52 protein-coding genes and 1 pseudogene (2 of these 53 only partly in view) are annotated in these 55330 nt (G+C 72.5%); 26 read left to right on the top strand and 27 right to left on the bottom strand.

Going from position 1 to position 55330, the window contains the following annotated elements:
- The 3 genes from ACFZCD_RS17385 to ACFZCD_RS17395 all read right to left on the bottom strand — a co-directional run.
- Positions 1-217: the 5' end (the start) of an N-acetylneuraminate synthase family protein gene (locus ACFZCD_RS17385; protein WP_391831606.1), read on the bottom strand. Its footprint begins 725 nt before the window's first position; only the first 217 of its 942 coding nucleotides appear in the window; it begins with the start codon at positions 215-217; the stop codon falls past the left edge of the window.
- Between the two features lie 128 nt (positions 218-345).
- Positions 346-1665, bottom strand: a complete 1320-nt coding sequence (locus tag ACFZCD_RS17390) for a cytidylyltransferase domain-containing protein (RefSeq protein WP_391831608.1) — start codon at positions 1663-1665, stop codon at positions 346-348.
- Positions 1666-1742: 77 nt separating this feature from the next.
- A complete protein-coding gene (locus ACFZCD_RS17395; protein ID WP_391831610.1) occupies positions 1743-3092 on the bottom strand; it encodes a DUF6716 putative glycosyltransferase in 1350 nt (449 codons plus the stop codon).
- Between the two features lie 187 nt (positions 3093-3279).
- Here ACFZCD_RS17395 and ACFZCD_RS17400 point away from each other — a divergent pair, with 187 nt between their 5' ends.
- The 3 genes from ACFZCD_RS17400 to ACFZCD_RS17410 are packed head-to-tail and all read left to right on the top strand — an operon-like array spanning position 3280 to position 6988.
- Entirely contained in the window at positions 3280-4320 is a 1041-nt protein-coding gene (locus tag ACFZCD_RS17400; protein WP_391831612.1) for a glycosyltransferase family 2 protein, read from the top strand.
- Positions 4320-5738 (top strand): polysialyltransferase family glycosyltransferase, encoded by a 1419-nt coding sequence (locus ACFZCD_RS17405; protein WP_391831614.1) that lies wholly within the window; start codon positions 4320-4322, stop codon positions 5736-5738. Before ACFZCD_RS17400 ends, ACFZCD_RS17405 begins: the two co-directional genes overlap by 1 nt.
- Positions 5735-6988, top strand: coding sequence for an acyltransferase family protein (locus tag ACFZCD_RS17410; protein WP_391831616.1), 1254 nt, complete (start codon positions 5735-5737; stop codon positions 6986-6988). The genes ACFZCD_RS17405 and ACFZCD_RS17410 overlap by 4 nt, the downstream gene beginning before the upstream one ends.
- Here ACFZCD_RS17410 and ACFZCD_RS17415 read toward each other — a convergent pair.
- The gene (locus ACFZCD_RS17415; RefSeq protein ID WP_391831618.1) at positions 6956-7615 is read right to left on the bottom strand and encodes a TetR/AcrR family transcriptional regulator C-terminal domain-containing protein; all 660 of its coding nucleotides are present in this window, start codon (positions 7613-7615) and stop codon (positions 6956-6958) included. The two genes, ACFZCD_RS17410 and ACFZCD_RS17415, sit on opposite strands and share 33 nt — an antisense overlap.
- A 133-nt stretch (positions 7616-7748) precedes the next feature.
- Between ACFZCD_RS17415 and ACFZCD_RS17420 the strand changes: the two genes are divergently transcribed.
- The gene (locus ACFZCD_RS17420) at positions 7749-9374 is read left to right on the top strand and encodes an FAD-dependent monooxygenase (protein ID WP_391831620.1); all 1626 of its coding nucleotides are present in this window, start codon (positions 7749-7751) and stop codon (positions 9372-9374) included.
- 112 nt (positions 9375-9486) lie between these two features.
- On the opposite strand, the gene ACFZCD_RS17425 is transcribed toward ACFZCD_RS17420, so the two are convergent.
- The 3 genes from ACFZCD_RS17425 to ACFZCD_RS17435 all read right to left on the bottom strand — a co-directional run bounded on the left by ACFZCD_RS17425 (position 9487) and on the right by ACFZCD_RS17435 (position 12305).
- Positions 9487-10164, bottom strand: coding sequence for a signal protein (locus tag ACFZCD_RS17425; protein WP_391831622.1), 678 nt, complete (start codon positions 10162-10164; stop codon positions 9487-9489).
- A gap of 188 nt (positions 10165-10352) precedes the next feature.
- On the bottom strand, positions 10353-11750 hold the full coding sequence (locus tag ACFZCD_RS17430; RefSeq protein WP_391831624.1) for a gluconate:H+ symporter: 1398 nt from the start codon (positions 11748-11750) through the stop codon (positions 10353-10355).
- 36 nt (positions 11751-11786) lie between these two features.
- Positions 11787-12305 carry a gluconokinase gene (locus ACFZCD_RS17435; RefSeq protein WP_391831626.1) on the bottom strand — a complete coding sequence of 173 codons (519 nt, stop codon included), beginning with the start codon at positions 12303-12305 and terminating at the stop codon, positions 11787-11789.
- Positions 12306-12439: 134 nt separating this feature from the next.
- Between ACFZCD_RS17435 and ACFZCD_RS17440 the strand changes: the two genes are divergently transcribed.
- Positions 12440-13141 carry a FadR/GntR family transcriptional regulator gene (locus ACFZCD_RS17440; protein ID WP_391831628.1) on the top strand — a complete coding sequence of 234 codons (702 nt, stop codon included), beginning with the start codon at positions 12440-12442 and terminating at the stop codon, positions 13139-13141.
- Between the two features lie 101 nt (positions 13142-13242).
- Positions 13243-13428: a hypothetical protein gene (locus tag ACFZCD_RS17445; RefSeq protein WP_391831630.1), complete on the top strand. Its 186-nt coding sequence runs from the start codon at positions 13243-13245 to the stop codon at positions 13426-13428.
- Here the strand turns inward: ACFZCD_RS17445 and ACFZCD_RS17450 are convergent.
- The 4 genes from ACFZCD_RS17450 to ACFZCD_RS17465 form a co-directional block, all read right to left on the bottom strand.
- Positions 13425-13928 carry a nuclear transport factor 2 family protein gene (locus ACFZCD_RS17450; RefSeq protein WP_391831632.1) on the bottom strand — a complete coding sequence of 168 codons (504 nt, stop codon included), beginning with the start codon at positions 13926-13928 and terminating at the stop codon, positions 13425-13427. The two genes, ACFZCD_RS17445 and ACFZCD_RS17450, sit on opposite strands and share 4 nt — an antisense overlap.
- A 756-nt stretch (positions 13929-14684) precedes the next feature.
- Complete coding sequence (locus ACFZCD_RS17455) at positions 14685-14888, bottom strand: DUF397 domain-containing protein (protein ID WP_391831636.1); 204 nt, start codon at positions 14886-14888, stop codon at positions 14685-14687.
- Positions 14889-14906: 18 nt separating this feature from the next.
- Positions 14907-15095: a DUF397 domain-containing protein gene (locus ACFZCD_RS17460; protein WP_391831638.1), complete on the bottom strand. Its 189-nt coding sequence runs from the start codon at positions 15093-15095 to the stop codon at positions 14907-14909.
- Positions 15096-15114: 19 nt separating this feature from the next.
- Positions 15115-15987, bottom strand: coding sequence for a DUF5753 domain-containing protein (locus ACFZCD_RS17465; RefSeq protein WP_391831640.1), 873 nt, complete (start codon positions 15985-15987; stop codon positions 15115-15117).
- A 221-nt stretch (positions 15988-16208) separates the two neighbouring features.
- Between ACFZCD_RS17465 and ACFZCD_RS17470 the strand changes: the two are divergent.
- Positions 16209-16547, top strand: a pseudogene (locus ACFZCD_RS17470) (ATP-binding protein); the annotation flags it as partial.
- Positions 16548-16562: 15 nt separating this feature from the next.
- On the opposite strand, the gene ACFZCD_RS17475 reads toward ACFZCD_RS17470, so the two are convergent.
- Complete coding sequence (locus ACFZCD_RS17475) at positions 16563-18071, bottom strand: amidase (protein ID WP_391831642.1); 1509 nt, start codon at positions 18069-18071, stop codon at positions 16563-16565.
- A 110-nt stretch (positions 18072-18181) separates the two neighbouring features.
- Here ACFZCD_RS17475 and ACFZCD_RS17480 point away from each other — a divergent pair, with 110 nt between their 5' ends.
- The 6 genes from ACFZCD_RS17480 (at position 18182) to ACFZCD_RS17505 (ending at position 26809) form a co-directional block, all read left to right on the top strand.
- Positions 18182-18610 (top strand): hypothetical protein, encoded by a 429-nt coding sequence (locus tag ACFZCD_RS17480; RefSeq protein WP_391832244.1) that lies wholly within the window; start codon positions 18182-18184, stop codon positions 18608-18610.
- Positions 18607-19227: a hypothetical protein gene (locus ACFZCD_RS17485; RefSeq protein ID WP_391831644.1), complete on the top strand. Its 621-nt coding sequence runs from the start codon at positions 18607-18609 to the stop codon at positions 19225-19227. The genes ACFZCD_RS17480 and ACFZCD_RS17485 overlap by 4 nt, the downstream gene beginning before the upstream one ends.
- Positions 19227-23993 carry a putative T7SS-secreted protein gene (locus tag ACFZCD_RS17490; protein ID WP_391831646.1) on the top strand — a complete coding sequence of 1589 codons (4767 nt, stop codon included), beginning with the start codon at positions 19227-19229 and terminating at the stop codon, positions 23991-23993. The genes ACFZCD_RS17485 and ACFZCD_RS17490 overlap by 1 nt, the downstream gene beginning before the upstream one ends.
- A 42-nt stretch (positions 23994-24035) precedes the next feature.
- The gene (locus ACFZCD_RS17495; RefSeq protein WP_391831648.1) at positions 24036-24338 is read left to right on the top strand and encodes a hypothetical protein; all 303 of its coding nucleotides are present in this window, start codon (positions 24036-24038) and stop codon (positions 24336-24338) included.
- Between the two features lie 516 nt (positions 24339-24854).
- A complete protein-coding gene (locus tag ACFZCD_RS17500) occupies positions 24855-25229 on the top strand; it encodes a hypothetical protein (RefSeq protein WP_391831650.1) in 375 nt (124 codons plus the stop codon).
- 83 nt (positions 25230-25312) lie between these two features.
- Complete coding sequence (locus ACFZCD_RS17505) at positions 25313-26809, top strand: alpha/beta hydrolase (protein ID WP_391831652.1); 1497 nt, start codon at positions 25313-25315, stop codon at positions 26807-26809.
- Positions 26810-26846: 37 nt separating this feature from the next.
- Here the strand turns inward: ACFZCD_RS17505 and ACFZCD_RS17510 are convergent, their stop codons facing one another.
- From ACFZCD_RS17510 to ACFZCD_RS17540, 7 genes are all read right to left on the bottom strand, one after another.
- Positions 26847-27065 carry a hypothetical protein gene (locus ACFZCD_RS17510; protein WP_391831654.1) on the bottom strand — a complete coding sequence of 73 codons (219 nt, stop codon included), beginning with the start codon at positions 27063-27065 and terminating at the stop codon, positions 26847-26849.
- A gap of 63 nt (positions 27066-27128) precedes the next feature.
- Positions 27129-28709: a methylmalonyl-CoA mutase gene (locus ACFZCD_RS17515; RefSeq protein ID WP_391831656.1), complete on the bottom strand. Its 1581-nt coding sequence runs from the start codon at positions 28707-28709 to the stop codon at positions 27129-27131.
- A 198-nt stretch (positions 28710-28907) separates the two neighbouring features.
- The gene (locus ACFZCD_RS17520; protein ID WP_391831658.1) at positions 28908-30458 is read right to left on the bottom strand and encodes a hypothetical protein; all 1551 of its coding nucleotides are present in this window, start codon (positions 30456-30458) and stop codon (positions 28908-28910) included.
- Entirely contained in the window at positions 30458-31207 is a 750-nt protein-coding gene (locus tag ACFZCD_RS17525) for an RNA polymerase sigma factor (RefSeq protein ID WP_391832246.1), read from the bottom strand. The genes ACFZCD_RS17520 and ACFZCD_RS17525 overlap by 1 nt, the downstream gene beginning before the upstream one ends.
- A gap of 34 nt (positions 31208-31241) precedes the next feature.
- Positions 31242-32228, bottom strand: coding sequence for a DUF4328 domain-containing protein (locus ACFZCD_RS17530; protein WP_391831660.1), 987 nt, complete (start codon positions 32226-32228; stop codon positions 31242-31244).
- A gap of 377 nt (positions 32229-32605) precedes the next feature.
- Positions 32606-34690 carry a glycosyltransferase family 4 protein gene (locus ACFZCD_RS17535; RefSeq protein WP_391831662.1) on the bottom strand — a complete coding sequence of 695 codons (2085 nt, stop codon included), beginning with the start codon at positions 34688-34690 and terminating at the stop codon, positions 32606-32608.
- Positions 34691-35723: 1033 nt separating this feature from the next.
- A complete protein-coding gene (locus ACFZCD_RS17540; RefSeq protein ID WP_391831664.1) occupies positions 35724-37367 on the bottom strand; it encodes a glycoside hydrolase family 20 protein in 1644 nt (547 codons plus the stop codon).
- A 172-nt stretch (positions 37368-37539) separates the two neighbouring features.
- On the opposite strand from ACFZCD_RS17540, the gene ACFZCD_RS17545 reads away from it, so the two are divergent.
- The 5 genes from ACFZCD_RS17545 to ACFZCD_RS17565 all read left to right on the top strand — a co-directional run bounded on the left by ACFZCD_RS17545 (position 37540) and on the right by ACFZCD_RS17565 (position 41784).
- Complete coding sequence (locus tag ACFZCD_RS17545) at positions 37540-38154, top strand: 2-oxo-4-hydroxy-4-carboxy-5-ureidoimidazoline decarboxylase (protein ID WP_391831666.1); 615 nt, start codon at positions 37540-37542, stop codon at positions 38152-38154.
- Positions 38155-38385: 231 nt separating this feature from the next.
- Positions 38386-38766 carry a succinate dehydrogenase, cytochrome b556 subunit gene (sdhC, locus tag ACFZCD_RS17550; RefSeq protein WP_391831668.1) on the top strand — a complete coding sequence of 127 codons (381 nt, stop codon included), beginning with the start codon at positions 38386-38388 and terminating at the stop codon, positions 38764-38766.
- An 8-nt stretch (positions 38767-38774) separates the two neighbouring features.
- A complete protein-coding gene (locus ACFZCD_RS17555; protein WP_391831670.1) occupies positions 38775-39251 on the top strand; it encodes a succinate dehydrogenase hydrophobic membrane anchor subunit in 477 nt (158 codons plus the stop codon).
- A 20-nt stretch (positions 39252-39271) separates the two neighbouring features.
- The gene (sdhA, locus tag ACFZCD_RS17560; RefSeq protein ID WP_391831672.1) at positions 39272-41026 is read left to right on the top strand and encodes a succinate dehydrogenase flavoprotein subunit; all 1755 of its coding nucleotides are present in this window, start codon (positions 39272-39274) and stop codon (positions 41024-41026) included.
- Positions 41026-41784 (top strand): succinate dehydrogenase iron-sulfur subunit, encoded by a 759-nt coding sequence (locus tag ACFZCD_RS17565; protein WP_391831674.1) that lies wholly within the window; start codon positions 41026-41028, stop codon positions 41782-41784. The genes sdhA and ACFZCD_RS17565 overlap by 1 nt, the downstream gene beginning before the upstream one ends.
- 65 nt (positions 41785-41849) lie before the next feature.
- Here ACFZCD_RS17565 and ACFZCD_RS17570 read toward each other — a convergent pair whose 3' ends face one another.
- A complete protein-coding gene (locus tag ACFZCD_RS17570; protein ID WP_391831677.1) occupies positions 41850-42245 on the bottom strand; it encodes a MerR family transcriptional regulator in 396 nt (131 codons plus the stop codon).
- A gap of 55 nt (positions 42246-42300) precedes the next feature.
- On the opposite strand from ACFZCD_RS17570, the gene ACFZCD_RS17575 reads away from it, so the two are divergent.
- Positions 42301-43083, top strand: coding sequence for an alpha/beta fold hydrolase (locus ACFZCD_RS17575; protein WP_391831679.1), 783 nt, complete (start codon positions 42301-42303; stop codon positions 43081-43083).
- An 81-nt stretch (positions 43084-43164) separates the two neighbouring features.
- On the top strand, positions 43165-44718 hold the full coding sequence (locus tag ACFZCD_RS17580; protein ID WP_391831681.1) for an ABC transporter substrate-binding protein: 1554 nt from the start codon (positions 43165-43167) through the stop codon (positions 44716-44718).
- A 42-nt stretch (positions 44719-44760) separates the two neighbouring features.
- Here ACFZCD_RS17580 and ACFZCD_RS17585 read toward each other — a convergent pair whose 3' ends face one another.
- Entirely contained in the window at positions 44761-45066 is a 306-nt protein-coding gene (locus tag ACFZCD_RS17585; RefSeq protein WP_391831683.1) for an SCO4848 family membrane protein, read from the bottom strand.
- On the opposite strand from ACFZCD_RS17585, the gene ACFZCD_RS17590 reads away from it, so the two are divergent.
- Positions 45065-46540 (top strand): D-alanyl-D-alanine carboxypeptidase family protein, encoded by a 1476-nt coding sequence (locus tag ACFZCD_RS17590; RefSeq protein ID WP_391831685.1) that lies wholly within the window; start codon positions 45065-45067, stop codon positions 46538-46540. The two genes, ACFZCD_RS17585 and ACFZCD_RS17590, sit on opposite strands and share 2 nt — an antisense overlap.
- A 185-nt stretch (positions 46541-46725) precedes the next feature.
- On the opposite strand, the gene ACFZCD_RS17595 is transcribed toward ACFZCD_RS17590, so the two are convergent.
- The 3 genes from ACFZCD_RS17595 to trpS all read right to left on the bottom strand — a co-directional run bounded on the left by ACFZCD_RS17595 (position 46726) and on the right by trpS (position 49376).
- Complete coding sequence (locus tag ACFZCD_RS17595; protein WP_391831687.1) at positions 46726-47583, bottom strand: YihY/virulence factor BrkB family protein; 858 nt, start codon at positions 47581-47583, stop codon at positions 46726-46728.
- Positions 47584-47632: 49 nt separating this feature from the next.
- Positions 47633-48220, bottom strand: coding sequence for a 2'-5' RNA ligase family protein (locus tag ACFZCD_RS17600; protein WP_391831689.1), 588 nt, complete (start codon positions 48218-48220; stop codon positions 47633-47635).
- 142 nt (positions 48221-48362) lie between these two features.
- On the bottom strand, positions 48363-49376 hold the full coding sequence (gene trpS, locus ACFZCD_RS17605) for a tryptophan--tRNA ligase (protein ID WP_391831691.1): 1014 nt from the start codon (positions 49374-49376) through the stop codon (positions 48363-48365).
- A 125-nt stretch (positions 49377-49501) separates the two neighbouring features.
- Between trpS and rocD the strand changes: the two genes are divergently transcribed.
- The 4 genes from rocD (at position 49502) to ACFZCD_RS17625 (ending at position 52474) form a co-directional block, all read left to right on the top strand.
- Complete coding sequence (gene rocD, locus ACFZCD_RS17610) at positions 49502-50707, top strand: ornithine--oxo-acid transaminase (RefSeq protein WP_391831693.1); 1206 nt, start codon at positions 49502-49504, stop codon at positions 50705-50707.
- Positions 50708-50796: 89 nt separating this feature from the next.
- Positions 50797-51387, top strand: a complete 591-nt coding sequence (locus tag ACFZCD_RS17615) for a TetR/AcrR family transcriptional regulator (RefSeq protein WP_391831695.1) — start codon at positions 50797-50799, stop codon at positions 51385-51387.
- A 38-nt stretch (positions 51388-51425) separates the two neighbouring features.
- The gene (locus tag ACFZCD_RS17620; RefSeq protein ID WP_391831697.1) at positions 51426-51833 is read left to right on the top strand and encodes a cupin domain-containing protein; all 408 of its coding nucleotides are present in this window, start codon (positions 51426-51428) and stop codon (positions 51831-51833) included.
- 74 nt (positions 51834-51907) lie between these two features.
- Positions 51908-52474 (top strand): DUF4865 family protein, encoded by a 567-nt coding sequence (locus ACFZCD_RS17625; protein WP_391831699.1) that lies wholly within the window; start codon positions 51908-51910, stop codon positions 52472-52474.
- 4 nt (positions 52475-52478) lie between these two features.
- Here the strand turns inward: ACFZCD_RS17625 and ACFZCD_RS17630 are convergent, their stop codons facing one another.
- Entirely contained in the window at positions 52479-53672 is a 1194-nt protein-coding gene (locus tag ACFZCD_RS17630) for a glutathionylspermidine synthase family protein (protein ID WP_391831701.1), read from the bottom strand.
- A gap of 4 nt (positions 53673-53676) precedes the next feature.
- Positions 53677-54045, bottom strand: coding sequence for a hypothetical protein (locus ACFZCD_RS17635; RefSeq protein ID WP_391831703.1), 369 nt, complete (start codon positions 54043-54045; stop codon positions 53677-53679).
- Between the two features lie 121 nt (positions 54046-54166).
- Here ACFZCD_RS17635 and ACFZCD_RS17640 point away from each other — a divergent pair, with 121 nt between their 5' ends.
- Entirely contained in the window at positions 54167-55030 is an 864-nt protein-coding gene (locus ACFZCD_RS17640) for a hypothetical protein (RefSeq protein WP_391832248.1), read from the top strand.
- 136 nt (positions 55031-55166) lie between these two features.
- Here ACFZCD_RS17640 and ACFZCD_RS17645 read toward each other — a convergent pair whose 3' ends face one another.
- Positions 55167-55330 carry the end of a PLP-dependent aminotransferase family protein gene (locus tag ACFZCD_RS17645; protein WP_391831705.1) on the bottom strand. Its footprint extends 1303 nt past the window's final position, so the window shows 164 of its 1467 coding nt (coding positions 1304-1467); the start codon falls outside the window, past its right edge; it ends in the stop codon at positions 55167-55169.

The following is a 55330-nucleotide window of genomic DNA, read 5'->3' on the forward strand; positions in this document are numbered from 1 at the left end:
GGTCGCGGGGCGTGCAGAGCTCGGGGGTGCGCTTCTGGAACTTGACGGCGTCGCAGCCGGCGTCGGCGGCGGCGTCGATGAGGGCGAAGGCGTTGGCGAGGTCGCCGTTGTGGTTGATGCCGATCTCGCCGGTGATGTAGACGGGGTGGCCGGGGCCGGCGGTCTTGCGGCCGAGGGTCCGGACGGGGGCGTACGGGGCGGGGAGTACGGGGTTCATACGGGCGGTTCCTTCGCGGGGTGCGGGGACGGGGACGGATGCGGGGGCGGGCTCGGGGGGCTGGGGTGCGGGGACGGGCTCGGGGGGCTGGGGTCCGGGGCCGGAGGAGGCCGTGGACCGTGACGGGCTCAGGTCATGGCCAAGCCGGGGCCCAGCAGCCAGGTGGCGATCTCGCGGAGGGCGCCTCGGCCGCCGGGTGCGGAGGTGACGGCGCGGGCGGCGCCGCGCACGGCGTCGTGGGCGTCCGCGACGGCCACGGGCCAGCCGACGAGCCCCAGGCAGGCCAGGTCGTTGACGTCGTTGCCGACGTAGAGGACGCGGTCGGGGGCGATCCCGTGCTCCTCGCACCACTGCTTGAGCGCGCTGTCCTTGCGGTCGACGCCGTGCAGGACGGGCACGCGCAGCTTGCGCCCGCGCGCGGCGACGACGGCGTTGGCCTCGGTGGAGAGGATCAGCAGGGAGAGCCCGGCGCGGCGCAGGGCGGCGATGCCGAGGCCGTCGCCGCGGTGCACGGCGACGAGTTCGCGGCCGTCGGCGTCGATGAGGACGCGGTCGTCGGTCTGGGTACCGTCGAAGTCCATGACGACGGCGTCGATGTCGGCGCGGGTGGGGAGCGCGGCGGGGTCCGGCCCGTCGAGGAGGGGGGCGAGGGCGCGGGCGCGGGCCAGGTCGTGCGGGTCGTCGATCTCCAGGACGCGGGCGGCCTCGGTGGGGACGGCCTCGGTGCGGCCGAAGAAGCGGTGCCGGGCGGCGCGGAAGCCGTCGGCGCGCATGGCGTAGGCGGCGCCGGTCTCCAGGAAGTCCTGGGGGCGGTCCTGGCGGCGGGGGCGGTGGGCCTTGTCGTGGTTGACGCCGTGGGCGGCGCCCTCCCCGTCGCCGGCCCGCCACACGAACCCGTGGAAGGGGGCGACCGTCAGGGCGCTGTCGGCGCCTCCTTCGATCACCGCGCGGGCGACGCCGTCGACGTCCTCGCCCGTCAGGAACGGGCTCGTGCACTGCACCAGCAGGACGGTGCCGACCCGGGTGCCGTGCATCGCCTCGTACGCGTCCATCGCGTGCAGGACGGCCGCCTCGCTGGTGGCGGTGTCGCCCGCGAGGGCGGCGGGCCGCTGGACGACGACGGCGCCGGCGCCACGCGCGGTGGCCGCGATGCCGGGGTCGTCGGTGGAGACGACGACGTCGGTGACGAGCCGGGCGGCCCGGCACGCCCGCACGGCCCGCGCCACGAGCGGCACGCCCCCGATCGCCGCGAGGTTCTTGGCGGGCACGCCCTTCGACCCGCCGCGGGCGGGGATGACGGCGAGGACGGCGGGGGCGGGCGGGGCGGCGGAGACCGTTGGGATAGCGGAAGCGGTGGGGGCGGCGTGGGCCGACGCGGCCGGGGAAGCCGAGGCGGCCGGGGAAGCCGAGGTGGCTGGGGAAGCCAGGGCGGCCGGGGCGGCTTGCATGGCGGGCTCCTTGTGTAGCCGGGGGGTTGGGGCGGGCGGGGCGGCGCTCCTCCGAGGACCGGCCGGAAGGCCGCCCGTCACAGGTCACCCACGCGGCGGATCAGGGGGGCGACCCGCTGGACGCCGTGGCGGTAGGCGCCGCGGGCCGCGTCGCGGAGGGCGGCGCGGCCCGCGCGGCGGAGGGCGCTCTCCTCGCGCGGGGCCCCCGCCCGGCCGGGAAGGGGCCGGCCGCGGTGGTCGAGGCCGTGGCGGGCGAGGACGGCGGGGAGGTAGCCGGGTGCCGTGGCCGCGGTGTAGTAGGGGGCCGGCGGGGGCAGGCCGGGCCGGGCGGCGAGGGCGGCGACGCGCTGCCGGGCGGCCGCGAAGACCGCCTCGCCGGATCCGTCGGCGGGCACCCCCTGGCGGGCGGCCCACTCCGGGTCGGCCCGCGGCAGGTGGCCGGCGTCGAGCTGGTCCCAGGAGGCGAGGCAGCCCGAGCCGAGGAAGTGGTGGTTGCCGAGGGACTCGCGGATGCCGAGGTCGGTGAGGACCGCCGTGGGGATGGCGCGGTGGAGGGACTCCAGGGCCGCGGTGGAGCTGACGGTGACGAGGAGGTCCGTGCGGTCGAGGACCTCGCCCATGTGCCCGTAGACCAGGCGGCAGTTGGGCGGGAGGCCGCCGGGGAGGCGCGCGGCCAGCTTCTGGTACGGGATTTCCTCGATGTGCGTGGTGTGCTCTCCGGGCTTGCTGCGGAGTTTGACGAGCACTTCGCGCTCCGGGTGCGCCCGGGCGTGCGCGACGGCGCGGCGGAGCAGGTAGCCGCGGTCGGTGCGGCTCTCGGGCACGGACGGCTGCGCGGCGAACACGACGGTGAAGGGCCGGACTTGACCGTTTCCTGCGCCGCTCCCCCGGCGGTCACTCACCCCGCGCGCGTCGCCCAGGAACGGCAGCGCCCACTCGGTCACGCAGTCCGCGTCGGCGCCTACCCCCTCGTAAACGGCGCGGAAACGGGCCGCGTCGTCGGGCGAGTTGGCGAGGACGACGTCCGCGCCGTGGCGCAGCAGGAGCCCGTCGGCGAGCTTCTCGTAGACGACGCCGACGTAGCCGGTCACGACGACGGGCCGGCGGGGCACGCCGTCCCAGGCGGCGGCGAGTCCGTGCAGCATGGCCTGGACGGCGCCGCCGACGCAGGCGAGGACCACGACGTCGTACCGGTCCCGCCCGGCCGTGCGGACGAACTCGGTGCCGGTGACCTCGGCGATCTCCGCCGCGCGCACGCCCACCTCGCCGAGCTGGCGGGCGGTGGGGGTCGCGCGGCCCCTCAGGAGGCGGCCGTCGAGCCGGGCGCCCGGAGCGAGCCGGTGCGCGGTGAGCGCGCCCCATTTCCACCGGGTGTCGGAGTCGGCGAGCACGGCGATCCGCAACGGAGGTTCGGTACGTGATGGCACGCCGTCACGATAGAAATCCATTCCGTTTCGTTGCCCAACGCGAGGGCAACGGCCGGTAAACAGCACACCGACGATCGGCGAATCGGCCCGGCGGAGGGGGCGGTTCATCATTCCGCCGCGCTTCGTTCACCTCCGCGCCCGCCCGCGGCCAAGACGAATGCCGGGGGGGCCGCCTAATGTCGCCGGAGTGGTCAAGCTCTCCGTCATCGTCCCGTTCTTCAATGTTCAGGCCTTTGCGCCCGACGTACTGAGAAGCCTGCAGGCGAACGCCCGTGAGGATTTCGAATTCATTCTCGTGGACGACTGCTCGACCGACGGCACGCCGGCGCTCCTGAAGCGCGCCGGGCGCGAGGTGCCGGGGGCCGTGGTCGTGCGCCACGAGCGCAACGGCGGCCTCGCCACCGCCCGCAACACCGGCCTGGACGCGGCGCGCGGCGAGTACCTGACCTTCCTCGACGGGGACGACTGGCTGGCGCCGGGCTACTACTCCCGGCTCGTCTCGTACATCGAGGAACTGGCCGTCGACTTCGTCCGCACGGACCACGTGCAGTGCACGGGCCGCACCCGCACCGTGCAGCGCGTGCCGCACGGCCGCCACGGAGTGGTGCTGGACCCGCGGGGCGCGATCCTGCCGGCGGACCGCTCGACGTCCGTCGACTACCCGTACGCGTGGGCCGGGATCTACCACCGGCGGCTGCTGGACGACGGCCTGCTGCACTTCCGGGACGGCCTGCGGACCGCCGAGGACCGGCCGTGGATCTGGCGGCTGCACCGCGAGGCGCGCACCTTCGCGGTGGCCGGGCTGCTCGGCGTCTTCTACCGGCGCGGGGTGGCGACCTCGCTCACCCAGATCGGCGACGTACGGCAGCTCGATTTCCTCCGCGCATTCGATCAGGTCATCGAGGAGACGGCCCGCGACAAGGAGGCGGAGGCGTTTCTCCCGAAAGCCGTTCGAACGTATTGCGCAATCATTTCCCACCACCTCATGAATGTCGAACGTTTTGAGCCGCAGGTAGCCCGCGCATTGCGTACGAAGAGCGCGGCCGCACTGCGCCGCCTGCCCCCGGACCTCGTCAAGGACGCCGTGAATTCCATGGACTACGACCGCGCGATCCGCTTGCGAAGGCTGAGGCGACGACTGCCGACCGGGGGCGGGTCGGGGGCCGGGGCAGGAACCGGGACCGAAGCCGAGGCCGGAAGCGCCGGGACCGCCGGGGCGGCCGCCTGATGTCCGACGTCCTCCCCGCCCCCGCCCGCCGCACGCAGATCTTCCTCGCGTCCACCCTGTACGGCGCCGCGACGCTCGCCGCCGCCCTGGACGCCGGGTGCTTCGCCCCAGCCGACCGCCGCCTGCTGCTCGTCGCCAACACCGCCGCCGTCCCGGAGACCACCCCGGCCCTGGACGAGGCGCCCGGCTTCGAGCGGCTGCGCACCCGTTTCGACGACGTGCTCTCCTGGAACGAGGCGATCCGGCCCTTCCACCCCTCCGGCTGGTCGCCCCGCCCGGACGACGCCCCCCTGTGGGAGCGGCACCTGCGGCTGCTGTGGGGCCTGGGCGACGACGACGTCTCGCTCGTCGTCGAGTCCATCCAGGTCAGTCCGGCGCTCGCGGTCACCCAGTGCTTCCCCGACGCCCCGCTCGACGTCTACGCCGACGGGTTGATGAGCTACGGCCCCACCCGTAACAAGCTCGACCCGCTGATCGGCACCCGCGTCGGCCGGCTGCTCCACCCGGACCTCGTACCGGGCCTGCGGCCGCTGCTGCTCACGGAGTTCGGCGTCGCGCCGGAGATCGTCCCCACGGCCGCCTTCACGAAGGTGCTGGCCGAGCTCGCCGGGGCCGCGCCCGCCCTCGACGCGCCCGAGGGCGCGGCGCTCCTGCTCGGCCAGTACTTGTCGGCGCTCGACATCCTCAGCCCCGAGGAGGAGGAGCGGCTGCACGTGCGGATGCTGCGCGGGGTGGCCGCGCACGGCCACCGCGAAGCCGTCTTCAAGCCCCACCCGGCGGCGCCGGCCCGCTGGTCACGGATGCTGCAGGAGGAGGCGGACCGGCTCGGCGTCAGCCTGACGGTGCTGGACACGCCCGTCCTGGCGGAGGTGGTCTACCAGCGGCTGCGCCCGGCGCTGGTGACCGGCTGCTTCTCGACGGCGCTGGTGACGGCGAAGGCGTTCTACGGCCTCCCGGCGGCGTGCACGGGCACGGACCTGCTCCTGGAGCGCCTCAGCCCGTACCAGAACAGCAACAGGGTGCCGGTGACGCTGGTGGATGCGCTGCTTCCGGAGCTGAGCGCAGGCGCGCACCGGGCCGCACCCGACAACGGGGAGCAAGCCGGCCTCAACGGCCTCCTGGCAGCCGTCGGTTTCGCGATGCAGCCCCAGATCTACCCCGGTCTGCGCGAGGCCGCAGAGAACTACCTCCGCACCCACCTCACCCCCCGCACCCGCCGCTACTTCAAGCGCCGCCGCCTCACCGCCCTCGGACTCCCCGGCGCGCTCCCGGCCCAGCTGTCGTTCCTGCCGCGCAACCCGGCCGTACGAAGGGCCGCGCGGCGGGCACTCGCTCTCCAGCGGCGCCTGGCCAGGGCGAAGGCGGCGAGGACGGCGAAGGCGGCGAAGACAAAGACGAAGACGACGGTGACGACATGACCGCCCCGGCCTTGCCCCGGCCCCGCCGCAAAGCAACGGCGGCCTCAGCCGCATCCGCATCCGCATCCGCATCCGCATCCGAGGATTCGAAGCCCTTACAGGCCCCCCACGGCGGCAGCCGCCTCCGCGCCCTCGACGGCCTGCGGCTGGTCGCCGCCCTGATGGTGGCCCTGTACCACTACGGCGGGCGCGACGGGGACGTGAGCCGCGCGTGGGGCACGTCGCCGCGGCACGAATTCCCCACGCTGTCGGGCGCGTTCGCCTACGGCTGCCTGGGCGTCGAGATCTTCTTCGTCATCAGCGGCTTCGTGATCTGCATGAGCGGCTGGGGCCGCCCCCTGCGCTCGTTCTTCGCCTCGCGCGCGGCCCGCCTCTACCCCGCCTACTGGGCGGCGATCCTGCTGGTCACCGTGGCCTTCGCGCTGCCGGGAGCCGGGTACAAGACGGTGTCGTTCAGCGACACGCTCGTGAACATGACCATGCTGCAGCAGCCGGTCGGCGCGCAGCGGGTGCTGGGCGTGTGCTGGACGCTCTGGGCGGAGCTGCGGTTCTACGCGCTGTTCGCGCTGTGCGTGGTGCTGCCGGGCGCGACGCGGCGCCGCGTGGTGATGTTCTGCGCGATGTGGACGCTGGCGACGGTCGTCACGACCGCGTCGCACGTGGAGTTCCTGCGGGTCGTCGTGATGCCGGAGTACTCGGCGTACTTCATCGGCGGCATCGGCCTGTACCTCGTCCACCGCTTCGGGCACGACCTCCTGCACTGGGGCATCGTCGCCGTGAGCTTCCTCGTCGGGCAGCACTACGCGGTGGCGGGGCTGTGGCACGTGCCGAACCCGCACTTCTTCTCGTACCGCTCCCCGTACGTGATCGTGGCCGTCGTGGCGCTCGGGTACGCGGCGGTGGCGGCCGTCGCCCTGGGCGGGCTCGGCCGGCCGAACTGGCACTGGCTGACGGTCGCGGGCGCGCTGACCTACCCCTTCTACCTGGTGCACGAGCACCTGGGGTGGCTGGTGATCGGCACCCTGCACCGGCACTTGGGCGTCCCCGCCTACGGGACGCTCGGCCTGACCATCGCCCTGATGCTGGGCCTGGCCTGGCTGCTGCACCGCTACGTGGAGCGGCGGCTCACGCCCCTGCTGCGCAGGTCACTCGACCCGCGCACATCACCCGGCCCGGGCACGGCACCCGACAAGGGCACGTCACCCGGCCCGGGCACGTCACTCGACCCCGCCGGGGCGAGGCGGCGCTAGCGTGGCCTCGATGCCGGCGACGACGGCATGCAGGCCGTCCTCGAAACCGGCGTCGAGGTCCTCGAAGAACACTGTCCCGGCCTCTATGGCCAGGGGGTAGCCCTCCAGCTTGCGGGCGCGCTCCGACAGTTCGTACGCGGGATCGCGCTCGCCGCCGGGCAGCGGATAGACGGACTGCTCCTCTATGACGAAGCCCATCGTGTAGGTGTTGACGGTGAACCAGGCGCGGGCGGCGGCGCGCGGGGTGAAGCCCGCGTCCACGATCACCCGCATCATCCCCTCCACCGGGCTCGCGTAGCCGGTGCCGGTGAAGCGCGTGCCGCTGAAGACCTTGGCGCCGTCGCGGTAGCCGAGCAGGAAGTCGCGGATCACGTGGGCGGCGCCGGTGAGGAACCCCTGCCACGTGCTGGTGTCGACGGTCCTGAGGGGCTCGGCCATGCGCCGGAACATCTCGGTGGCCACCTCGTCGAGCAGCTCCTGCTTGTTCTTGAAGTGCCAGTAGAGCGCCGGGGCCTGGACGCCCAGCTCCTGGGCGATCCTGCGCAGGGTCAGGCCTTCGAGGCCCACCTCGTTGAGCAGGCGGAGTGCGGTGTCGGCCACTTGGGCGCGGTCGATGCGGGTTGCCACCTTGACAGCTTAACAACGTTCAGTTCACCCTGGGAGGGCAACGTACTTAACGACGTTAAGGGGGGCGGATCGCATGGCCACGCCTGCATCCACCGACGCATCCGCTGACGCATCCACCGGTACATCCAGCGCCGTGTCCAGCGACGTATCCGGCGCCGCGTCCACCGATACCGAAGTCCTCATCGCCGGAGCCGGTCCCACCGGCCTCGTCCTCGCCATCGACCTGACCCGGCGCGGCATCCGCCACCGGCTCGTCGAGCGGGAGGGGCGCGGCTTCCCCGGCTCGCGCGGCACGGGCATCCAGCCGCGCACCCTTGAGGTGATGGACGATCTGGGGACCGTGGAGGCGCTGCTGGCCTCGGGCGGCCCCGTCCCGCCCGTGCAGTCGTGGGAGGGCACCGAGCGCGGGCGCGAGTGGGAGCTCGTGGAGCGCGGCGAGCCGTCGCCCGGCGTGCCTTACCCCGATGCGCTGATGTGCCCCCAGTGGCGCACGGTGGAGGTGCTGTACGAGCGCCTCGAAGCCCTCGGCGGCGGGGTGGAGTTCAACACCGCGCTGGCGGGTTTCACCCAGGCCGAGGACGGTTCCGGCGTCACGGCCGAGCTGCGGCACGCCGACGGCACGGTGGAGACGGTGCGGGCCGGATATCTCGTCGCGGCGGACGGCGGTCGCAGCACCGTCCGGAAGGCGCTCGGCGTGCCCTTCGAGGTCGAGGCCGTCGATGCCCGCGCGGCGCTGATCGCCGATGTGCGGATGTCCGGCTTCGAGCGGGCGGGGATCGACCGCGACCACTGGCACATGTGGCCCACGGCGCCCGGCGGGCTCTTGGGCCTGCGCCCGCTGGAGGGCATGCCGGACGCCGTCCAGATCATGGCCTTCTGGGCCGACGCCGCCTATGAGCCGACCCCGGAGCGCGACGCCACCCCCGAAGCGCTCACCCGGCTCATCACCGAGCGCACGGGGCTCACGGGCCTCGTGCCGGAGGAGGTCACCTGGGCCTCGGCCTTCCGGCCGAAGGCCGGCATGGCCGAGCACTTCCGTACCGGCCGGGTCTTCCTCGCCGGTGACGCCGCGCACATCCACTCCCCCGCCGGCGGTCAGGGCCTCAACACGAGCCTGCAGGACGCCTACAACCTCGGCTGGAAGCTGGGCGCCGTCCTGCGGCACGGCGCGCCCGACGCCCTGCTCGACACGTACGACGCCGAGCGGATGCAGGTGGCGGCCGACGTGCTGGCCCTGAGCACGCGCGTCCACTCCCAGGACCGGACCCTCGGCTTCGAGCGGGGCCTGTCGCGGCGCGGCAAGGAGACCCACCAGCTCTCCCTCCACTACCGCACGGGCCCACTGGCCCGCGAGCTGCGCCGGGATCTGCCGGAGGAGGCCCTCCAGGCGGGTGACCGGGCGCCCGACGCGCCCTGCACCGATGCCTCGGGCGCGCCCTTCAGCCTCTTCGACGCCTTCCGGGGCCCGCATTTCACCCTGCTGGACCTCACGGGGCCGGATGCGGGAGCGGGCGGGCCGGCCGCGGACGCGGTGGCGGATGCCGTGGCGGATGTGGAGTGGGTGCGTACGTACCGGGTCGGCGGGCCGGCGCCCGATCTGATCGACGCGGGCGGGCACGCCGCGGCGGCGTACGGCAAGGGGCTCTTCCTGGTCCGCCCGGACGGCTATGTCGGGCTGGCCACGGATGATCCGGCGGACATACGGGCGTATCTGGCGGAGGTGTCAGCGATACCGGTGGCGCCGGCGATACCTGCCTGAGCGGCGCCCGGGCGGTGCGGGGCCGGCAACCCCACTCCCGCCGCCCCGTTCAGGCACTCCGTTCGGGCGACCGGTTCAAGCGCTCCGTCCTGGCGCTCCTCAGGCGCCCCGCTCAGGCCCCGTCGTGATTCGTCGCCGAGCCCGCCGCCGGGACCTTGAGCGTGTAGTCGACGGAGACCGCGAACCGACCCGAGGAGCCGCGGATCTCCAGGGTGTGGTTGCCGGGGCGCAGCGGCTCCATCTGCACCCACAGCCCGCAGGCGTGGGTGCGGAAGGTGCCGCCGCCGTCGGTGAGCGGGTTGCCCTCCTCGGCCGTGACCCGTACGGGCGTGGCGTCGTAGCGCTCGGGCCGCAGGGGCTTGCCGTCGAGGGTGGCGGTGCCCTTGGCGGGGGCCATGAACTCGGAGCAGCCGGCCTGATCGCTCATCAGGTTCACGAGCGGGAAGGCCACGCGCCGGTTCGCGGGGACGGCGCAGGTGCGCTTGGCGCGTTCGCCGAAGGTGCCGGCCAGGAACCAGACGCCGCCCTTCTGGCCCTGGGCGCACATGCTGCCGTCCCGGTCCTCGACGGGGTTGGAGCCGCTGGGGCTGGAGGCCGCCCAGGTCCACCAGCGCCCCTGGAGGGCGGAGGCGCTGAGCGGGCCGGTCGCCGCGTCGGGGGCGGCGGTGGCGGTGCCGCCGCCGTTCGGGGTGCTCTTGGCATCCGCGTGTTTCGGGGAGGGTGTGCTCGCGCAGCCGGCGGCCAGCAGGGCGCCGCCGAGCAGCAGGGCGACAGGTCTTCCAATACGCATAGGCGCAGCCTAAGGTCCGGTATGTCCGGTGTTGCGGCAGCAACGCAGGACAGGCGGAGCAGCCACGGCCGAGAGGAGCAACGCACGCGCGGATCCGGTGGCGGCGCCGCCCCTCCCGGGTCGTACTCCTGGGCCCTGCTCCCGGGCCGCCCTCCGTGGCCGTACTCCTCCCGGACCGTACGGCCGGGTCAGAGGACCAGCGACAGCAGCAGGACGAGGACGAGCGAGACGACGGAGATCACGGTCTCCATCAGCGACCACGTCTTGACCGTCTGACCGACGTCCATGCCGAAGTACTCCTTCACCATCCAGAAGCCGGCGTCGTTGACGTGGCTGAAGAACAGCGAGCCGCCCCCGACGGCGAGCACGAGCAGCGCCGTGTGCGTCGTGCTCATCCCGGTGGCCAGCGGGGCGACGAGGCCCGCGGCCGAGATGGTGGCGACCGTGGCCGAGCCGGTGGCGAGCCGGATGCCGACCGCGATCAGCCAGGCCAGCAGCAGGGCCGAGACCGACCAGTCCTTGGAGAAGTCGAGGATCATCCGGCCGACGCCCACGTCGATGAGCGTCTGCTTGAAGCCGCCGCCCGCGCCGACGATCAGCAGGATGCCGGCGATGGGGGCGAGCGACTTCTCGACGGTCCCGGCGAGCCGGTCGCGGCCGAAGCCGGCGGCCCGGCCGAGGGTGAACAGCCCGACGAGGACGGCGGTGAGGAGGGCGATCAGCGGCGAGCCGATGACGTCGGCGATGCGCTGCACGTGGTCCTTGGGGTCGTCCACGACGATGTCCACGAGCGCCTTGGCGAGCATGAGGACGACCGGCAGCATGACGGTGGCGACGGTGACGCCGAAGCCGGGGCGGCGCTCCAGGTCGGCCGAGGGCCGCTGCGGTATCAGCTTCTCGGGCGGCGCGATGTCCACCCAGCGTGCGGCCACCCGCGAGAACAGCGGTCCGGCGATCACGGCGGTGGGCACGGCGACGAGCACGCCGAGGGCGAGGGTCACGCCGAGGTTCGCACCGATGGCGTCGATGGCCGCCAGCGGGCCGGGGTGCGGGGGCACCAGTCCGTGCATGACGGACAGCCCGGCGAGGGCGGGGATCCCGATCCGCATCAGGGAGTGGTTGCCCCGCTTGGCCACCAGCAGCACCACCGGGATCAGCAGCACGATCCCGACCTCGAAAAACAGCGGCAGCCCGATGACGCCCGCGATCAGCACGATCGCCCACGGCATCGCGCGCGGCCCGGCCTTCGCCAGGATCGTGTCGACGATCTGGTCGGCGCCGCCCGAGTCGGCGAGCAGCTTGCCGAGGATCGCGCCGAGTGCGATGAGGACGCCGACGCCCGCGACCGTCGACCCGAGCCCGGTGGTGAAGCTCGCTATGGCCTTGTCCAGCGGCGCGCCCGCCGCGGCGCCCAGCACCAGCGAGCCGATGGTCAGGGAGAGGAAGGCATGCAGCTTGAAGCGGGTGATGAGGAGGACGATGACGGCGATGCCGACGAGAACGGCGATCCCCAGCTGTGCGTGACCCGCCGAAGTGATCGGTCCGGCGGGGGCCGCGGCCAGCATCTCGACGCTGAGAGTGCTCACGGGGCTTCCTTGGAGGAGGTGGAGGGAGAGGGGGTGCTACTGCAGCTGCCTCAGGGCCCGGGCGGCCCGCTCGGCGATGACCTCCGGGCCGGGCTCGACGCCGGTCTCGACGCCCGCCTCGTCCGCTTCCAGCGGTTCGAGGGTCGCGAACTGGGAGTCCAGCAGCCTGGTGGTCATGAAGTGGCCCTTGCGGGCCGCCATGCGGCCGGCGATCAGCTCGCGGTCGCCGGTGAGGTGGAGGAAGACGAGCCCGGGCGCGGCCGCGCGCAGCCGGTCCCGGTAGGCCCGCTTGAGCGCGGAACAGCTGACGACCCCGCCGCGGCCCGCACGGCCCGCGGCCCACGCGCCGATGGCGTCGAGCCAGGGGGCCCGGTCGGCGTCGTCGAGGGGGGTCCCGGCGGACATCTTGGCGATGTTGGCGGCCGGGTGGAAGTCGTCCCCTTCGGCGTACGGAACCCCGAGGGCCTCCGCGACGAGCGGGCCGACGGTGGTCTTGCCGGTGCCGGCGACGCCCATCACGACGACGACGTGCGGGTATGCCGGGCGGCTGCTCATCAGGGCCTCACTGTGTTCGTCTTCGTTGACGGGGGTGTGGCCACACTGAAACGCATTACGTATGACATATTCAAGCCCCTGTGACTCAAACGTCATACTTAATTTGCCGACGGGCCGAACCGTAGGCTTGCCCCATGGAAAACCAGGGGCAGGGGCTGCACGCGCGCGTGCTGGAGTCCCTCGGGCCCGCGATCACGGCCGGCGCGTACCCGCCCGGCAGCGTCCTGCGCACCGACGAGCTGGAGCGGCGCTTCGACGTCTCGCGCACGGTCATCCGCGAGGCGATACGCGTCCTGGAGTCCATGCACCTGGTCGAGTCCCGGCGCCGGGTCGGCGTGACCGTCCGCCCCGCCGAGGAGTGGAACGTCTACGACCCGCAGGTCATCCGCTGGCGCCTGGCCGGCGCCGACCGGCCGCGCCAGCTGCGCTCCCTCACCGTGCTGCGCTCGGCCGTCGAGCCCGTCGCGGCCGGCCTCGCCGCCCGCCTCGCGACCGCCGAGCAGTGCGAGGAGCTCACGCGGCACGCCCTCGGCATGGTCGCCACCTCCCGCGGCCAGCAGCTCGCCGCCTATCTGGTCCACGACGTCGCCTTCCACCGGGTGATCCTGCGCGCCTCCGGCAACGAGATGTTCGCCCGGCTCGGCGACGTCGTCGCCGAGGTCCTCACCGGCCGCACGGAACACCAGGTGATGTTCACCGACCCCGACCCGGCCGCCGTCACCCTGCACGTCCGCGTCGCCGAGGCCGTACGGGAGCGGGACGCGGCCCGCGCCGAGGCCCTGACCCGCGAGATCACGGCGGGCGCGATGGCGGAGCTGGACATCCTCGCCCCGTGATTCCGTCACCTGTTCGCCCCGAACGTACCGGGCACGCCACAAAACAACAGAGGTGCGACAAAATGATCGCCACATCGAACGGTCATCCGTAGCCTGGCTGCATGCGCCACGAGCACGATCACTCAAGCGACCGGGATCGCGACGACCAGCCGCTCTTCATCCGCAAGCGCTACGGCACCCGGTGGGTCTACAACCACCGCAACCCCGTGGGCCTCGCCCTCATCGTGCTCACCCCTCTCCTCGCCATCGGCGCACTCCTGCTGATGACGCACGGCACGGGCCGCTAGCCGAGTACCGCCTCCGGCTCCGGCGCCGGCCCCGGCACGACGGGCTTGGCTCCGCGGGTCCAGACGATCTCCAGATCCGCGCGGCGCATCCGCCAGCCCTCCCCGGTCCGCACCAGCTCGTGGGACATCCGCCCGCCGGACTCGAACAGCTCACCGCTCGCCCGCAGGACGTGCGTGCTGAGCTGATTGCCCGTCACCGTGGCGCGGTCGCCGGTGAAGTCGATGTCGATCAGGTAGTTCGTCCCGAAGTGAACGGTGCGCTCGAAGAGCGCCATGGCCGAGGCAACCGCCCGCACCACCTCGGCGCGGCCACGGACCTCACCGGCCGGCGTCCGGGAGCCGGCGTCCTCGGTGAAGAACGCCCGGCCCCACTCCTCACCGAAGCCGCCTTCACCGAGTCCCCCTTCGTCGAGGGACCGGAGGTAGCGGTCCACCAGCTCGATGATCTCGGCGCGGTCGCTCAGGTGTCGCAGCTGCCGCTGCATCGTGTCGGTGTCCATGCCGTAGATCATGAATTCTCAAGCTTGGTTCAGATCAAGCGCTGGCAGCAACCGCATGTACGGCGGCCATGGACCACTGGGGTTCTGGCCTTGCCGACTGCCCCTGTGTGGAGGGCGGGGGTCAAGGCAGGCTGGCAGCAGGGGGAGGGGTGGGGGGTGCGGGTTCGGTGGCTTTTGCCTGGGGCGGGTGGGTAGCTGGGCGCCGTACTCGTGCCGTCACGGATGCAGGCGCGTGAGGAGACCTTGCGCATGGGTCTGGGCTGGCGGGGAGCTGGCTGCTGCCGCGATGCGTCTGGGCCCGTCGTGGGCGCTTCGCTCAGTTCCCCGCCGCGGTGGCTGAGCGGGCGAGTGCGGATGGGAGGAGACTGGCGGCTGGTGGGCCGCTCTCAGTACGGAAATCCACCGGCTGGGGCGTGGTCCTGGCGGATAACGGGGCTTTGTTTGCCCGCCGACGGCCTCAGCTGTCCCACCACCCCGACCCCACCCCACCAGCCCCCACTCAGGGAAAGCCGCCCGCTCAGCCACGACGGCGGCGAGCTGAGCGAAGCGCCCACGACGGGCGAAAGCACATCGCGGCAGCTGCCAGCTCCCCGCCAGCCCAGACCCATGCGCAAGGTCTCCTCACGCGCCCGCATCCGTGACGGCGGGAGTACGGCGACCAAGCACCCACCGAGCGACGGACACCCGACGGGGCCGCGCCCCCCACCCCTCTCCCCTGCTGCCAGCCTGTTCTGACCCGCACCCAACCTACGGATCTCAGCCCGCTCCCGCTCCCCCTTTGAGGGTGCGTATCAGTGCGCCGAGGGCAGGTGGGGCCACTCTCACCACGACGGCGGGGGCGTCGCTCTCGCGGAGGGCAACCACGTCCCCGATCTCGGCGACCTCCACGCAGTCGTTGTTGTCACCGGTCCCCGAGTAGGTGGACTTCTGCCAGGTGATCACGCGTACCTCCTCGTCCATGCCCTCGCATCATGGGGACTACGGGGTCGACGTCGCCGTCTTGAGGGCGCGTATCAGCACGCCCAGCGCGCGGGGGGTGGTCCGCACCACGGTGGCGGGGGCGTCGCTCTCGCGGAGGGCGATGGCGCCGCCGGTGGCGGCGGCTTCGACGCAGTCGTTGCCACCGTCGCCGGTTCCTGAATAAGTGGACTTCTGCCAGGTGATCATGCGTACCTCCTCTGGAGCCTTAGAGCTCGCGTGCGACCCGCAGGATGAAGTCACGTGACGGCGATGGGTCGAGTGCCACACCGGCCAGCTTGCTCCAGCGATTGCGGTACGTGGCAAGTTGTTCCTCGTCGTGGAAGAACAGGTTGCCGTGCATTTGATCCACCTGGACCGTATCGAAGGCGGCCACACGATCAGCCGCGTAGAGCATGGAGTACCCCATTCCCGCGAAGCCCTCGACCTCGAAGGGAAGCACCCGGATCGTGATGCCGGGACGGTCGAATGCTGCTAGCAGGAACTCCAGTTGGCCGCGCGCGACCTTGCGGTCACCCACCCTCATCCGCAGTGCGGCCTCGTGCACGATGACCGTGAGGGTCGGCGGACCGCTGCGTTCGAGCACCTGACGGCGCTGCAGCCGGAATTCGACGGCCGTGTCGAAATCGCACCGGTCGAGATCGCTCGCCACGTAGGAGAACAGAGCGCGCGCGTAGTCCTCAGTCTGCAGCAGCCCGGGAATGTTGACGACCTGCACGCTCCGCAGAGCACACGCATGCCATTCCAATTCGGCCAGGTCCAGTGCCGACTTCGGCATGCGCCCGCGATATCCCTCCCACCACCCCCGCGAACGCTCGGACGCCCACGAGACCAGAGCTTCCACGAGTACGGCGTCGCGCACGCCGTAGGTCCTCGCAAGGATGCGCGTCCGGTCGCCGCCCACCGCCGCGTTCCCCGCCTCGACGTGGGACAGCCAAGCCTGGTCGCGACCCACCGCCGCAGCAGCGTCCCGCGCCACAACGCCCGCCCGCTCGCGCAGCTTCCGCAGCTCGGCACCCAGCCGTTCCTGCCGCGCCGTGACGATGCTCCGCCTCGCCATGTCGTCCTCTTTCTCGCGCACTTGCGGCGCCAATGTGTCACAGCGGGCCCCGATGGGGCGAACTTCACGGGACAGGTTGCACAGTCCCAAACATGGCCCCTACGTTGAGTGTCGCGCAGCTCACACCGTGAGCTCATCCGCCCCGGAAGCGCACCGCCCCGCCCTGCCCCCACGCAGTGGCACTCACACGCGGCAATGACACCGGGCGCGAGGCCACTTCACCCCACCCCGCCGGAGGCGACATGCTGGTTCTGCCTGCCCCGAAGCACGTCCCTGCCACTCCCGAGATCGAACCGTTCGAATACCGCCTACGCGTGCCGAACGACGCGCGTGCCGTCCCCATCGCACGCGGCACCGTGCGGGCCGCGCTGGCGGCCCACGGGCTGGAGGAACTGGTCGGCCGGGCCGAGCTGCTGGCGTGCGAGCTGCTGACCAATGCCATCGTGCACACCACCGACGACGCGGAGCTCCGCGTCTCCTGGTCGCAGTGGGAAGTGCTGACGCTGACCGCGTGGGACACCGGCGTGCTCCCGCCGACGCCGCACGCGGCGCCTCACCCCTACGACGACGGCGGGCGCGGTCTCACGCTCCTCCGCTCACTCGCCGACAGCTGGGGTTACTTCTCCTCGCCCCATGGGTTCACGTGCCGCCAGTCCAAGGCCGTCTGGTGTTCGCTCACCCGTGGTCACACCGACCGGCCGCCGCTCGAACCAGCGCTCCTCCGCTTCCAGTTGGGCGGCAAGTGAGATGAGTCGCGGTTCGCTGTTCGCCGGGCCCAGGAGCTGGGCGCCGAGGGGGAGGCCGTCCCGCATCGTCAATCCGGCGGGGACGCTCATGCCCGGCCAGCCGAGGACGTTCCACGGCCACGAGTACGGGCAGGCAGCGATCATGAGGGCATCCGTGCGGCTGCTGTTCAGGCCGGCGAGTTCGCCGGTGCGCAGCGGCGGGACGGCGGTCGTCGGGGTCAGGACCACGTCGAAGCGGTTGAAGATCTCCCCGACGCGGCGCCGCAGGGGTTCCTCCGCGGCGCGGGCCACGCGCAGGACCCCGCCGCCCAGCAGCAGGCCGCCGCGGGCGTTCACCCGCGTACGGGCGTCCAGCAGGGCGCGGTCGGGGACGCGTCCCGCCCATTCGCGCACGCCGGACATGGAGCGGGGCACGAAGGTGAGCCCGATCAGTCCGTAGCGCGGCTCCTCTTCGACCACGTCGTGCCCGAGGGCCGCCAGCCGTTCCGCGATGCGGACGGTTGCGGCCCGGACTTCGGGGTCGAGCCGCTGGCGGGCGGCGGCGAAGGCGGGGCGCAGGGAGAGGGCGATCCGCAGCCGCCCGGGGTCGCGCCGCGCGGCCTCGAGGACGTCCGCGGGCGGCGGCCGGTGCAGGTCGCCGGCGTGGCTGCCGCTCGCGGCGTGGAGCAGCAGGGCGGCGTCGGCGACGGTACGGGCGAGAGGGCCGTGGCAGGTGATGCCGCGGAAGGCTTCCGGTTCGGGCCAGGTGGAGATGCGTCCCCGCTGCGGTTTGATGCCGACGAGGTGGGTCCAGGCGGCGGGGATGCGGATCGAACCGGCGCCGTCCGAACCGAGGGCGGCCGGTACGAGCCCGGCGGCGACGGCCGCCGCGGCGCCGCCCGAGGAGCCGCCGGGCGTGTGCTCCGTACTCCACGGGTTGCGGGTCACGCCGAAGGCGGGGCCTTCGGTGACCGGCCACTGCCCGAGCTCCGGCGTGTTCGTCTTGCCGACGATGACGGCGCCCGCGGCCCGCAGCCGCCGTACGGCCTCGCTGTCGGCCGTTTTCGGCGGAAAATCGCCTGCGCAGCCGAAGGCGGTGGGCTCGCCCGCGACGTCGGTGTCGTCCTTGACGGCCAGCGGGACGCCGAGCAGCGGGAGCCGCTCCCCCGCCGCCAGCCGCCGGTCGGCCGCGTCGGCCTCGGCGAGGGCGGCCTCGGCCCGTACGCGGCGGAAGGCGTTCAGATCGGGCTGCGTCTCCGCGATGCGGGTCAGGGAGCGCTCCACCAGCGCTCGTGAGGAGACGTCGCCTGCGGCGAGTGCCCGTACCTGTTCCGTCAGTCCACTGGCCGTCAGGTTCATTAAGTCGGCGTTGTCTGCCATCCGGTTCCTCCCCCGTAGCTCGGAGCCCTCCGCTCCGAATACCGTGAGTGCACCTCTGGCCTCATTTTGTACCCTTCCTCTGGCTTGGGGAGGCGAGAGTGACGTCATCTATGGCGTTGACGGACGAAATACGCGCACTGCACGCGGAGGAGGGGCGGCCGGCGGCGCTGGTCGGCCGGTTCCGCAGGACGGCGGTGCTGGTGCCGTCGGACGGTCAGGACGGTTTGTGGTCCGTGGAGTACGGCGGGATCCGGTGGATCTGCGCGTTCACGGACGAGACGGCGCTGGGCCGGTTCGCCCTCGCACAGGGCGCTGACGGATCGTCGGACTGGACCTACCGGACCGTTCTGGGGGCGCGGCTGCTGGATGTGGTCGTGCCGGGCGTGGGCGTGCCCGCGGGGGTGGCGCTCGACGTGGCGGGGCCGTATCCCGCGCTGTTCCCGCCGGTGGTGGGGATCGTCCCGGACGCGTACGCCGTGGATGCCGTCGATTCCGTGGACGTAGGCGAGGCTGTCGAGGGACAGGGCGCCGGCGCGTGAACGACGACCGTCTCGCCGCCGATGCCGCCGCCCTCGGCAACATCGCCAAGGGCATCAACGGCGCCATCGCCGAACTCAAGTCCCTCGGCAGCCCGGGTGAGGCGGCCGTGGGCCGCGGCTTCGACGAACTCGCCCTCAGCGGCGTGGAGCTGGGGCACGAGGGGCTGGCAGCGGCCTTCAAGACCTTCTGCGACCGGTGGGACTGGGGCGTCCGCGCCCTGGTCCAGGACGGCAGCCAGTTCGCCGAGCGGGTGGGGCTCGCCGCGGGTTACTACCACGAGCAGGACGCGTACATCAGGGACTCGTTCAAGGTCGGCGTGAACGCCGCGATGGGCAATCCGCACCTCATGGAGGAGGACGTCGAGAAGAAGTCCGTGAGCGAGGTCCTCGCCGACAACCCGGTCAACGACTTCCGTCACCCGGACTACAGCGAAGAATCGTTTCGCAAGGCGGACGAGAACAGCCGGCAGGTCTGGGCGAACACGCTGCGCGACGCCAGTACGGGTGCGGCGAACGGCTTCGGCAAGGGCCCGCTGGGTCACCAGGGCACGGAGGCGGCGAACAAGCTGGCCGACAAGCTGGACGGCGGTAGCGGTACCCCGGAGGGTCGCGGCTGATGGGCATCTGGGATCCGATCGACGCCGTCGGCGAGCTCGCCGAAAAGGGCATCAACAAGGTCGAGAAGAAGGCCGGCGAGGCCGTCGAGTGGGGCGCGGGCAAGGTCGCCAAGGGGCTCGACAAGATCGGCGCGCACGACGAGGCGCTCGCCGTCCGGTACCTGGGCAACCGTACGGCCTCGGGCCTCGGCGCGGAGATCAAGGAGGAGCAGCTCGGGCGGACGGAGAACCCGCTGGCCCTGGTCCACGGGGAGCCGTGGGGCATCGAGGCCGCCGCCAAGCACCTCCAGGCCTTCCACAAGGCGTTCGACACTGCCCATTCCGGTCTTCAGCGGGTGCACTCCGGCGAGTGGAAGGGCGTGGGCGCGCAGGGTTTCGACACCCACTTCGCGCCCGAGCCGAAGAAGTGGGCGCAGGCCGCCGACGCCTGCGAGAACGCCGCGAACGCGCTCTCGTCGTACGCGCACACCGTCCGCTGGGCGCAGGAGCAGGCACTGGAGGCGATCCGTCTCTACAAGCAGGGCAAGAAGGCGACGGAGAAGGCCGCCGAGGCCCACAACGCCAAGGTCGACGCGTACAACGCGAAGCTGAAGGAGGGCAAGGACCCGGGCGAGCGGCCGGGCGACTTCCACGACCCCGGCGCCGCCGACATCAAGGAGGCGCACCGCATCCTGGACGAGGCGCGCAAGCAGCGGAACACGGCGGCGGGCGAGGCCAAGTCGAAGATCGACAAGGCGGTCGCGGCGGCCCCGAAGGAGCCGGCCTTCCACACCCGCATGAAGGGCGACGTCCAGGACTTCGGCCGGGGCGCGCAGGTCGAGCTGCTCCACTTCGGCGGGGGCGTCTTCCGCGCGGGTACGGACCTGGTGAAGTTCGGGCGGAGCATGAATCCGCTGGACCCGTACAACGTCACCCACCCCGCCGAGTACGTCACCGGCATCAACAACACCGCTGCGGGCATCGTCTCCCTCGCGTCCCACCCGGAGCGCATTCCCGGCGCCCTGGTCGGCCCCGGCTGGGGCTCGGACCCCTCCGAGGCCGCGGGACGGCTCACCGGCAACTTCCTCCTCTCCCTCCCCAGCGGCGGCATCGCGGGGGCGGGGACGCGGTTCGGGGCGAGCGCGGTGCGGGAGGGGGCGGAGATCGGTGCGCGGTCGGCCGGACGGGCGGGGGCGCGGGCGGGGGAGGAGAGCGCGGCCCGGCGTGCGGCGCGGGAGAATCGGCAGGAGCCGAATCGCGACCCGCGGGACGTGGAAACCGGCAAGACGGACCCGGTGGACATCGCGACGGGCCGCATGTTCCTCCCCCAGACGGACGTCACACTCCCCGGAGCGCTCCCTCTCGTCTTCTCCCGGCACGTGAAGTCCGGCTACGTCTCCGGTCGGTGGTTCGGCCCGTCGTGGGCGAGCACCGTGGACCAGCGGCTGGAGATCGACGACGAGGGCGTGATCTTCGTCGACGAGCACGGGCGGCTGCTGGAGTACCCGCACCCGGTGGCGGGCGTGCCGACACTTCCGGCGAGGGGCCCGCGGTGGCCGCTGGCGATCGAAGCGGACGGTACGTACAGCGTGACCGACCCGGAGAGGGGCCACACGCGGCACTTCTCCGCGCACTCCCCGGCCGGCGACGGCGGCTCGGCTCTCCTGCACCAGCTGACCGACCGCAACGGCCACTGGATCACGTACGAGCACGATGCGAACGGCACTCCCACCGCGCTCTCCCATTCCGGCGGCTACCGCATCCGGATCACCACGGACGCGGGGGCCGGCCGCATCACCGCCCTGCACCTGGCGGACGGGACGGAGCTGGTTCGCTACGGCTACGACGAGGCCGGAAACCTCACGGAGACCTTCAACTCCTCCGGTCAGCCGCTGCGTTTCGGCTACGACGAGCGCGGCCGGGTGATCTCGTGGACGGACCGGAACGGCACGCACTACGCGTACGCGTACGACGACGAGGACCGCTGCGTCTTCGAGTCAGGGGCAGAGGGGCACATGCGGTGCACCCTCGAGTACGGACCCCTCGACCCGGCCAGCGGCCTGCGCGTCACCAAGGTGACCGACGCGCTGGGCCACACCACTGCCTACACGATCAACCGGCGTTCGCAGATCATCGCCGTCACCGACCCCTTGGGTGCCACGAGGCAGTCCACCTGGGACCGCCACAACCGTCTCCTTTCGCGCACGGATCCCCTGGGGCACAGGACGGAGTTCCGTTACGACGAGGAGGGGCGCCTGACCGACGTTTTCCGCCCGGACGGGAAACGGATTTCGGCCACCTACGACGCCCTCGGCCTGCCCGGGACAACGACCGGTGCGGAGGGAACGGTGTGGCGTCACGCGTACGACGCCGCCGGCAACCGCACGTCGACGACCGACCCTTCGGGCGCAGAGACGCGTTACGCGTACGACGCGTCGGGCCACATCACGTCGGTGACGGACGCCCTCGGCAACACCACCCGTATCACCTGCAACAGAGCGGGCCTTCCCGTCGAGGTCACCGACCCGCTCGGTGCCGTCACCAGCTACCGCCGGGATTCCTTCGGCCGCGTGACGACCGTCATTGACCCGCTCGGGTCCACGACGCGCCTGACGTGGACGGTGGAGGGTCGGCTCGCACGGCGCATCGCCGCGGACGGCGCCGAGGAACGATGGACGTACGACGGCGAGGGCAATTGCACGGCGCACACGGATGCGCTCGGCGGCGTCACACGCTACGAGTACGGACCGTTCGACGTCCTGACGGCGCAGACGGGCCCGGACGGCGTGCGCCACGAGTTCACGCACAACACGCAGCTGCAGCTGACACGGGTCACCAACCCGGAGGGCCTGACCTGGGACTACACGTACGACCCGGCGGGCCGGCCAGCCGCCGAGACCGACTTCGACGGCCGGACGCTGAGGTACGGACACAACGCGGCGGGACGGCTGGTGTCCCGTACGAACGGGCTGGGCGAGACGATCGCGTACGAGCACGACGTGCTGGGGCGTGTGGTGCGGAAGGATGCGGCAGGCTCGGTCACGACGTACGTGCACGACGCGGCAGGCCGGCTGATAGAGGCCTCCGGCCCGGACGCGACCGTCGTCTACGGCCGGGACCGCCTGGGCCGCGTGAAGTCGGAGACGGTGAACGGCCGGACGCTGACCTTCGCGTACGACGCGTTCGGGCGGCGGACGCGGCGGGTGACGCCGGGCGGGGCGGTGAGCACGTGGGCCTATGACGCGGCGGGGCGGCGCACGACGCTGACGGCGTCGGGGCAGGCCTTCGAGGTGGAGCACGACGCGACGGGCCGGGAGGTGGCGCGGCGTTTCGGGCAGGGACTGACGTTGTCATCGGCGTGGGACGCGGTGGGCCGCTTGGTCTCCCAGGGGCTGGAGGGTGCCGGGGCGGAGCTTCTCCAGCACCGCGCCTACACCTACCGCCGCGACGGCCACCTCACCGGCATCACGGACATCGCCACGGGCTCGCGCTCCTTCGACCTCGACGCGGTGGGCCGGGTCACGGCCGTCAGCGCGGCGGGCTGGCAGGAACGGTACGTCTACGACGAGGCGGGCAACGTCACGGAGGCGACGTGGCCGGCGGACCACCCGGGCGCGGAGGCGCAGGGCGCGCGCACGTACGCGGGGACGCTCATCGCCCGCGCGGGCGGGATCCGCTACGAGCACGACGCGCAGGGCCGGGTGGTGCTGCGGCAGAAGACCCGCCTCTCCCGCAAGCCGGACACGTGGCGCTACGAGTGGGACGCGGAGGACCGCCTGAGGGCGGTGGTGACCCCGGACGGCACGCGCTGGCGCTACACGTACGACCCGCTGGGCCGCCGCATCGCCAAGGAGCGCCTGACGGAGTCGGGCGAGGTCGCGGAACGCGTGGACTTCACGTGGGACGGCGCGACGCTCGCCGAACAGACCAGCACGGCCGCGGGGCTGCCGAACCCGGTCACGCTGACCTGGGACTACCAGGGCCTCCACCCGATATCCCAGACGGAACGCATCTCGGCAGCGGACGCGCCCCAACGCGAGGTGGACCGCCGCTTCTTCGCGATCGTGACGGACCTGGTCGGCACGCCCACGGAACTGGTCGACGAGACGGGCGAGGTCGCCTGGCGCACCCGCGCCACCCTCTGGGGCACGACGGCGTGGTCCCGCGACAGCACGACCTACACCCCCCTCCGCTTCCCCGGCCAGTACTTCGACCCGGAAACCGGCCTCCACTACAACTACCACCGCCACTACGACCCCGAATCAGCCCGCTACATATCCCCGGACCCCCTGGGCCTCGCCCCGGCCCCGAACCCGACGACGTATGTCGACAATCCCCATACGTGGTCGGATCCGCTGGGGCTAACCCCATATTCGCCGCAGATGGGGTATCGCGCACTCAAAGAAGGAGAGGATCCAGCCGTGGGACTTCATCGTCCCGGCGCAGATCCAAACGTCCAGCCATGGGAGCATGTAGTTGGCAACAACAATTCACCATGGATATCACTGACAACAGATCCGGACATTGCTTTCACCAAGTACGCAAACGGCGGCGAGAGCCCAATCGTCGCGGTGGACATCAACAGAATTAACTCCGAAACCATTAACGCGGCCGAACATCTCCCAACACCTCACGAGATGTTTGATTTCGCGAAAGATGCTTCACTGAGGGATCGTGAAATACTCGCCAAGCATTCCGTTCCCCCCGAAGCCATCCTCAAGGACTGGCCCGCCGGGACCAGCTGGGAGACAATAGAAAGAGACATAGAGGCAAATGGCTGGGGTTAGCCGGGAACAGAATCTCGCTTCATGGAATCAGGTGAACACCGAATGAGCAACAAGTCGTGGAAATTGACGCAGGGCGACAACGTCGTGGGGAGACTGCTCCTGCTCGAGGTTGATCAGCCGTGGTTCATTTGCCAATTCTCCCCTGCCGAGCACTGGGAGGCGGTCTGCGAAGTCTTCGGACAACAGTCCTGCGCCATGAGGTCAGGCAACACGGAAATGATCGCCGCGTCGATGGGAAGGGTCCGCTCCATGGGACTACAGCTGGTGCCGGAAGTCCCCACTGGAGAAGAAATCGAGCCGATAATGATTCACATCGAGGGCGAAACGGCGAAATTTCGAGCCTAGCCGTATGACCGTGGAGGAATTCTGCAGCAAGGCTAGCGCTTCGCGCTCGTCCGGACGTACGGCTGCCCGCCGAAGTGCTGAACGTCGCGACACTCAAGTTGATTGCCGACGTGCCCCGGTTTCGCGTTGTCGCCAAGATACGCGGGCCGGGCACGCCGGAATCAGAGCTCGGCGTCGGCCACGTACAGGGTGCCCTCAGCCCCGAGCCACACAGTCGATAGGGTTTTCGACCACGGGTACGGGCATTGCGATCGCCAGCGAAAGGCCCCCCCAACGCGCCCCCACCGGGCGCGGCTCCCCCTGGGTCGCGCCGAGCGACATCGAGCGCCGTCTTCACGAAGCGAAGACGCGCGGCGACTTCGATGCACTGGCCCGCACCGATCTGTTCCTGGCCATCTCGTCGGCGTCGCCAGTCGCAGATCACCTCGCGGAAGCGGAGATGAGCGCAGGTTGCGTTCTGCACAAAGGGTTCGACTGAAATCCTGGCACCAACGGGCATCGATGAGAATTGAAGTCGTGAGGGTTCTTGACGCCAAGGCCGGGGAGGTGGAGTTCCGCTCCGCCGCCGGGAGTGCGTGCGGGGTCTGGCGGGGCGGTTCCCCGCCTCAATCAGGCGTCTTTGACGTGGAGTTCGACATACCGGACACCATTGACTCCTGGCAGCCGTCGAGGGCGCTCGTTGGAGGGATCCGGTCGGCCGGGGCATCCGACCGGCTCAGGGTCTCTGTTTCCGGGACGGCAGAGCGAGTGGAGGCCGGCTCCGTCGTGTCGCTCAGGGTGTGTTCGGACATCGTGCTGGTCGAGCTCGGCGATGCCACCGGCAAACCGGACGCCGGCGCTGCCATCACCTTTACGGCACGGCGTGTGGAGCTCTGGCCCTATCAACTGTGAGCCCACAGGGTGGGGTTAACCCCATCACGCGCTCGGGCGTTGGCCACATGGGCGGTTCGCCAAGGGGCCGACAGGCTGGGGTTATGACTTCGCGTGGCCGTAAAGGCCTTCTTCTTGCCCTGTCCGCCGCCGCCTGCGCCGCCGGGCTCACCGTGCCCGTGCAGGCCGCCGCCGCGTCCGGCAGAGACGTCGGCGCGCTCAAGTGGCGGCCCTGTGCCGGGGAGGGGAGTCCGGCCGGGGCCGAGTGCGCCACTCTTCCCGTGCCCCTTGACTACCGCAAACCCTCCGGTCCTACCGTCGACATCGCCGTCTCCCGGCTCCGTACCGACCGGCCGCAGGCGCGGCGCGGTTCGCTTCTGCTGATACCGGGCGGGCCCGGCGGCTCGGGGGTGCAAGACCTTGCTCAGCAGGGGGAGAAGGTGCGGAAGGCCACCAAGGGGGCCTACGACATCGTGGCGCTGGACCCGCGGGGCACGGGCGGCAGTACCTCCGCCGACTGCGAGGTGTCCGAGGAGGACCGGCAGATGGTCGCCTTCCGCGCCTGGCCCGCTCCCGACGGCGACATCTCCGAGGGCGCCGCCCGCGCCCGCCGCATCGCCGACGCCTGTGCCCGCAACGGCGGCCCCGTGCTGCGCAGCATGTCCACCCGTAACGAGGCCCGCGACATCGACAGCTTCCGCAAGGCGCTCGGCGAGAAGAAGCTGTCCGCCGTCGGCGTGTCCTACGGGACCTACGTCGGCGCCGTCTACGCGCAGATGTTCCCCGAGCGCACCGACCGCTGGGTGCTCGACAGCAGCGCGGACCCCGACCCCACCCGCGTCGCGCACGGCTGGCTGAACAACATGTCGGGTGGCGCCGACGACGCCTTCCCCGACTTCGCCCGGTGGGCCGCCGACCCGGCCCGCGGCGAGGACCGGGTCGCCGAGCGCGCCGCGGACGTCCGCCCGGAGTTCCTGGCCCTCGCGGCCGAGCTCGACCGGAAGCCCCGCACGTTCAAGGACACCGGCCACCCGCTGACCGGCAACACACTGCGGCAGGTGCTGCAGATGAGCCTGTACGGGAAGGAGCGCTACCCGGCCGTCGTCAGGCTGATCCAAGCCGTCCGCAGCAGCGCCGACGGGCCGGTCACCGCGCCCGACCCCTTCCCCGAGCCGCTCTCGCAGCGCGACGCGGCCGTGTTCGCGGGCGTCGTCTGCAACGACGTGGCCTGGCCGCGCGACGTCGCCTCGTACCAGCGGGACGTCACCGCGGACCGCACCCGCCACCCGCTCACCGGTGGCATGCCGGCGACCATCACCCCGTGCGCGTTCTGGAAGGACTCGCCCGCGGAGAAGGCCACCCGCATCACGGACCGGGGCCCGTCCAACATCCTCATGGTGCAGAACCTGCGCGACCCGTCGACTCCCTACAGCGGCGCCCTGAAGATGCGACAGGCCCTCGGCGACCGCGCCCGCCTCGTCTCCGTGGACGCTGCCGGCCACGGCGTGTGGCTCGACACGGGCAACGCGTGCAGCGACCGCGCCGTCAGCGAGTTCCTCGTCACCGGCAAGCGGCCGGCCGGGGATGTCCTCTGCAAGTGACCCCGGACGGTCCGCCCACCCCTCCCGTCCGGACCGTTCAGAACAGCTGCTGCTGGCCGTCCATCGGCGGCTCCTCCGGGTCGAACAACCGCGGTTCCGTGGTCAGCAGCGGCGCCGAGCGGCGCGACCCCGGGCAGGAGATCAGCTCGTACGAGAAGGCCGGGCGGCGGCCCGGCGGGTCGTGGCGGGCGTAGCGGCCGCCGACGACGGCGATCTCGCGGGTGCATACGGGGCAGGCGCGGCGGGGAGCGGACATACCCTCCAGTGTCTCTCACGGAGAGCACGAGGAGAGCACTCGGAGAGCACACGGAGCACCGCCTCAGAAGGCGTCCGCCGGAACGTGCGTCCCCCACACCTCCCGCAGCGCGTTGCACACCTCCCCCACCGTCGCCCGCGCCCGCAGCGCGTCCTTCAGCGGGTAGAGCACGTTGTCCGTCCCGGCGGCGGCCTTCCGGAGCGACGCCAGGGCCGTCTCCACCGCGCGGCCGTCCCGCTCCTCCCGCAGCCGTGCGAGCCGCTCCCGCTGCCGGGCCTCGATGGCCGGGTCGACGGACAGCGGCTCGTACGGCTCCTCCTCGTCGAGCCGGAAGCGGTTGACGCCGACGACGACGCGCTCGCCGCTGTCGGTCTCCTGCGCGATGCGGTACGCGTTGCGTTCGATCTCGGCCTTCTGGAAGCCCTGTTCGATGGCGGCGACCGCCCCGCCGCGGTCCTCGACCCGGCGCATGAGGTCCACGGCGGCCTCCTCGACCGCGTCGGTCAGGGACTCGACCGCGTACGAGCCGGCGAACGGGTCCACCGTCGCCGTCACGTCCGTCTCGTACGCGAGGACCTGCTGGGTGCGCAGCGCCAGCCGGGCCGCCTTGTCCGTCGGCAGGGCGATGGCCTCGTCGAAGGAGTTGGTGTGCAGGGACTGGGTGCCGCCGAGGACCGCGGCGAGGCCCTGGACGGCGACCCGCACCAGGTTCACCTCGGGCTGCTGCGCGGTGAGCTGGACGCCCGCCGTCTGCGTGTGGAACCGCAGCATCCGGGACTTGGGGTCGCGGGCGCCGAACTCCGCCTTCATCACCCGCGCCCAGATCCTCCGCGCCGCCCGGAACTTGGCGACCTCCTCCAGCAGCGTCGTGCGCGAGACGAAGAAGAAGGACAGGCGCGGGGCGAAGCGGTCGACGTCCATCCCGGCGGCCACGGCGGTGCGGACGTACTCGATGCCGTTGGCGAGGGTGAAGGCGATCTCCTGCGCGGGCGAGGCGCCCGCCTCGGCCATGTGGTAGCCGGAGATCGAGATCATGTTCCACTTGGGGAGCTCGGCGCCGCAGTACGCGAAGGTGTCGGCGACCAGCCGCAGCGAGGGCTTCGGCGGGAAGATGTACGTGCCGCGGGCGATGTACTCCTTGAGGACGTCGTTCTGGACGGTGCCGGTGAGCCGGTCCGCCGGGACGCCCTGCTCCTCGCCGACCAGCTGGTACATCAGCAGGAGGAGCGCGGCGGGGGCGTTGATGGTCATCGACGTGGAGACCTCGCCGAGCGGGATGCCGCCGAAGAGCACCCGCATGTCCTCGACGGAGTCGACGGCGACGCCCACCTTGCCGACCTCACCGCTCGCGACGGCCGCGTCCGAGTCGTGGCCCATCTGCGTGGGCAGGTCGAAGGCGACGGACAGGCCCGTGGTGCCGTGGTCGATGAGCTGCCGGTAGCGGGCGTTGGACTCGGCGGCGGTGCCGAACCCCGCGTACTGCCGCATCGTCCAGGGCCGGCCGGTGTACATCGTCGGATACACGCCCCGCGTGAAGGGATACGCGCCCGGCGCGCCGAGCCGCTCGGCGGGATCCCAGCCGGCGAGGGCCTCGGGGCCGTAGACGGGCTGGATGGGCAGGCCTGACTCGCTCGACCGGCTCATGGGATGCCTCCTGCCTCCCGCGCTCCGCTCTCCGTTGTGCGGAGGTTACTCATCCGGACTGTAGCGGCGGGGAGGGGAGAAGAGAGGGGGGCGCGGGCAGAGCCGGGGGAAGAGCCCCGCCCGCGCCGATGCGCAGGAGCCGACGGTATGGGGGGAACTCCGGCTCGTGCGCAGCCGATGACCAGTCGGCTTCACTACCTACAGCGCCGTGGGGTCGGAAAACGTCACACCCGGGGCCGGAGCACCGAAATCCGTACCGCTCCGGACGGGCGGTACAAGGCGGAATGCACTGCTCGGAGTGGTGTCGCTGTCGTCGCCGCCCTGGCCGGAGCCCGTCCGTCCGCCCGAGAGGCCACCGGACAGGCCTCCGGAGAGACCGCCGGACCGGGCGCCCGGTCCGGTGGTCGTGCCCGCGCGCCCGGCGTCGTCCGCCTTGACCAGGCGGTCGCAGAAGGCCCGCAGGCCGGTGGTGCTGCCGAGGCCGGCGGCGCGCTCCAGCGTGCGGATGTCGTCCTCGTCGACGGCGCCGCCGCGCTGCTGCTGGGCGTCCAGGTAGTCGCGGCACATGCGGACGGCCCAGGCCGTGCCGGCCTTGGAGCCGTCGCCGCGGTCGTTGCCGTCCTTGCCGTCGCCCTTGCCCTTGCCGGGGCGCGGCGCGCCGGACGGGGAGCCCCCGGGCTCGTTCCTGTCGGCGGGCGCGGCGCTCCGGCCCCCGCCGGGCGCGGAGCTGCCGGACCCGTCCGGGCTGCCGTGGGCGCGCGGGCTGCCGTCCCGGCCGCGGGACGGCGACGCGCCGGGGGTGCGGCTGCCGTCCGGGGAGACGTCCGCGGCGCGGTCGTCGCCGAAGGCGGACACGCTGGGTGCGGCCGCGGGCTCCCCGCCGGCGCGCCCGAAGGGCGCGGGCAGCACGCCCGCCCCGGCGGCCACCGCCACGCCGCCGATGGCGCAGCCCGCGAGGGCCATGGCCACGGCGGCCTTGACGGGCTGCCAGCGGGAGAAGATGCGGCGCCGGACGGCGGCGGGGGCGCCGAGCCGTACGGAGGGTTCCGGGACGGGGTGGAGTGCCGGGGCGGGCGCGGGGGCGGGCTCGGGCGCGGTCAGGCCGGCGGTGTCAGTGGTGCCGGCGGTGCCGGCAGCAGCCGCACCGGCGGCGGTCGTGGCGCTGCGCGCAGTCGTCGTCGCTGCTGAGGCCGTGGCAGCCGTGGCGGCCCTCGCCTCGCGGAACGCGGCCAGTGCCGCTTTCTCACCGGGCAGCGGCACGCCGTCCGCGGCCGGCGGCGGGGTGAGCGCCCGGAGTACGGCGACGAGCCGCTCGGCTTCGGGCGGCACGGGGGGGCCGTCCGGCGCGGGGACATCATCCGACGCGGGGACGCCGCCCTGCGCGGCGCCGGACGGGGCCGTCTCGCGGCCGCCGTCCGAGGCTTCTCCGGAAACGGGAGCGACGAGGTCTTGTCCGGAAGCGGGCACGTCGGCTGCCCCGCCCGCCGGGACACCGCCCGCGGCCCGCCCGGCGCCGCGCGCGGCCACGCCGTCACGCCCGGCCGAGCCATCGCGTGCAGCTCTTGCGGCACCTACGGCCTCGTTCACGAAGGTGTCGGCCAGATTGCCGGTCGCGTTGTCCGTCAGGTTGTCGTCGGCAGCTCCGCTGCCCTTCGCCGGGCCGGCGGCAGACGGGCCGCTCAGCAAGCGCTCCACGGCGTCGTCGTCCAGCCAGTCTTCCAGCCAGTCGTACCGGTGGTCGTCCGCCATCACATGTCCTTCTGCGTCCGCGCACGCATTTGCGTCACACCGGCAGAAGCGTTCGCTCCGGGCTGGTCCCCGGGACGTGCCCGCCGCTGCTGGGGGACGGTGTCCGTGACCGGCTTCCCCGCCGGCCGGGCGGCGCTGCCCGGCCCCGGCACCGTTCCGTTCGCCCCCACAGTCTCGGTCGTCACATCGACCCCGTTGGTTCCCGACGTCACCATCTCGGCCAGTCGCCGCAGGCCGCGGTGCGCGGCGGTGCGCACCGCGCCCGGGCGCTTGCCGAGCACCCCGGCCGCGCTCTTGGCGTCCAGGCCGACGACCACGCGCAGCACGACGGCCTCGGCCTGGTCCTGCGGGAGTTGCGCTATCAGGGCGAGGGTGTTGCCGGTGCCGACGGCTTCCAGGGCCTCGCCCGCGGTGTCGGCGTCGGCGGCGCGGCCGGCGAGCTCGCTCTCGTCGCCGCCGATGGCCGGGCGCCGGCCGCGCATGCGTATGTGGTCCAGGGCGCGGTTGCGCGCGATCCGCGCGGCCCAGCCCCGGAAGCGGTCCGCGTCGCCGCTGAACCGCCCGAGGTCGCGGGCTATCTGCAGCCACGCCTCGGAGGCCACGTCCTCGGCGTCGGCCTCGCCGACGAGCGTCCGCACGTAACCGAGCAGGCGGGGCTGCACGGAGCGGTAGACCGTACGGAATGCCGTCTCGTCCCCACCCTGGGCCGCGCACACCGCGGCCGTCAGCTCGGCGTCGTCCCCCTGCACGCCCTCATCCTGCACCACTCGGAGATTCCGTGGCTCAGTAGCCCGCCGGCCCGCTGCCGTAAGGATTCTGCGGCGGGTTGGGCCAGCCGGCCGCCGGGCCGCCGGGCTGCTGCCCGGGGACATACCCCGGAGCGCCGTACGGCACACCGGCGGGCGCCGGTCCGCCCGGCATGCCGGGGGCGCCGCCCGGGCCGGCCATCGCGCGCTGCTCCTGCAGGCGGCCGAGCTGGCGGACGACGAGCAGGGCCAGGACGCCGGCGGCGACCATCAGCAGCGTGCCGAAGGCGGAGATGTTGGAGGCGTTCTTCAGCGCCTCGACGTCATCGCGCCAGGAGGAGCCGTCGTAGCCCTTGGTGGCGATCCGCGCGGCCGCGGAGGCGCTGATCACGGACGAGGCCGCGGTGCAGACGCCGGAGGCGATCCACAGCGTCCACCAGGAGTTGAGCAGGCCCTTGGGGGCGCGGGCGCCCGGGAGGGCGCTGCTCTTGTAGATGTCGTTGACGATCTGCTTGGGGAACCAGAAGTTGACGACGGGGGTGAACCAGGCGCCCGCCGCCCAGCCGATGCCGAAGCGCTGGCTGCCGGGGGCGAAGAACTCGGCGTTGATGCGGGCCCGGCGGAACCAGACGGCCCACAGCGTGGCCGAGGCGGCCATGCTCAGGAAGGACAGCACCGACGCGACCGTGGCCGCGGCGTCCCTGTCCTGGATGTCCTGCTCCGTGGTGGAGGTCACGCCGTTGTCGAGCATGTCCTGGAGGGCCACGCGCGTCTGGGTCTCGGTCCAGAAGACGAACAGCAGCACCGCCGTGCTCACCCCGAGCGCGACCATCAGCGCGATCCGCAGGCCGCGGCGCAGGTCGACGCCGCCGACGGGCATCGGGGCGCCCGGCATCGGGGGGTACGGGTAGGCGGGCGCCGGCGCGGGCGCCATGGCGGCGGCCTGCTGCTGGTACGCGCCGCAGGCGGCGCAGCGGCCGTCCGGGCCGACGGCGGCGGCGCGGCAATTACCGCACGGATACATAGGTGAGAACCCCCTGGGAGTGGCCGATTTCCCGATCGTCCGGTTTGCCCCGGCCACTGGACCAACAAGCGAGCGACACGCACCGGCATCGGCGCGGACCCGCACGTTACGGGCAGTGACCCGGCTTCGTCCAGAAAGGGTCACCGGGGCCGGGGAGCGGAGGCCGTTCGCGCCCCGCCCCGGGGCCCGATCTGACAGTGTGACGAATTGACGGCTTACGGCGCTGTAGGAGGTGTGGGCCCCACCAGGGTCCGCACCGGACGGCGGTCGGGGCCTCTCCTGTGGGGGGTGGCGGCCCCGGCCGCCGGCCGTCCGGCGGCCGTGACCCACGCGCCGGGGCACCGGCGGCAGCAGCCGTCACCGCCGCCGGCAGCCGGCTACGCGTCCTCCTGCGCCACGTCCTTCACCGTGATCGTCAGGTCGTTGGTGACCGTGAAGTACGGCCGGAGCCGCACCTCGCCGCGGACGGCGCCCGGGAAGGTGTCGATTCCCTTGCGGTCGGCGAAGTCGCCGGACAGCCGGCCCACGCGCACGAGCGCCGCGCCCGCCTTCGGCCGCACCCACAGGTCCCACAGGTCCTGCTCCTCCTCCGGCTTCTGGCGCCGCTGCATCGGCTCGTAGGGCAGGAGCCCCGAGCCGTCCGCCAGCGGTGCGCGGACGTCGCCCACCGAGCCGTCGCCGTGGCGCAGCCGCGCGATCAGCTCGCCGCCCTCGCCCGGCTCGGCGCCGTAGAGCCGCACGGCGACCCGGATGCCGTCCTCGCCGACGCCCACCTCGGTGGCCTCGGCGTGCTCGGGGCGCAGCCAGGTGCGGACGGCGAGGAAGCCGTCGCTCGTCTCGTACGGGACGACGGCGGCGACCCCGGCCGCGGTCCGGGCGAGGTCCAGGCCGAGGAGGGCCTTCTGCTCGACCAGCGCGGCGGTCAGGCGGCGGCGCGACTTGTCGCCCGAGCGCTCCGCATAGGTGTCCCAGCGCCCCTCGGGGAGGGCGTGCGCCGTGCGGTCCAGGCGGGCCTCGACCCACGTGCCGGGCTCGCGCCGGGCGGGGAGCGGGACGCGTACGGACTCCTTGCCCTTGGTACCGCGGTGCCGCAGCAGCAGGTGCGTGTCGGCGGCGGTGAGCTCGTCGGCGCGCAGGCGGACGACGAGGGAGCCGTCCGCGGCGACGGCGCAGCGCGCCTCGGGGTGGGCGGCGGAGCCGGGGGCGGGGGCGGCCACGGCCGCCTGCTTCTTGCGCCCGCCGCCGAAGAGGCCGCCGAACAGCCCCTTCTTCTTCTCGGCGGTCGTCGTGGAGCCCGGGCGCAGCTCCTCGAAGAGCTCCTCGTAGCGGGCGGCGATGCGGGAGGGCTCGTAGCGGCCGGCGGTCTCGCGGGCGGCGACGCCGAGGCGGGCGCGCAGTCCGGCATCGCCGGTGATCTTCAGCAGGGCGTCCGCGTAGGCGTCCACGGCGTCGGAGGTGTCCCCCGGGCCGCCCAGCGGGACGAGCACGCCGTCCGTGCCGTCGGTGAGGATCTCGCGCGGGCCGTACGGGCAGTCGGTCGCGACGACGGGCAGGCCCGCGTGCATGGCCTCGACGATCGTCATGCCGAAGGACTCGGCGTCGGAGGCGACGGCGGCGACGGCGCCCTTGGACCACTCGGTCTCGATGGGCGAGCGGGCGCCCATGAGCGTGATCCGCTCGTACAGACCGAGCTCCTCGATCTGCTTGCGGAGCTTGGCCTTGGCGGGGCCGCGGCCGTAGATGCGCAGGTGCCAGTCGGGGCGCTCGGCGGCGACCTTGGCGAAGGCCGCGATGAGCCGGTCGTAGCGCTTGACGGCGACGAGGCGGCCCGCGGAGACGATCAGCTTGGAGGTGCCGTCGGAAGGCTCCGCGACGGGGGCGGGAACGGCGTTGGGGACGGCGAGGATGCGCGCGCGGGCGCCGGGGAGGGCGTCCCGGTAGTGCCCGGCGTCGGCCTCGGAGACGGTGGTGAAGGCGTCCAGGGCCGAGATCGCCGGGTCCATCACCGCGTGCAGCTCGGGGACGTGGGCCTCGTGCGTGAGGTGCTCCTGGCCGAGGCGGAGGTAGCGGTCGGAGCCGTACTTCGCGAGGTAGCCGATGAGCTTGGGGCGGGTGGCGATGACGACGTCGGCGTCGGTGGCGGCGAGGTGGCCGCGGACGCGCTCGTCGGTGAGGGCCGTCGCGGCCATCCGGCCGTTGTCGATGCGCTCGTCCCGGAAGATCTCGCTGGGCTGCTGGTTGAGCGGCGCCTCGTACTCGTCGCTGTCGCTGCCCTCGCGCAGGTCGACGAGGGGCGTGAGGCGGACGCGCGGGTCGATGGCCAGCTCCGGGTCGTCCGCGGGCCGGTTGACGCTGATGATCCGGACCTCGTGCCGGTCCGCGAGGGCGGCGGCGAGGTTGACGGTGGAGCGGATGGTGCCGCCGATGCCGTACGCGTTGTGCAGCAGGAATTCGATCTTCATCGGGCCCTCGTTCGGATGCGCGTGTTTCCTCCCGGAGGTTAGGCCCTCCGGGGCCGGCCCCGCATGCGCCGGTCGCCTGCGGCGGGCTTCCCGGGACGATACGTGCGGTTTCCGCTCCGCGGGGGTTCGGTTCGGTGGTGCCGTCGGGTTCGGGGCCGCGGCGGCCCGCCGCCCTCGCCCGGCCGAGCGGGGGGCGCCACCGGCATCCCGTGCCGTACGGGCCGGGGCGGGGCTCGGCACCGCCGGGTGCCGGCGCGGGGGCTGATCGCCGCTGCGGCGGGGGCAGGAGTTGGGGGCCCGGCGCCCTCATGCCTGCCGCCATCGGCGCCCGTGCCCCGCGAGCCCCGGGTGAGCTTGGCACCGCCGGGTGCCGCCGCGGGGGCTGATCGCCGCTGCGGCGGGGGTGGGAGCCGGGGGCCGGCCGGCGCCCTCGCCCGGCCGAGCGGGGGGCGCCACCGGCATCCCGTGCCGTACGGGCCGGGGCGGGCTCGGCACCGCCGGGTGCCGGCGCAGGGGCTGATCGCCGTTGCGGCGGGGGTGGGAGCCGGGGGCCGGCCGGCGCCCTCATGGCTGCCGCCGCCGGCGCCCGTGCCCCGAGCCCCCGGCGGGCTCGGCACCGCCGACCGCCGCCGCGGGGGCTGATCGCCGCTGCGGCGGGGAGGGAGCTGGGGGTGCCCCCGCAACCCCGTATCCGCCGCCGCGGCGCGCTACCCCCGCGGCAAGGGTCCGGCGGAATCAGGCGCCACCGGCACCCCGTGCCGTACGGGGTCGGGCGGGCTTGGCACCGCCGGGTGCCGGCGCGGGGGCTGATCGCCGCTGCGGCGGGGGCAGGAGTTGGGGGCCCGGCGCCCTCATGCCTGCCGCCATCGGCGCCCGTGCCCCGCGAGCCCCCGGCAAGGCTCGGCACCGCCGGGTGCCACCGCCGTGGCTGATCGCCGCTGCGGCGGAGGTGGAGCCGGGGTGCCCGGCATCCTCCGGGGCGGCCACGCCCCCGTGTCCGGGGCCGCGGGCCGCCCGAGCGCGTCCCCAGTCGCTAGCGGACCTTCGCGTCCAGTGTCGCGAAGTCTCGCCACGGGATTGTCGGGCGGCGGGCGTCCCAGAGGCGTTGGGAGGTTGCCGCCAGGGGGAGGTGGATGCCTGTGGCTACCTGCTGGGGGGTTTGCGCGTCGGGGTGGTCGCACCAGACGGCCAGGCGGCCGCCGGGCACGCGGTCCGGGCCGGACTGCGCGGGGACCGGCGCCGTGCCGCGGAGCACGGCCGGGGACCACTGCTCGTAGATGCGCTGTCCGGTCGGATAGCGGAACTGGTTGGGCTCGCCGAGGACGTAGTAGAGGTACTCGTCGTTGAGGTTGACGAGCGGCCGTCCCTCGTTCAGGTAGTCCTGCGGGGCGCGGGCGCCGATCTCCTTGCCCGTCCAGTATTCGGCCTCGATGTCCTTGTTCGCGGTGACGACGCCACCGGGGAAGAAGCCGTCGTTCCAGGCCTTGGCCTTCTTGCCGAGGGTGCGCACGAAGGCGGCGCGGTCGTTGAGCCAGCCGGTGGCCAGGTCCTGGACGCGGGCGCGCGGCCCGTACTTCTCCTTGGCGCGGGCGGCCAGCCGCGGGTAGGAGGCCTCGGGGTTCTTGGCCATGAGGGCGCGGTACTCGTCGGCGCCGAGGTGGAACCACGGGCCGGGGAAGAGCGGGGCGTACTCGCGCAGCAGGTCGTCGACGATGCGGCCGGCGTCGGGGTTGGCGATGTCGACCGCGCCGCGGGCGGCCTTCCCGGCGGCGTCGCGCAGCTGCAGCGTGGGGTGGGCGGCGATGACGGCGCCGAGGTGGCCGGGCGAGTCGAGCTCGGGGATGACGGTGACGTGCAGGGACTCGGCGAGGGCCACGATGCGGCGGACCTCGGCCTTGGTCAGGTGCTGCTTGGAGACGATCTCGGGATGGGAGTCGCTCTCGATGCGGAAGCCCTGGTCGTCGGAGAAGTGCAGGGCGAGCTGGTTGAGCTTGAGGGCGGACAGCTCCCGCACCCGGTCCTCGATCCACGCGGCGGTGAAGTGCTTGCGGGCGATGTCGAGGTGGAGGCCGCGCTGGGCGCGGTCGGGACCGTCGCGCACGACGCCTTCGGGGAGGCCGCCCCCGGAGCGCACGGCCTGCAGGAGCGTGCGCGTGCCGTAGAACACGCCGGCCTCGCCGGCCGAGGCGACCAGCACCTTGCCGCCGCGGGCGGTCAGCTCGTACCCCTCGGCCGCGAGGGGCCCCTGGCCCGTGCCCGGGCGCAGGGCGAGTTCGACGTCGCCGGAGCGGGCGGGGCCCGCCGCCACGTACTGCAGGCGGAGTTCGGCGGCGAGCCGGCGGCCCTCGTCGGCGAGCGGGCCGGAGGCGATCACGCGGGCGCCGTCGACGGGCCGCCAGCCGGGGCCGGGCGCGGCCTCGGCGGAGCGGACGGCGGGGATGGCGCGGGGGATGCCGGCGGGGACGGGGGCCTGCGCGGAGGACTGCCGGACGGGCGACCGGGACGCCGAGGGCGAGGCGGAGGAGGCCCTGGGCGAGCGGGAGTCGTCGTGGCTCGGCGGCCGGGCGGCACCCCCCTCGCGGGGGCAGCCCATGAGGGTCATGGTGACGAGGAGGACGGCGGCGCAGACGGTCCCGCGGACCGCCGATGCCCTGGTCGTCCTGAGGCGCAGTCCCATGGAGCAAGCCTCCTCTTAAGGGATCTTTCGGTCCGCTTGGAGCAAAAGTAGTCCTTTTGTCCATAAAGAGCCCGCTCATGTCCACCGCGCGCCGGAAACCGCCCCCGTTCGTATGAAATTCCTGCATCCGTCGGCCGGTGGCCGAGAAGCATCGCTACGGTGGCGGCCCGGTTTGACTCCACCACCCGACGGAGATCGGGGGTCCGCGCTGTACGACCTCGACCGCCCCGACCGCCCCGACCGCCACGGCCTCGACCGGCTCAACTCCGCCACCCCGGGGGCCGCCGAGGCCGCGCTCCTCGCCTGCTGCGGGAGCCGCCGCTGGGCCCGCCGACTCGCCGCCCTGCGCCCTTATCCGGACCTGCGCACCCTGCTGAGCACGGCGGAGCACGCCGTCCGCGGCCTGGCCCCCGCCGACCTCGCCGAGGCGCTGGCCGACGAGACCGTGCCCCAGCACCTGTTCCCCGCCCCCGGCCGCCCGGGCCCGCCGCCCTCCCCCGCCACCGAGGCCGCCCGCAGCGCCATACGGCGGGCCCACGCCGCCTACGAGGGCAGATTCGGCCATGTTTTCGTCCTATGTCTGGACGGCTGCCGGCCGGACGAGGCCTTGGCCCGCACCCTGGCCGCCCTCCGCACCCGGCTGGCCGCCTGCCCCGCGGACGAGGCCGCCGTCACCGCCGCCGAGCTCGCCCGGCTCGCCCGCGGCCGGCTGGCCCGGCTCGCGCCGGACACCCCGCCCGTCCGGCCGCGCGGCGCCCCGCAATGCGGGGCCACCGGGGGGACATAACACCCATTCAGCGGAACATCGCAGGTCAGATGAGGTGCGTACAGTTTTTCAGAAGCACCCCTTACGGCCCTTGACGGCTCCGCACATGCCTGTTTGATCACACCTGCGGACCCCGGGACGCCGAACCGACAAGGCGTCGCTACGATGGCCAGGGCCGGTGGACCGTACCCGGCCGGGCCCGACCGACAGAGAAGCCGGCAGGCCCTGATCCCCGCTCCCGGAGGGTTTTCCGTGCCGGCTGGAACGCTGTACCGCGGCCGGGAAGGCATGTGGTCCTGGGTGGCTCATCGAGTCACCGGCGTCCTCATTTTCTTCTTCCTGTTCGTGCACGTCCTGGACACCGCTCTCGTCCGCGTCTCCCCCGAGGCGTACGACGACGTCGTTGCGACGTACAAGACGCCCGTCGTGAATCTGATGGAGTACGGCCTCGTGGCCGCCATCCTCTTTCACGCTCTCAACGGTCTCCGCGTGATCGCGGTGGACTTCTGGTCCAAGGGACCGCGGTACCAGAAGCAGATGCTGTGGACCGTCGTCGGGATCTGGGTCGTGCTGATGGCCGGCGCCTTCTACCCCGTGCTCCAGCACACGCTGCGCACGCTGTTCGGGAGCTGAGTCGCGAAATGTCCGCTGAAACCACCCCCGCCACCGCCGCCGCGAGCGACGTCTCCCTCTACGACGTCGACAACCCGGCCCCGGTCATCGAGGCGCCCCGCAAGCGCACCAAGAAGACCCCGAAGGCGACCCGCACCAACTTCGAGCTGTACGGCTGGCTGTTCATGCGGCTGTCCGGCATCGTCCTGGTCGTCCTGGTCCTCGGCCACCTGCTGATCCAGCTCGTCCTCGACGGCGGCGTCAGCAAGATCGGCTTCGCCTTCGTGGCCGGCCGCTGGGCCTCGCCGTTCTGGCAGGCCTGGGACCTGGTCATGCTCTGGCTGGCGATGCTGCACGGCGCCAACGGCCTCCGCACGGTCATCAACGACTACGCGGAGCGCCCGACGACCCGCTTCTGGCTGAAGAACCTGCTGTACGCGGCCACGGTGTTCACCGTCCTGCTGGGCACGCTGGTGATCTTCACCTTCGACCCGAACATCCGCTAGAGCCCGGGGCTGACGACACCATGAAGATCCACAAGTACGACACCGTCATCGTCGGCGCCGGTGGCGCGGGCATGCGCGCCGCCATCGAGTCGACGAAGCGCAGCCGCACCGCGGTCCTGACGAAGCTCTACCCCACCCGCTCCCACACCGGCGCCGCCCAGGGCGGCATGGCCGCCGCCCTCGCGAACGTCGAGGAGGACAACTGGGAGTGGCACACCTTCGACACGATCAAGGGCGGTGACTACCTGGTCGACCAGGACGCCGCCGAGATCCTGGCGAAGGAGGCCATCGACGCGGTCCTCGACCTCGAGAAGATGGGCCTGCCGTTCAACCGCACCCCGGACGGCACCATCGACCAGCGCCGCTTCGGCGGTCACAGCCGCAACCACGGCGAGGCCCCGGTCCGCCGGGCCTGCTACGCCGCGGACCGCACCGGCCACATGATCCTCCAGACGCTGTACCAGAACTGCGTCAAGGAGGGCGTGGAGTTCTTCAACGAGTTCTACGTCCTGGACCAGCTGATCACCGAGGTCGACGGCGTCCGGAAGTCCGCCGGCGTGGTCGCCTACGAGCTGGCCACCGGCGAGATCCACATCTTCCAGGCGAAGGCGGTCATCTACGCCTCCGGCGGCACCGGCAAGTTCTTCAAGGTGACGTCGAACGCCCACACGCTCACGGGCGACGGCCAGGCGGCCTGCTTCCGCCGCGGCCTGCCGCTGGAGGACATGGAGTTCTTCCAGTTCCACCCGACGGGCATCTGGCGCATGGGCATCCTGCTGACGGAGGGCGCCCGTGGTGAGGGCGGCATCCTCCGCAACAAGGACGGCGAGCGCTTCATGGAGAAGTACGCGCCGGTCATGAAGGACCTCGCGTCCCGTGACGTCGTCTCGCGCTCCATCTACACGGAGATCCGCGAGGGCCGCGGCTGCGGTCCCGAGGGCGACCACGTCTACCTGGACCTCACCCACCTGCCGCCGGAGCAGCTGGACGCCAAGCTGCCGGACATCACCGAGTTCGCGCGCACCTACCTCGGCATCGAGCCCTACACGGACCCGATCCCGATCCAGCCCACCGCGCACTACGCCATGGGCGGCATCCCGACCAACGTCGAGGGCGAGGTGCTGGCCGACAACGACACCGTCGTCCCCGGCCTCTACGCCGCCGGCGAGGTCGCCTGCGTGTCCGTGCACGGCGCCAACCGCCTGGGCACCAACTCGCTGCTCGACATCAACGTCTTCGGCCGCCGCGCGGGCATCGCCGCCGCGGAGTACTCCGCGAAGGCCGACTACGTCGAGCTGCCGGAGAACCCGGCGCAGTTCGTGGCCGAGCAGGTCGAGCGGCTGCGCAACTCCACCGGCAACGAGCGGGTCGCCGAGCTCCGCAAGGAGCTGCAGGAGACCATGGACGCCAACGTCATGGTCTTCCGCACCGAGCAGACCATCAAGACGGCCGTCGAGAAGATCGCCGAGCTGCGCGAGCGCTACAAGAACGTGTCCGTCCAGGACAAGGGCAAGCGCTTCAACACCGACCTGCTGGAGGCCATCGAGCTGGGCAACCTGCTCGACCTGGCCGAGGTGATGGCCGTGTCCGCGCTCGCGCGCAAGGAGTCCCGCGGTGGTCACTACCGCGAGGACTTCCCCAACCGCGACGACGTCAACTTCATGCGCCACACCATGGCGTACCGCGAGGTCGACGGGGACGGCAAGGACTCGATCCGCCTCGACTACAAGCCGGTCGTCCAGACCCGCTACCAGCCGATGGAGCGTAAGTACTGATGAGCACCGCGACTCTCGACAAGGTCGAGGCCGACTCCGCGGCCTCGCCCTACATCACGGTCACCTTCCGGATCCGCCGGTTCAACCCGGAGATCTCGGACGAGGCCATGTGGCAGGACTTCGAGGTCGAGATCGACCCCAAGGAGCGGGTCCTCGACGCCCTCCACAAGATCAAGTGGGATGTCGACGGCACGCTGACGTTCCGCCGCTCCTGCGCGCACGGCATCTGCGGCTCCGACGCGATGCGGATCAACGGCAAGAACCGCCTCGCGTGCAAGACCCTGATCAAGGACATCAACCCGTCCAAGCCGATCACGGTGGAGCCCATCAAGGGCCTCACGGTCCTCAAGGACCTCGTGGTCGACATGGAGCCGTTCTTCCAGGCCTACCGCGACGTCATGCCCTTCCTCATCACCAAGGGCAACGAGCCGACGCGCGAGCGCCTGCAGTCCGCCGAGGACCGCGAGCGCTTCGACGACACCACCAAGTGCATCCTGTGCGCCGCGTGCACGTCCTCGTGCCCGGTGTTCTGGAACGACGGCCAGTACTTCGGCCCGGCGGCGATCGTCAACGCCCACCGTTTCATCTTCGACTCGCGCGACGAGGCCGGTGAGCAGCGGCTGGAGATCCTGAACGACAAGGACGGCGTCTGGCGCTGCCGCACGACGTTCAACTGCACGGACGCCTGCCCGCGTGGCATCGAGGTCACGAAGGCGATCCAGGAGGTCAAGCGAGCGCTGATCACGCGCCGCTTCTGACCTCCGGTCGGTACGCACGACGAAGGCCCCGTCCTCCCCTGCGGAGGGCGGGGCCCTCGTGCGTGTCAGGCGGACCGGAGGGCGAGCCCGGCCAGGGCCTCGTCCTCCGCCTGGCGGCGGCGCATGACGTCGGCGTACCGGGCCAGCGCCGCGCGGCGGCGGGCGATTTCGGCCATCTCCTCGTCCAGGCGGTGCATCTGGGCCTCCACCGTCTCCCAGGAGAGGCCGCAGGGCATCAGGGCGGGGCCGCCCTGGGCGCACGGCAGGAGCTCGCGGATGGTCTCGGTGTTCAGTCCGGTGGCGAGGAGCTCGCGGATGCGGGAGACGGTCTCGGCGGCCGTGGGCGGATAGCTGCGGTAGCCGTTGAGGTCGCGCTCGGCGTGAAGCAGGCCCTGCTGTTCGTAGTAGCGCAGCGAGCGAGGGCTGGCGCCGGTGAGCCGGGACAGTTCGCCGATCCGCATGTGTTCCCCCTGGGACTTGACCTTGACACTGGTGTCACACGGCAACCTGATGCGCATGACACACATTCCCGCATTCGCCACCACCGTCCACGGCTCCGGCCCCGGCCTGCTCCTCGCGCACGGTGCGGGCGGCAGCATCGCGGGCAACTACGCCCCGGTCATCCCGGCCCTCGCCGAGCACCACACCGTCGTGGCCCCCGACTACCCCGGCTCCGGCGCGACGCCGCGCTCGGACGCCCCGCTCACCCTGGACGGCCTCGTGGACGGGATCGTGGCCGCCGCGGACGAGGCGGGCCTCGACACCTTCACCCTCCTCGGCTACTCGCTGGGGACGCTGGTCTCCGTGCGGACCGCGGCCCGCCACCCGGACCGGGTGCGCGGCCTGGTCCTCACGGCCGGCCTGGCCCGGCCGGACAACCGGACGCGGTCCTCGCTGGCGATCTGGAAGCGGCTGCTGGAGGCGGGCGACACCGAGGGGTTCGCCCACTTCGTCGCCCTGAGCGGCTTCGGCGAGGCGTTCTTCAACGCCCTGCCCGAGCGGGAGGTGCCGGCCTTCCTGGAGGTGATCGCCGCGGGCGTCCCGGCGGGAGCGGCCGAGCAGGCCGCGGTGGTCGCGGCCTCCGACACCACGCCCCACCTCGCCGGCATCTCCGTCCCCACCCTGGTGATCGCCACCCTGCAGGACACCCTCGTCGCGCCGTCCAACTCCCGCTTCCTGGCCGGGCACATCCCCGGCGCGGAGTACGTGGAGCTGGACGCCGGGCACGTCCCGATGGCCGAGAAGCCGCGCGAGTGGGAGAAGCTGATCCTCGACTTCCTGGCCCGCGAGGAACTCTGACGATCACTTGGCCGAATCGCCGGACGTACGCGCGTTCCTGTGTTTGAGTGTGGCGCATCACTGGGCGGAGGGGGCACGGGGATGCGCGGGGTGCGGGCGGGGGTGGCCTTGGTGGCCGCCGTGGTGCTGGGCAGCGGGGCGGCGGGGTGTCAGCTGATGTCCCCGGGGGACGACGACGAGGGGCCGATCACCGTCGGCACCACGGACACCGTCACCACGCTCGACCCGGCCGGGGCCTACGACGCCGGGTCCTGGGCGCTGTTCAGCAACCTCTACCAGTCCTTACTGACCTACGTCCCCGGCACGGGCACGCCCGTGCCGGACGCGGCGAGCCGCTGCGGCTTCCGGGGCGGCGACTTACGCACCTTCGAGTGCGAGCTCCGCGAGGGCCTGAAGTTCGGCAACGGTCATGAACTGACGGTCAAGGACGTGCAGTTCTCGTTCGAGCGGATCAAGAGGATCAAGTCCCCTCAGGGGCCGCAGTCGTTGCTCGACACCCTGCAGTCGGTCACCACCGACGACCGGACGATCACCTTCCAACTGCGCGTCCCGGACGCCACGTTCCCGTTCAAGATAGCCACCGGCGCCGGTGCCATCGTCGACCGCTCGCTCTACCCGGCCGACAAGCTCCGCACCGGCAACGAAGCGGACGGCTCCGGTCCGTACCGCCTCAAGAGCTACGCGCCGCACGCGGTGGCCGAGCTGCGGCCCAGCGACACCTACCAGGGGGCCGTCAAGCACAAGGGCGGCGACGTCACCGTCCGCTACTACCGCGATTCGGCCGCGATGAGCCGGGCGTGGAAGCAGCGGTCGGTCGACGTCGCCGGGCGGCTGATGCCGCCGGCCGACATCGCCGGGCATTCCCTGTCGGACACCGGAGTGAAGCTCATGGAGAGCACCGGCTCCGAGACCCGCTCGATGTTCTTCAACCTGCGCGAGGGCTCCCCCTTCGCGCAGCAGGCGGTCCGCCAGGCCGTCGCCGCCGTCATCGACCGCGAGGCCCTCGCCCGCGACGTCCACCGGCGCACCGTCGAACCCCTGTACTCCCTCATCCCGCAGGGCCTCACGGGCCACACCACGTCCTTCTTCGACCTCCGCCCCCAGCCCGACCCGGAGGCCGCCCGCGCCCTCCTCCGCGAGGCCGGCGTCGCCCTCCCGGTCCGCTTCACCCTCGCCTACTCCCAGGGCGCCGCCACCGACGAGGAAGCCGCCCTGCTGAAGAAGCAGCTGGAGAGCACCGGCCTGTTCGAGGTGGGCACGCGGCACGTGGAGTGGACGGAGTTCCAGCAGGGCTACGCGAGGGGGGCCTACGACGCCTACTGCGTCGGATGGCTCGCCGACTTCCCCGACCCGGACAACTTCACCACCCCGCTCGTGGGCCGCTCCTCCAGCTTCCGCTCCGGCTACGACAACCCCCGGGTCGAGAAGCTCATCCAGGCCACGCAGAGCAGCTACCAGCGCGGCCGCGTCATGAAGGACTTCCGGGCCATCCAGGAGATCATCGCCAGGGACGTGCCCGTGGTGCCGCTGTGGCAGAAGAAGGACTACGTGCTCAGCAGCTCCGCCATCTCGGGCACCCAGTACCTCTCCGACGGCACCGGGCAGTGGCGCCTCTGGGAGCTCGGCCGCATCTGACGGGCCGGGCACGGCACCGGCCGGGGCCGGGGCGGCGGGGCCCTATGACGTGCGCCGCAGCGCCCGCACCCCGCGCAACCCGATCAGCCCCACAGCCGTCCCCAGAAGAAACGAGGTGACCGCGAGCAGCAGATGGACCCAGAAGTACGCGGTCGGGTCGCCCGCGTCGTCAAAGGCGAGACCGCTGCCGTCCTTCCACAGATTCTTTGCGAAGGTGATCCAGATGACCCAGCTCCACACGCCGAAGGCGAGCAGGAACCAGGAGACGGGACGGGAGAGGGTGGCGGGGGCGGGCGACGCGGCCGGGGCGGTGGCCGCGGGGGGCGCGTCAGGCGTAGTGCTCGGCATGGGTTTCAGTATGCGTTCGGGTCAGTGCAATAGTCCTATCGGGTCCCCGGCCGTCATCCGAGCCAGTGAGGCGGCGACTGGAACCACCAGGTGGCGGGGTAGTTTCACGGACGTGCCGACGACGACATCACACCCCACGCGGGCCGGCGCGACGCGCCGCCGCCGCGGGGCCGCCGCGCTCGCGGCCACCGCCTCCCTGTTCGTGCCGCTGATGACCGCCGCCCCCGCGCTGGCCGACCCGACGCCGTCGCCGTCGCCGAGCGCGAGCCGGCCGAGCGTCAGCCCGAGCCCGTCCGCCGCCCGCGCGAACCCGGGCCCCTCGGCGAACGGCGGCGCCGCCCGGGAGGACGACGGCAAGGGCATCGGCCGGCGCGCGCCCCGGACGCCGCCGTCCCGGATGTCCACCGTGGGCGGCGAGATGCTGGGCCGCCCCGGCCCGCAGGTGCAGCTCGGCCCGGGCGCGCCGCAGCTGCCGAGCGAGCTCAGCGGCCGTTCGTGGCTCGTGGCGGACGCCGAGTCGGGCGAGATCCTCGCCGCGAACAACGCGCACTGGCAGCTGCCGCCCGCCTCCACGCTGAAGATGCTCTTCGCGGACACCGTGCTGCCGAAGCTGCCCCGGACGCAGACGCACAAGGTCGTCCCGTCCGACCTGGAGGGCATGGGCGCGGGCAGCAGCGCCGTGGGGGTGAAGGAAGGGTCGTCGTACAGCGTCCACGACCTGTGGCTGGGCGTGTTCCTGCGCTCGGGGAACGACGCGGTGCGGGTGCTGGCGTCCATGAACGGCGGCATCCCCAAGACCGTGAAGGACATGCAGGCGCACGCCCAGGAGCTCCAGGCCCTCGACACGCACGTCGTCACCCCGGACGGCTACGACGCGGACCGGCAGGTCTCCAGCGCGTACGACCTGACGCTGTTCGCCCGCTCGGGCCTGCAGAAGGCGGACTTCCGGGAGTACTGCTCGACGGTGACGGCGCAGTTCCCCGGTGAGGAGCAGCCGGGGAAGAAGCGCGAGAGCTTCGCGATCGTGAACACCAACCGGCTGCTGACCGGTGAGGGCATGGAGCACGGCCCGTACAAGGGCATGGCGGGCGTCAAGAACGGCTCCACCACCAACGCGGGCAACACCTTCACCGGTGTCGCCCAGCACGACGGCCGCAAGCTGCTGGTGACGGTGATGAACCCGGACATCCAGGAGCCGCACGAGGTCTACAAGGAGACCGAGCGGCTGCTGGACTGGGGCTTCGAGGCCGCCGGGCGCGTCAAGCCGGTCGGCATGCTGGTTCCCCCGAAGGAGGCCGGCACGAACGCCAAGGGCGGCGACGGACAGGCCGGCGGCGACCACGCCCAGGCCTCGGTGGCCGGCTCGGGCTCCGGCGGCATGTGGACGGCCCTGGGCATCGCGGGCGGCGCGCTGGTGGCGCTGGGCGCGGGCGCGTTCGTGGTGCACCGGCGGTGGCCGCGTCCGAAGGCCTAGCGGTACGTGTCGCTCCGGGTGGCTCGCTGTTTCGCCGGACCCTCGCCGCGGGGGTTTGCCACCGTGGCGGCGGAGCCGGCTTCCCGGTCGCCCCGAAGGCTCTTTCGCCGCGGCGGCAGCCGCTTTCCTGCCGCCGCCGCGGCGAGAAACCACGGCGACGGTCCTCGGCGGTGCCGGACCGGGCCTCAGGCCTTGCGGTCGGCCTTCTCCGAAGGCGTCGCCGTCCACGCCGCGCAGAACAGGGTCAGCCTCGCCATGAAGTTGATCCACAGCAGCAGGGCGATCGGCGTGCCGAACGCCCCGTACATGCTCTTCGCCGCCACCCCCCGCAGATAGCCGCCGAGCAGCAGCTTCAGCACTTCCAGGCCGATCGCGCCTATGAGCGCGCCGACGACGAGCCGGCGCGCGGGCGGCATGACGCCGGGCAGCCGCGACAGGACGTAGAGCATCAGCAGGAAGTCGGCGAGGACGGCGATGCAGAAGCCGGCCACGGTCAGGAGCGCCCCGACCCCGTCCAGCCCGGCCTTGCCGACCACCCAGCTCACGGCGGCCGACGCGAAGACCGAGCAGGCGAGCGAGGTGAGGGCGGCGCCGCCGAGGCCGAGCAGCAGCGCCCCGTCCTTGAGCTTGACCAGGACGGGGTTGCCGGGGCTCTCCTCCTTCTCCCAGACCGCGCGCAGGCATTCCCGCAGCGAGCCGATCCAGCCGATGCCCGTGAAGAGGAGCAGCGCTCCCGCGACGACGCCGACCGTGCCCGCGTTCTCGGTCAGGGCGCTGAGGTCGAGCTGGCCGGAGATGCCGGGGACCTGCTCGGCGAGGCGCCGCTCGACGTCCCGCATGCGCTCCTCGCTGAGGACGGCCGCGCCGATCGCGGCCCCCACGGTGAGCAGGGGGAAGAGGGCCACGAAGCTGGTGAAGGTGATGGCGGCGGCGAGCCGGGTCCACTTCACCCGGTCCAGGGTCTCGTAGGAGCGCCAGGCGTGGGTCCGCATGAGGCGGGAGATCAGGGGCCCGATGACGGGCAGCCGCGTCAGCCATTCCATGGCGTACGTCTACCACCCCGACGTGGGCATACGCCCGTACGGGTCAGGGTCAGCGCGAAGGAGCGGGCGGTCGGACGCCCGTCTGGTGGGGGACGGCCGCCGCCGTCCCCTCCCCCTCCCCGAACGGATACTCGCGCTCCAGCCGCCACACGCCGTCCGCGCCCTGCTCGTAGAGGGCGAAGGAGCCGATGGTCCAGGCGGCCTCGAAACCGGCCAGTTCCTCGTAGGCCCGGTCCATGGCCTCCTCGGCGATGCCGTGGGCGATGGTGACGTGCGGGTGGTAGGGGAACTGCAGTTCGCGGGCGACGGGCCCGGAGGCGTCGCGGATGCGCTTCTGCAGCCAGGCGCAGGAGGCGGAGCCCTCGACCACGTTCACGTAGACGACGGGTGAGAGGGGCCGGAAGGTGCCGGTGCCGGAGAGGCGCATGGGAAAGGGCCGGCCTTCGGCGGCGACGCGGGCGAGGTGCTCCTCGATCACGGGCAGGGAGGACGCGTCCACCTCGGTGGGCGGCAGGAGGGTGACGTGCGTGGGGATGCCGTGTGCGTGCGGGTCCCCGAAGCCCTCGCGGCGCTTCTGGAGGAAGCTGCCGTACGGCTCCGGGACCGCGATCGACACGCCGAGCGTCACGGTCCCCATTGCGTTCTCCCTCCTCGTGCGCCTGTAGGTCCCCGGGCAGGGCCGGGTGGTGCATCCCCGTGGCCAGTGTGACGGCTGTGCCACGCCCCGTGCCAGAGCTCCTGGTCCCGCCGGGCCGGGACCAGGGGCCTGACCCGGTCTCTCAGTGCTTGGCGGGCAGGAAGCCCACCTTGTCGTACGCCTGGGCGAGCGTCTCGGCCGCGACCGTGCGGGCCTTTTCGGCGCCCTTGGCGAGGACGGAGTCCAGCGTCTCGGGGTCGTCCAGGTACTCCTGCGTGCGGGCGCGGAACGGCGTCACCCACTCCACCATGACCTCGGCGAGGTCCGTCTTCAGCGCACCGTAGCCCTTGCCCTCGTACTTCTGCTCCAGATCCGCCATTCCCGTACCGGTGAGCGTGGCGTAGATGGTGAGCAGATTGCTGACGCCGGGCTTGTTCTCGGGGTCGAAGCGGATCACCGTGTCGGTGTCGGTGACGGCGCTCTTGATCTTCTTGGCCGAGACCTTGGGCTCGTCGAGCAGGTTGATCAGGCCCTTGGGGTTGGCCGTCGACTTGCTCATCTTCGCGGCCGGGTCCTGCAGGTCGTAGATCTTCGCGGTCTCGCGGACGATGTGCGCGTCCGGGAGGGTGAAGGTGTCGCCGAAGCGGCTGTTGAAGCGCTCGGCGAGGTCGCGGGTGAGCTCGATGTGCTGGCGCTGGTCCTCGCCGACCGGGACGGAGTGCGCCTGGTAGAGGAGGATGTCGGCGACCTGCAGGATCGGGTAGGTGAACAGGCCGACCGTGGTGGCGCCGGCGCCCTGCTTGGCGGACTTGTCCTTGAACTGCGTCATCCGGGAGGCCTCGCCGAAGCCGGTGAGGCAGTTCATCACCCAGGCGAGCTGGGCGTGCTCGGGGACGTGGCTCTGGACGAAGAGGGTGCAGCGCTCCGGGTCGAGGCCGGCGGCGAGGAGCTGGGCCGCGGCGAGCCGGGTGTTGGCCCGCAGCTCCTTCGGGTCCTGCGGCACGGTGATCGCGTGCAGGTCGACCACCATGTAGAAGGCGTCGTGCGTTTCCTGCAGGGCCACGTACTGGCGGACGGCACCGAGGTAGTTCCCCAGGTGGAACGAGCCTGCGGTGGGCTGGATACCGGAGAGAGCGCGCGGTCGATCGAGGGCCATGCGCACATTCTCTCAGGTGCGGTGCCCGACTCCGTCCGACGGTGGGGCGGTGAGTAGTAGAAAGGTGGAACAGGGGCGCACAGCAATGCCCGCACACGCATGCCCGTACACGAACGGAGCACACGGTGACATCCACGGAACGCAGCATCGCCGCCGCCGAGTCCCACAGCGCGCACAACTACCATCCGTTGCCGGTCGTCGTCGCGTACGCGGAGGGGGCCTGGATGACGGACGTCGAGGGGCGGCGCTACCTCGACATGCTCGCCGGGTACTCGGCCCTGAACTTCGGTCACGGCAACCGGCGTCTCATCAACGCCGCGAAGGCGCAGCTCGATCGGGTGACGCTGACCTCACGCGCGTTCCACCACGACCGCTTCGCCGAGTTCTGCACCGAGCTGGCCGCGCTGTGCGGCAAGGAGATGGTGCTGCCCATGAACACGGGCGCGGAGGCGGTCGAGACGGCCGTGAAGACCGCCCGCAAGTGGGGTTACCGGGTGAAGGGCGTGCCGGACGGGCGGGCGAAGATCGTCGTGGCGGGCAACAACTTCCACGGCCGCACCACCACGATCATCAGCTTCTCGACGGACGAGGAGGCGCGGGCGGACTACGGCCCCTACACGCCCGGCTTCGAGATCGTTCCGTACGGCGACCTGGACGCCCTGGAGGCGGCGCTCGACGACGACACGGTCGCCGTGCTGCTGGAGCCGATCCAGGGCGAGGCGGGGGTGCTCGTGCCGCCGGCCGGATACCTGGCGGGCGTGCGGCGGCTGACCGCCGAGCGCGGGGTGCTCTTCATGGCCGACGAGATCCAGTCCGGGCTGGGCCGCACCGGCAGAACCTTCGCGTGCGACCACGAGGACGTCGTCCCCGACGTGTACGTGCTGGGCAAGGCGCTCGGCGGCGGCGTGGTGCCGGTGTCGGCCGTGGTGGCGGACCGCGACGTCCTCGGCGTGTACCGGCCGGGCGAGCACGGCTCGACGTTCGGCGGGAACCCGCTGGCCTGCGCGGTGGCCCTGGAGGTCGTGGCGATGCTCAAGTCCGGCGAGTTCCAGCAGCGCGCGACGGAGCTCGGCGAGCACCTCCACCAGGAGCTGAACCTCCTGGTGGGCGGGGGCGCGGTCGAGGCGGTGCGCGGGCGCGGCCTGTGGGCGGGCGTCGACATCACGCCGTCGCACGGCACCGGCCGGCAGATCTCGGAGCGGCTCATGGAGCGCCGCGTCCTGGTCAAGGACACGCACGGCTCCACGATCCGCATCGCGCCGCCGCTGGTGATCAGCAAGGAGGACCTGGACTGGGGGCTGGACCAGCTGCGGGCGGTGCTGGGGGCCTGAGGACGGGGCGGGGGCCGGCCGGTGCCGGCCCCCGTTCCCCACGGGCCGGCTGTTGATCTTCTGTACCTACTAGTATGTACACTCCTCGTATGAGCACTTCGGAGACCTCGGAACGCCTCATCGAGAGCACCCGCGAGCTGCTGTGGGAGCGCGGCTACGTCGGCACCAGCCCCAAGGCCATCCAGCAGCGGGCGGGCGCCGGGCAGGGCAGCATGTACCACCACTTCAGCGGCAAGCCGGACCTGGCGCTGGCGGCCATCCGCCGGACCGCCGCGGAGATGCGGGGCAAGGCGGAGGAGCAGTTCGGCGGGCCGGGCACGGCCGTGGAGCGGATCACGGCCTACCTGCGGCGCGAGCGCGACGTGCTCAAGGGGTGCCCGGTCGGACGGCTCACGCAGGACCCCGACGTCATGGCGGACCCGGCGCTGCGGGCGCCCGTGGACGAGACGTTCGTGTGGCTGCGGGGGCGGCTCGGCGAGGTGCTGGCGGAGGGGATCGCCCGCGGCGAGCTGGCGGCCGGCCTCGACCCGGCCGCCACCGCCGCGACCGTCGTCGCCGTCCTCCAGGGCGGCTACGTGCTGGCCCGCGCGGCCGACTCGACGGCGCCCTTCGAGCAGGCGGTCGACGGGGTGCTCGGGCTCCTGGCCGCGCAGTCCACCGCTTCCCCCACCGCTTCCTGAAAGCCGCCTCCTCCACCGCTTCCTGACCGGAGACAGCCATGCAGATCACGCGCACCGAAGCGACCACCGGCACGCCCTCGCCCGAGTGGGTCACCGGCACCGTCCACGTCACCTCGATCGCCGCCGCCGAAGGCCCCGCGCGGCTGCGCATCGACGACGTCCGCTTCGAGCCCGGCAGCCGCACCCACTGGCACCGCCACCCCGTGGGCCAGTTCCTCCACATCACCGACGGCACCGGGCTGGTGCAGCGGCGGGGCGGTCCGGTCGAGGTCGTGCGGGCCGGCGACCGGGTCCTCATCGCGCCCGGCGAGTGGCACTGGCACGGCGCCGGTCCCACGACCTCCATGACCCACCTGGCCGTCCTGACGGCCGCCGAGGACGGCACCGAGGCCGAGCGCGGGGAGCCCGTCACCGACGCCTGCTACCCGGCCGGACCCGTCGCCTGAGCGCGCCTGTCGCCTGAGCACGCCCGCCGTCCGAGCAGGCCCGTCACCTGAGCACGAGAGAGGCCCAACGCCCCGTGTACGCCAAGCAGTACGAGATCACCCTGCCCGCCGACTACGACATGGGGATCATCCGTGAGCGCGTCGCCACCCGTGGCCACGTCCTGGACGACCGCGCCGGGCTGGCGCTGAAGGCCTACGTCATCCGCGAGCGCGGTGCGGCCGGCTCGCCCGTCAACCAGTACGCGCCGTTCTACCTGTGGAACGACACTGCCGCGATGAGCCACTTCCTCGTCGGGGGCGGCGGATTCGAGGGCATCGTCCGGGACTTCGGGCGGCCCGTCGTGCGGCACTGGGCGGGGGTCGCCGCCGAGGCCGGGCCCGCGCGGGGCACGGTGCCGCGGGCGGCGTCACGGCGGCTGACGCCGCTGCCCGCCGACGGGCTGGCCGAGGCGGTCGCGGCGGAGACCGCGGCGCTGCGCGAGCTCGCCGCGCGCGACGGCGTGCACACGGCCGCCCTGGCCGTCGACCCGCACCACTGGCAGCTGCTGCGCTTCGTGCTGTGGGAGGACGCCGTACCGCCCGGCGACGACGCCACCGAGCGGTACGAGGTGCTGCACCTGTCCTCGCCCGAACTGCCCTGAGGCCTCAGCCGTCGATCACGTGCGGGATGAAACGGGCATACTCGTCCGTGATCAGGCCCGCCGACTCCCGGATGCCCAGGCCCGCCGGCTCGCCGTCGACCACCCACGCCCCGAGGACCGTGCGGTTGCCGTCGAAGTCCGGGAGCGGGCACAGCTGCTGGTAGCAGCACGGCTCGTCCCGCAGCACCGCGTCCTCGCCCGGCGCGTGGACGGTGATCCCGGCGCCCTCGCGCCCCAGCAGCGGCTTGGCGACGTACCCGGCGCCGTCCGGGCCGGCCAGCTCCCGCGGGCCGTCGACGTAGGCGGGGAGGAGGTTCGGGTGGCCGGGGTGGAGCTCCCATAGAACGGCCAGGAGCGCCTTGTTGGACAGCAGCATCTTCCACGCCGGCTCGATCCACAGCGTGGATCCCGTGCCGCCGCCGTTGTCGAGCGTGTCCAGCGCGTATGGGCCGAAGCGGTCGTCCGTCAGCCACTCCCACGGGTAGAGCTTGAAGCAGGAGCGGACGAAGGCGTACCGCTCGTCGACGAAGCGGCCGGAGAGGGGGTCCCAGCCGATGTTCTCCATGGAGATGGCGCGGGTGTCCAGGCCGGCCTGCTCGGCGGTCTCGCGCAGGTAGGCGACCGTCATCAGGTCCTCGCCGAGCTCGTCGCCGGCGGAGTGCGCGAAGTGCACGGGCGCGCCGGGCGGCAGGAGCGGGGCCTGGCGCCGCCAGGCGTCGACGAGGCGCTCGTGGAGCGAGTTCCACTGGTCGAGGCCGGGGAAACGGTCCTCCAGCCAGAACCACTGGGCGCTCGCCGCCTCCACCAGGGAGGTGGGCGTGTCGGCGTTGTACTCCAGCAGCTTGGCCGGGCCGCTGCCGTCGTAGTGCAGGTCGAAGCGGCCGTATATGGACGGGAGTTCGTCCCGGCGGTGCCAGGACTCGGCGATCAGGGCGGTCAGCCGCGGGTCGGTGAGGCCGAGGTCGGCGAAGCGGTCGTGCTCCACGATGTGTGCGGCGGCGTCCGTGCACATCTCGTGCAGCTCGGCGACGGTCTCCTCCAGCGCCTCGACCTCGGGGAGCGTGAAGGAGTAGTAGGCGCTCTCGTCCCAGTAGGGGCGCAGGGAGCCGTCGGGGAGGCGGGTCAGGGGGTAGATGACGCCCTGTTCCTCGACGGTGGCCTGCCAGCCGGGGCGGGGCTCGGTGCGGTGCCGGCGCATGCGGTCAGCCGCCGCCCGAGCCGGATCCGGAGCAGCCGAAGCCGCCCCGGTCGACGGCCTGGCTCTTGCTGAAGGTGCCGCTCTTGGCGTAGCCGTCGGAGCGGTTGGCGCCGTAGTACCAGCGGCCGGTCGTGGTGGTCGAGCTGTTGCTGCCGCTCTTGTTCGAACAGGCCTTGGGGTCGAGCAGGCGGTAGCCGCCGCGCCCCACGTCGTAGCTGTTCGGGTCGACGCAGCGCTTGTCCGGCTCGGAGCCGCAGGAGGTGAGGGCGGCGGCGAGCGCGCCCATGCTGCCCAGGACGACCGTGGACGAGCGCAAACGGCGGCGCGTCTTCCGGTTCTTTCCCGGAGCTTCCGGTATGTCGTTTTCCGCCATGCAGATGACCCCCGTCATGTACGGCTCATGTCGTGCAGGCCACTCACCCTAAAGGGCGCTTCCGGCCGCCGGACGGCGGGGAGCCCCCGGCGCGGCCTACAGTCGGACGATGCTTCTCGGGATGCTGTGCGCGCTGGGTTCGGCGGTGTGTTTCGGCACCGCGTCCGTCCTGCAGGCCGTCGCCGCCCGGGCGTCCGCGCCGGGCAGCGGTTCGGGGGTGGACCCCGTCCTGCTGCTGCGGGTGCTGCGGCAGTGGCGCTATCTGGCGGGGCTCGCGCTGGACGCCGCGGGCTTCCTGCTGGAGCTCGTCGCGCTCCGCTCGCTGCCGATCTACGCCGTGGGCGCCGCCCTCGCCGCGAGCCTCGCGGTGACGGCGGTCGTGGCGTCGTGGGTGCTGCGGGTGCGGCTCAGCGGCATCGAGTGGGGCGCGGTGGCCGTGGTGTGCGGGGGGCTGGCGATGCTGGGGCTGGCCTCGGGTGCGGAGGGGCACGGCACGGGCTCCACGGCCCTGCGCACCGGCACGCTGGCCGTGGCGGCCGGGGTCCTGGCGCTGGGCGCGGCGGCCGGCCGGCTGCCGGGCCGCGCCCGGGCGGCGGCGCTCGGTCTCGGGGCGGGCCTCGGCTTCGGCGTCGTGGAGGTGGCCGTCCGGCTGATCGACGACCTCTCCCCCGGGGCGCTGCTCCGCAACCCGGCGGCGTACGCCCTGCTGCTCGGCGGAGGCGCGGCGTTCCTGCTGCTGACGTCGGCCCTGCAGCGCGGGTCGGTGACGGCGGCCACGGCCGGAATGGTCATCGGCGAGACGCTCGGCCCGGCCCTGGTGGGCGTGGGCTGGCTGGGCGACCGCACGAGGCCGGGCCTGGAACCGCTCGCGGTCGCGGGATTCGCCCTGGCGGTGGTGGGCGCCCTGGCCCTGGCCCGCTTCGGCGAGCCACCGGCGGAAGCGGAGGAGGCGACGGGGGCGGAGCAGCAGGCGCCGGCGCGCTGAGAGCCGCGGCGGACGGAAAGGCATCCGCAGGACCGCGACGACCCGCCCGGGGGCCCGTCGTCGCGGTCGAGGTGAGCCGGTGGAGGGGGTGGTCCGGCGAGGGCTGAACGGGCTCGGCCGGCACGGGGCCCGTGGCTCATTCGGCCGGCGGCAGCACCCTCAGCAACGCCTCCAGCGCTCCCGGGAACGCGTGGTCCGGCGGGGTGCCGTAGCCGACGACGAGGCCGTCGGGGGTGGGGGCCGTGGTCGGGGGCGGGGTGCAGCGGAGGCGGGAGAGGCCCTCCAGGGCCAGGCCCTCCC

It is taken from the genome of Streptomyces sp. NPDC008001 (genome assembly GCF_042958085.1).
Taxonomy (GTDB): domain Bacteria; phylum Actinomycetota; class Actinomycetes; order Streptomycetales; family Streptomycetaceae; genus Streptomyces.

Bases quoted from the DNA above. Each gene is read 5' to 3' on its own strand.
- ACFZCD_RS17535 (WP_391831662.1), bottom strand. From the start codon at position 34,690: ATGAAGATCGAATTCCTGCTGCACAACGCGTACGGCATCGGCGGCACC.
- ACFZCD_RS17410 (WP_391831616.1), top strand. From the start codon at position 5,735: ATGACCGCCCCGGCCTTGCCCCGGCCCCGCCGCAAAGCAACGGCGGCC.
- trpS (WP_391831691.1), bottom strand. From the start codon at position 49,376: ATGGCCCTCGATCGACCGCGCGCTCTCTCCGGTATCCAGCCCACCGCA.
- ACFZCD_RS17455 (WP_391831636.1), bottom strand. From the start codon at position 14,888: ATGGACGAGGAGGTACGCGTGATCACCTGGCAGAAGTCCACCTACTCG.
- ACFZCD_RS17640 (WP_391832248.1), top strand. From the start codon at position 54,167: ATGCTGTGCGCGCTGGGTTCGGCGGTGTGTTTCGGCACCGCGTCCGTC.
- ACFZCD_RS17510 (WP_391831654.1), bottom strand. From the start codon at position 27,065: ATGTCCGCTCCCCGCCGCGCCTGCCCCGTATGCACCCGCGAGATCGCC.
- ACFZCD_RS17495 (WP_391831648.1), top strand. From the start codon at position 24,036: ATGAGCAACAAGTCGTGGAAATTGACGCAGGGCGACAACGTCGTGGGG.
- ACFZCD_RS17425 (WP_391831622.1), bottom strand. From the start codon at position 10,164: ATGCGTATTGGAAGACCTGTCGCCCTGCTGCTCGGCGGCGCCCTGCTG.
- ACFZCD_RS17600 (WP_391831689.1), bottom strand. From the start codon at position 48,220: ATGGGGACCGTGACGCTCGGCGTGTCGATCGCGGTCCCGGAGCCGTAC.
- ACFZCD_RS17490 (WP_391831646.1), top strand. From the start codon at position 19,227: ATGGGCATCTGGGATCCGATCGACGCCGTCGGCGAGCTCGCCGAAAAG.
- ACFZCD_RS17615 (WP_391831695.1), top strand. From the start codon at position 50,797: ATGAGCACTTCGGAGACCTCGGAACGCCTCATCGAGAGCACCCGCGAG.
- ACFZCD_RS17595 (WP_391831687.1), bottom strand. From the start codon at position 47,583: ATGGAATGGCTGACGCGGCTGCCCGTCATCGGGCCCCTGATCTCCCGC.
- ACFZCD_RS17460 (WP_391831638.1), bottom strand. From the start codon at position 15,095: ATGATCACCTGGCAGAAGTCCACTTATTCAGGAACCGGCGACGGTGGC.
- ACFZCD_RS17445 (WP_391831630.1), top strand. From the start codon at position 13,243: ATGCGCCACGAGCACGATCACTCAAGCGACCGGGATCGCGACGACCAG.
- ACFZCD_RS17585 (WP_391831683.1), bottom strand. From the start codon at position 45,066: ATGCCGAGCACTACGCCTGACGCGCCCCCCGCGGCCACCGCCCCGGCC.
- ACFZCD_RS17580 (WP_391831681.1), top strand. From the start codon at position 43,165: ATGCGCGGGGTGCGGGCGGGGGTGGCCTTGGTGGCCGCCGTGGTGCTG.
- ACFZCD_RS17480 (WP_391832244.1), top strand. From the start codon at position 18,182: ATGGCGTTGACGGACGAAATACGCGCACTGCACGCGGAGGAGGGGCGG.
- ACFZCD_RS17475 (WP_391831642.1), bottom strand. From the start codon at position 18,071: ATGGCAGACAACGCCGACTTAATGAACCTGACGGCCAGTGGACTGACG.
- ACFZCD_RS17520 (WP_391831658.1), bottom strand. From the start codon at position 30,458: ATGGCGGACGACCACCGGTACGACTGGCTGGAAGACTGGCTGGACGAC.
- ACFZCD_RS17575 (WP_391831679.1), top strand. From the start codon at position 42,301: ATGACACACATTCCCGCATTCGCCACCACCGTCCACGGCTCCGGCCCC.
- ACFZCD_RS17630 (WP_391831701.1), bottom strand. From the start codon at position 53,672: ATGCGCCGGCACCGCACCGAGCCCCGCCCCGGCTGGCAGGCCACCGTC.
- ACFZCD_RS17570 (WP_391831677.1), bottom strand. From the start codon at position 42,245: ATGCGGATCGGCGAACTGTCCCGGCTCACCGGCGCCAGCCCTCGCTCG.
- ACFZCD_RS17635 (WP_391831703.1), bottom strand. From the start codon at position 54,045: ATGGCGGAAAACGACATACCGGAAGCTCCGGGAAAGAACCGGAAGACG.
- ACFZCD_RS17620 (WP_391831697.1), top strand. From the start codon at position 51,426: ATGCAGATCACGCGCACCGAAGCGACCACCGGCACGCCCTCGCCCGAG.
- ACFZCD_RS17450 (WP_391831632.1), bottom strand. From the start codon at position 13,928: ATGGACACCGACACGATGCAGCGGCAGCTGCGACACCTGAGCGACCGC.
- ACFZCD_RS17390 (WP_391831608.1), bottom strand. From the start codon at position 1,665: ATGCAAGCCGCCCCGGCCGCCCTGGCTTCCCCAGCCACCTCGGCTTCC.
- ACFZCD_RS17505 (WP_391831652.1), top strand. From the start codon at position 25,313: ATGACTTCGCGTGGCCGTAAAGGCCTTCTTCTTGCCCTGTCCGCCGCC.
- ACFZCD_RS17565 (WP_391831674.1), top strand. From the start codon at position 41,026: ATGAGCACCGCGACTCTCGACAAGGTCGAGGCCGACTCCGCGGCCTCG.
- ACFZCD_RS17555 (WP_391831670.1), top strand. From the start codon at position 38,775: ATGTCCGCTGAAACCACCCCCGCCACCGCCGCCGCGAGCGACGTCTCC.
- ACFZCD_RS17440 (WP_391831628.1), top strand. From the start codon at position 12,440: ATGGAAAACCAGGGGCAGGGGCTGCACGCGCGCGTGCTGGAGTCCCTC.
- ACFZCD_RS17590 (WP_391831685.1), top strand. From the start codon at position 45,065: ATGGGTTTCAGTATGCGTTCGGGTCAGTGCAATAGTCCTATCGGGTCC.
- ACFZCD_RS17530 (WP_391831660.1), bottom strand. From the start codon at position 32,228: ATGTATCCGTGCGGTAATTGCCGCGCCGCCGCCGTCGGCCCGGACGGC.
- ACFZCD_RS17540 (WP_391831664.1), bottom strand. From the start codon at position 37,367: ATGGGACTGCGCCTCAGGACGACCAGGGCATCGGCGGTCCGCGGGACC.
- ACFZCD_RS17515 (WP_391831656.1), bottom strand. From the start codon at position 28,709: ATGAGCCGGTCGAGCGAGTCAGGCCTGCCCATCCAGCCCGTCTACGGC.
- ACFZCD_RS17435 (WP_391831626.1), bottom strand. From the start codon at position 12,305: ATGAGCAGCCGCCCGGCATACCCGCACGTCGTCGTCGTGATGGGCGTC.
- ACFZCD_RS17405 (WP_391831614.1), top strand. From the start codon at position 4,320: ATGTCCGACGTCCTCCCCGCCCCCGCCCGCCGCACGCAGATCTTCCTC.
- sdhA (WP_391831672.1), top strand. From the start codon at position 39,272: ATGAAGATCCACAAGTACGACACCGTCATCGTCGGCGCCGGTGGCGCG.